A 56,965-nucleotide genomic window follows, 5' to 3' on the forward strand; every position below is an offset into this window, starting at 1 on the left:
GCCACCGGCGTCGGGCCCAGGGCGGGCTGGCGCACCTCGACGACGCCGCGACGGACGGTCACCCGCACGGTCTTGTCATAGTGGCGGATGTTGAACTCGGTGCCCACGACGCGGACCTGCTGGTCGCCCACCGAGATCAGGAAGGGGCGGTTCGGATCCTTGGCGACGTCGAAGGTCGCCTGGGCGTCGTCCATCTGAATGCGCCGCGCGCGCCAACCCAGCTGGACCTTCAGGATCGAGGCCGCGTCCATTCGGATGTGCGTGCCATCGGCCAGCGCGACCTCACGGGTCTCGCCAAGGCGCGTCAGAACCTGGAGACCGGTCCTGTTGAAAGTGATGATGCTGGACGACGGCGCCATGCGCGGCAGGGGTGTTCGGTTCCCGCGGCCCTGAGCGGTATCGGCAATTTTCGCCGTGCGCTCAGTCCTGCAGCGACCGCTGCCCCGATCGTTCATAATCGCGTCGTGCGCTCGTGGCGAGGCCGCAACCAAGCAGCTCATCCGATGGTTGGGGAGCGGCCTGAGGCCAGCTCGATGGCCATGGCGCTTCCGATCCGATTTCACCCGCCCACCAACCCGTGGGGCGGTCATTTTGACCAGCTTGTCGCGGCGCAAAATACTTGAGCTGTATCAATGTGGCGTCGCGCTGGAGAGGGACAGTAGAGCGTGATGAAATCCGAAAAGCGCCGAGCGCCTGCAACAAGCAGACGTTCTCTCTCGGCGGCGTCGGTTATCCGAAGGATGAAGCCGATGGATCGGCTTAAGAACAAGGTCGCGATCGTTACGGGCGCGGCGCTCGGGCTTGGCGGAGCCACCGCGCTGCGAATGGCGGAGGAAGGCGCTTCGATCGCTATCTTCGACGTGCTCGACGACCAGGGCGCCGCGATGGTCGCCGAAATCACGGCCTCAGGCAGGGCGGCGCGCTACTGGCGGTGCGACGTCAGCAACGAAACCCAAGTGGCGCAGGCGATCAACGAGGTGGCCGAGTACTTCGGCCGCATCGATGTGCTGGTGAACAATGCCGGCGTAGCGGGAGCCAACAAGCCGACGCATGAGGTGACCGAAGCCGAATGGGACTGGGTCCAGGCCATCAATGTCAAGGGCGTGTTCTTCTGCACCAAGCACGCCATTCCGCATTTGCGACGCGCGGGCGGTGGCAGCATCATCAACCTGTCGTCCATCTATGGACTGGTGGGAGCGCCGGATGTCCCCGCATACCACGCGTCGAAAGGCGCTGTTCGGTTGATGAGCAAGACCGATGCGCTCATCTACGCCGGCGATCGAATTCGCGTGAACTCCATCCACCCCGGTTTCATCTGGACGCCGATGGTCGAGCATCACCTGAGCGCTCAGGGCGATCTGGAGACGGGCCGCAAGGCCGCCGATGCGCTTCATCCGCTCGGACATATGGGAGAAGCCGACGATATCGCCTGGGGAGCTGTGTATCTGGCGTCCGACGAAGCCAAGTTCGTGACCGGTTCGGAGCTGGTCATCGACGGCGGATATACGGCCCGCTGAGGTCAGGCCCGCATGTCGGACCCTGACGGTCGACGACGGCGAGAGAACGATCCGGAAGCGGCGGAGGATGGTCGGGGCTCCATGCCGGGTTGCGGCCAGCCCCTCGCGGCGCATTCTGGACAGGTGTCGCGAGGCCTCGGAACAGTGGAAGAGGATCGGGTATGGCGGTGGAGCCCTTCGAGCGGCTTGGGTTGGCCTTGGCCATCGGCTTCCTGATCGGCATCGAGCGGGGCTGGCGGGCGCGCGACGTCACCGAAGGGGGCCGCGCCGCGGGTTTACGCACCTACGCCCTGTCGGGCCTGCTCGGCGGGGTCGCTGGGATGCTGAGCCAGACCCTGGGCGGCTGGGCCATGTCCACGCTCGGCCTATCCTTCGCGACGGCCTTCATCCTCTTCAAGCAGCGAGAACAACGCGACGACAACGACTACTCGGCCACCGCCGTCGTCGCCGGCCTGCTGACCTTCGGGCTCGGGGCGTTGGCGGTGCTCGGCGACGAGCGGGTCGCCGCCGCCGCGGCCGTGGCGGTCGCTGCCCTGCTGGCGGGCAAGGAGGTGCTGCACACCTGGCTCAAGCGTCTGACCTGGCCCGAACTCCGAGACGCGCTGGTTCTGCTGGCCATGACCTTCGTGGCCCTGCCGCTTCTGCCAAACCGCCCCTTTGGACCCTATGGCTTGGTCAATTTCGCCGAACTTTGGGTGCTGACCATCGCCATGGCGGCGATTTCCTTTGTCGCCTACGCCGCGATCAAGGTGTGGGGACCGGCGCGCGGCGCCTTGCTGGCCAGCGCGGCCGGCGCGCTGATCTCCTCGACGGCGGTGACCTTCTATCTGGCGCGACTGCAGAAGGAGGTCTCCAAACCCCTCGCCCTGGCGGGCGCGGCCCTGGTGGCCGGCGCCATCATGGCGGTCCGGCTGGGCGCCATCACCTTGGCGCTCTGGCCGCCGTTGTTCTGGTCGCTGTCGGCGCCGCTTGGCGTGTTCGCCGCCCTGTCGACGGTCCTTGGCCTGGGGGCGACCGTCTTCGCGTCGAGCGGCGACGCATCGTCGTCGCCGTCTCCGGCCAAGAGCCCCTTTGAGCTGGCCCTGGTGCTGAAGTTCGCCCTGGTGCTCGGCGTCATCATGGCGGCGTCAAGGGTCGCAGCCGGTCTCTACGGTCCTTCCGGCCTTCTACCGGTGGCGGCGCTCGGCGGCCTGGTCGACGCCGATGCGGTCACCCTGGCGGCCGCCCGCATGACGGCGGGGGGCATGGCCATCGGCGTCGCCGGCCAGGCGGTGCTGCTGGCGGCCGTGGTCGACAGCTTTTCGAAGATGGTCATCGCCTGCGTCGTGGGCGGTTGGCGCTTTGGCGGTCTCTATTCGACGGGAACCCTGCTGGCGCTGGGCGCCGCGGCCGGCGTCTGGAGATGGGCCTAGCGCATCCTGTCGCGACCGGCCGGCCCCATCGCGTCGTCTTGCGGCTGAGCCCGAAATTGAAGCGGATCAAGAGTGATCGCGCCATGGCGCTGGAAGCTTCCCTCGGGGGGCGGGAAGGCGGCGACGTTTTGGAGGCGGCGGGTGTTTGATGATGGACTGGATGGTCCTGGCCTGAGCGGGATGCGGTCCCAGGAGCAGTTGGCCGCGCACAAAGTGATCGAGATCAATCCCCGGGCGACGACAAGGCGGAAGAATGATCCGCGCGTCAGGCGCATGCCTTCGTCCTGATGGAGATCCATCCATGACTGCTCAAGACAAATCCTTGCTGCCGGCCTTCACCCAGCAAGCCACCCAGACTCTGGGCTCCAAGGTCGGCGCCTGACATGCTGGCGATGGTCCTGGAGGGCGGCCACCTGACGCCCGCCCTCCGTCACGCGCCAAGGCCCGGCCCAGGCGAGGTTCTGCTTCGCGTGCGCACCTGCGGCGTCTGCCGCACGGATCTTCATCTTCTGGACGGCGACCTTCCCACGCCGGACGGCGTCATTCCGGGACATGAGATCGTCGGCGTCGTGGAGGCGCTCGGGCAGGGCGTCACGAGCCTGGCTCTAGGTCAGCGCGTTGGTGTCCCGTGGCTTGGCGGCGCCTGTGGGCGTTGCCGATTCTGTCGCCAGGGCGCGGAAAACCTCTGCGATCACGCCCAGTTCACAGGCTGGACGCGCGATGGCGGCTACGCGGAAATGACGGTCGCCGATGCGCGCTTCTGCTCGGTCCTGCCCGATGGTCTCGGCGATCTCGAAGCCGCGCCGTTGCTCTGCGCCGGTCTGATCGGTTTTCGCGCCTGGCGCAAGGCGATGGAGGGGCGAGTCGTCGATCGGCTGGGCCTCTATGGCTTTGGCGCCGCCGCCCATCTCCTGGCCCAACTGGCGATCGCCGAGGGGCAGAAGGTCTACGCCTTCACCAAGCCCGGCGACCTAGCCGCGCAGGACCTCGCGCTCGACCTGGGCTGCCTGTGGGCAGGGGCGTCGGACGCGGCGCCGCCCGAACCGCTGGACGCCGCCATCCTGTTCGCGCCGGTCGGCGCGCTCGTGCCGCTCGCCTTGCGGGCGGTCCGCAAGGGCGGCGCCGTGGTGTGCGCGGGAATCCATATGAGCCAGATCCCCGCCCTGGACTACGCCGACCTGTGGGGCGAGCGAACCCTGGTCTCCGTGGCCAACCTCACCCGCGCCGACGCCCAGGACTATCTGCCGCGCGCCGCCGCCGCCGGCGTACGGCCCCACCTCAGAATCTACGGTCTTCGACAGGCCGGCCAAGCGCTCGCCGACTTGCGTGGCGGAGCCTTCACAGGGGCGGCGGTGCTGCAGATCAATCCGCCGCCATAGACAGGCCGGTGGATGACATCCGCCCGCGCGTTGATCGCGACCAACCTAGAACCGGTCACCGCAATGCGAACATGGCGACCACGGCAACGGCCATGACCGCAGTCGCCAGCCAGCCGAAGATGCGCTGTCCTAGCGTCGCTACGAACTGTCCCATCTCATGGCGGCGAGACGCCACCACCATCATCGCCGCCATGATCGGCACGGCGATCACACCGTTTAGCACCGCGCTCCAGAACAGGGCCTTGATCGGGTCCAGGGGCGAATAGTCCACGGCGAGTCCCAGGATCGTGGCGAGGCCAATCACGCTGTAAAAGCCCACGGCCTCGCGCGCCGGGTGTTCAAGTCCGATTTTCCAGCCTTGAGATTCGCTGATCGCATAGGCCGCCGATGCGGCCAGGATGGGCGCCGCGAGCAGGCCCGTGCCGATGATGCCCAGGCTGAACAGCAGGAAGGCCAGCGTCCCCGCGATGGGTTTCAGCGCCTGGGCGGCCTCGGCGGAGGTCTGGATATCGGTCACGCCGGCCGAATTTAGGGTGACGGCCGTCGTCAGGATGATGAAGAAGGCGATCAGGTGGGCGAAGCCCATGCCGACATAGGTGTCCCAGCGGATGCGGCTGAGCTGCTCTGGGGCCTGTTCCGGGTGGGCCAGCAATGGGCCGGTCGTCGGGTCGGCCTCCTCGTCCTCCACCTCTTCGGAGGCCTGCCAGAAGAACAGGTAGGGGCTGATGGTCGTGCCGAAGATGGCAACGACCATGGTGACGGTCGCCCCTGTGAACGCCAACTGCGGAACCACCGTACGAAGAGCGACCTGGCTCCAATCGATATGCACGGTGAAGACCACGCCGACATATGCGAACAGCGCGAGCGTCAGCCACTTCAGGTAGCGGACATAGCGGTGATAGGGGATGAGGATTTGCAGCGCCAGGGAGAGCGCCGCGAAGAGCACGGTGAACGTGTGCTGGCCCCAGCCCAACACCAGTTTCGCCGCCGAACCCATTGCCGCAAGGTCGGCGCCGATGTTCACGACGTTGGCGATGAACAGCAACCCCACGAGGACCGTGACGATCGGACGGGGGAACACGCGGCCCAGATTCGCCGCCAGCCCACGGCCAGTCACCCGCCCGATACGGGCGCTGATCATCTGGATCGCGGACAGCAGCGGATAGCTGAACGGCACGGTCCAGAGCATCTGCAAACCCATTTGGGCGCCGGCCTGGGAGTAGGTGGCTATGCCGCCCGGGTCATCGTCCGCCGCCCCGGTGATCAGGCCCGGTCCCAGCCGCTGGAAGAGCGCGGCCCGCCGAAGCCGGTGCACATTGGGATGTAGGGAGGGAGGCCGAACGAAGTGATCGGCGGCTGGTTGCACCTTGGCTTCGGCGCGATCGTTCATGGACAGCTCCCGCCGACGGTGGGCGCCGAAGAACCAAATTCGACCCGTGGGCGACCTTCAGAGGGTTTGCTCTGGAGAGAAACGGCCTCAAGCGGTCGCCTCGCAGGCTCTGGCGAACTCGAGCAGAAGGCGCGCCGATGGAGCCGCCCCTGGTCGAGGGCCGCCAATTGACAGGACGGCGCGCCGGTCTGCCGGTTGTTGTCGAACGGAATCATGCTGAACGTCACGCCAGGGGCCTACTCAAAGAGTTCGTCCAGACGCGTGCGAACTTGCTCCAGCACGTTGGCGACGGACTCGGCGGTAATGTTGGAGACGATCGAGCCGAAGTGCTTGTGGTCGACGACTCGCAAGCCGCAGACCCCCGACAGGTGCAGGTCGAAGACCGTCATCAGGGCCTGCAAGGCCCCGGTGGTGTTCACCCAGTCCTCGGGCGCCCCGGAGGTCGAAAAGCTGAGCAGGGTCTTGTCGTCGAGCAGCGATTCCGTGCCGCTCGGACCTGGCGCATAGCCGAAGCTCATGCTGAACACCCGATCGACATAGCCCTTGAGGATGGCGGGCGGCGCATTGAACCAGAAGGGATAGACGAAGATGAAGCTGTCGGACTCGCCGAGCAGCTGCCGTTCGGCGACGACGTCCGCGGCCGGATGCGCGCCCGACGGCGACGGCAGTTCCTCGGCCTTGAGGCGGGGGTCGAAATCCAGCGCATAGAGGTCACGCAGGACCACGGTGTGGTTGGTGGCGCGCAGGTGCTCGACACAGGTCCGGGCGATGGCCGCGCAGACGCTGGTGGGCTTGGGGTGAGCGAGGATGACGGCGTGTTTCATGGGGGCGGCTCCCAAACAGCGACATGCTGACCAAGGGAGACTAGTTGCCGGGGCGGCCGCCAAATTGATCCAGATCAGGGAACCGGATGCAGCCTGGCCGATCCTGTCGGCTTCAGGAGGCGACGATGATCACGGACGAACGAACCTTGGTGGTGGCGGCCGACGGCGGTCGGGCTCGGCTCTTCGAGGAGCCGCGCCGCGGCGGGTCCCTGACCGAACATCCCGAATGGCTGGCCGGCCTGGAGCCTAGGGTCTTTCCGCATCCCGGTTCCGGCGCGGTCCATGATCGGATGGGCCATGCGATCCACGGCGTCGCCACGATCACCGCCGCCGACAAGAGCGCCCGTGATTTCCTGACCCGGCTCGGCGCGCGGCTGGCCCACCTCGTCGACGAACACCGTTTCGACCATTTGATCGTCTTCGCGCCGCCTCGCGCCCTGGGCATGCTGCGCGAGGCGCTGCCAACAGCCCTGCGCCGACGGTTGGCGCTCGATCAGGCCCATGATCGGGTCGATGCGGACGCCGAGGCCCTGCGCGAGGCCGTGCGCGGGCTGCGGCGCAGCGCGCCGTGAGCCGGCCTGTCATCTTTCCAATTTGCTCGCCGGTTCGCGCCGCGTCCGATCGGACCTATCCCCGCGAGAGTCCATCATGACCCCGATCCTGTCCTTCCACGGCGCCGCCGGCTGCGTCACCGGCTCGTGCGCACGCCTGCAGACACAGGACGCCACCATCCTGGTCGATTGCGGCATGTTCCAGGGATCAAAGACCCTCAAGGCGCTGAACTATGGCCAGTTTCCCTTCGATCCGAGTCAGGTCGACGCTGTTCTGCTTACCCATGCCCATGTCGACCATTGCGGCCTGCTTCCCAAGCTGATGCTCGCGGGCTTCGAGGGGCCGATCTATGCGACGGCGGCGACGCGCGACCTTTGCGCGGTGATGCTCGCCGACGCGGGCGGCATCCAGGAAGGGGAGGTGGCGGCGCTCAATCGGCGCAACCAGAGACGGGGCCTGGCGCCCGTCGAACCGATCTACACCGCGGCCGACGCAGCCCGGGTCATGAAACAGTTTCGGAAGATCAAGCTGGGCGAGCCGGTGACGGTCGCCCCCGGAATCTCGGCGGTCTATTGGGAGGCCGGCCACATCCTGGGCTCGGCCTCCATCGAGGTCATTGTCGGCGTCGCCGGCGCCGAGAAGCGTCTGTTGTTCTCCGGGGACCTCGGCTCTGGCGGGAGCGATTTCGTCGCCGACCCGCAAGGTCCCAAGGGCGTCGACCATCTGATCCTCGAATCCACCTACGGCGACCGGGAACGCGTGGCCGCCAGCGGCGTCGCCCGCCGCGCGGTCTTGGCCGAGGAGCTCAAGGCGGCCCACGCCGCGGGCGGGCCGCTGCTCATCCCCGCCTTCGCGCTGGAACGCAGCCAGGAGCTCCTGGTCGACCTGCTGCAGTTGATGGAAGACGGGGACGCGCCGCGCGGCGACATCTTCCTCGACTCGCCGCTGGCCATTGAAGCGTCCAAGGTGTTCCTTGAGCGAGGCTGGAATCCCGCCCTCCAGCGAAACCCGTTCGAGCCGGTCCAGCCCTCCGAGCACCTGCGCTTCCTGGCCAAGCCCTGGGACAGCGACGGCTTGGAGCGTCTCTCCGGCTGGCATGTGATCCTGGCCGCCAGCGGCATGTGCGACGCGGGCCGGGTGCGCAAACACCTCAAGCGGCTGCTGTGGCGCAAGGAAGCGACCGTGCTGCTCTGTGGTTTCCAGGCGGCCGGCACGCTGGGACGGCTGCTCGCTGACGGCGCGCCGCGGGTCAGCATCCAGGGCGACGAGGTTCGGGTTCGCGCGCGGGTGCGCAAGCTCGACGCCTATTCGGCTCATGCCGACGCGGCGGGCTTGACGCGCTGGGCGCTCGATCGTGCTCCGGTCAGCGGTTCAATTCTGCTGGCCCACGGGGAGCCGGACGCCGCCGCCGGACTGCGCGATCGGCTGATCGCCGCTGGCTTCGACGCCGGCTCCGTCTTGATCCCGGACCTGGACGACGCCTTCGACCTCACCGAGGGGGCCGCGACGCCCAGGCGGCCGTCGCCCGTCCGGCTGCCGCCCCACGCCGCGGCCAAGCTCGACTGGCATAATCACCGGGTCGCCTTTCAGATGGCGCTCAACGCCGCCCTCGAAGGGGCTGGGGACGACGCCGCCCGCGAGGCGCTGCTGCGCCGCCTGAGCGCCGTTGTCGGTGGACAGCTCGGTGACGGGAAGCCTCGGTCAATCCCGGACGCGGGACAGGATCCGTTCGAGTGAACTTGACCCAGGTCAAGACGCGTCGCCGCGAGAGGGCGCGTTGTGGGGGTGTCATCCACCCCGCTTTTTTCAAGGAAAGACAATGTCAGCTCGCAAGATGAAGACACTCGCCCGCGACGGCCGTGACGCTTTTGACAACGTCACCGATCACCTCAAGACCATGGTCGACCACCTGGGGCAGGACGCCAGCGACGCGGTTTCCGTGAGCGCGGTGGCGCTGGGCCATTCGGCCATTGAACTCGTCGGCGATGTCCAGGCCAAGCTCGATCGCCTCGAGACCGCGACGGAGCGACAAATCCGGCGCCATCCCAGTGAAGCCGTGGCCGCCGCCGCGGCCGCTGCGGCTCTGGTCGCCGCGGCGGCCGCTAGCCTCATCACCTATGCCGTGACCCATCGTTCCCGCGCCGCATAGCCTGGTCGCATCCCATGTCCCGGTGAGGCGGGAACGCCCATGACGGATCGCACCAAGGGCTTGGACGAGGGCGAGGCGACTCGTCGCCTCGCCCTCGTCGGCCCCAATCAGATCGATCCGCCGCGCACGCGTTCGGTGGCGCAGATCGTTCTGGCGACTATCCGCGAACCGATGTTTGGCCTGCTCCTGGCGGCTTCAGGTCTGTACTTGGCGCTCGGCGATCTGGCCGAAGGCCTGCTGCTGACCCTGGCGGCTGTCGCCACCATCGTCCAAGTCGTGTTCCAGGAAGCGCGCAGCGAACGGGCGCTCCAGGCGCTGCGCGACCTGGCCGAGCCCATGGTGCGACTGGTTCGCGATGGGGTCGAGCGCTCGGCCCCGTCGCGTTCGCTCGTGCCTGGCGACGTCATCCTGGTCGGCGAGGGGCAACGCGTGCCCGCCGATGGCCAGCTGATCGATGGCGAACTGCTGACCATCGACGAGGCCGCGCTCACAGGCGAATCCGTTCCCGTTCAGCGTGCGCCGGGCTTGGCGGGCGACCGGTCCGGCGCGATCTTCGCCGGTACGCTGGTCGTCTCGGGCCAGGCGGTGGCCGAGGTGAGCGCCACGGGCCCCCGAACCGCCATCGGCAAGATCGGCGTGGCCTTGGCGATGCTGGAGACCGCTCCGGCGCCGCTGCAGAAGGCCATCACGCGGCTGGTGGGGTGGCTCGGCTTGGCCGCCGGCCTGTTCTGCCTTCTGGTCATCGTCACATACGGTTTGATGCGCGGCGACTGGCTGGAGGCCGCCTTGGCCGGCATCACGGTTGCGATCGCGATGATCCCCGAAGAGTTTCCCATGGTCTTGGCCGTTTTCCTGGCTCTGGGCGCATGGCGGCTTGGCCGGCACAATGTTCTGGTGCGCCGTGGCGCTGTGATCGAGACCCTCGGCGGGGCCACCGTGCTTTGTGTCGACAAGACCGGAACCCTGACCGAGAACCGAATGAGCGTCGCCGCGCTCTGGGCGCAGGGCGCACGGTGCGCGCCTTCGGCCAAGGACGCTTCCGATCCGCATCCGCTATTGGTCGCCGCGAGCCTGGCCTGCGCCCCGCGGCCGGTCGATCCGATGGACCGCGCGCTCGTCGCCCTGGCGCACCCGCCGGCGGACTCGCGCCTCGAACGGTGTTGGCCGCTGCGGACGGGGCGCATGGCCGTGGTTCAGGCCTGGCGCCGATCTGACCAGAGCCTGCTGCTGGCCGCCAAGGGGGCGCCGGAAGCGATCTTCGCCCTGTGCCGTCTGGCGGCCGAGGAGACCGGGCCCATCCGCGCGGCGCTTGAAGCCTTGGCGGTCGAAGGCCTGCGCGTGCTGGCCGTCGCCGAGGCGGACGGGGGCGGTGACGCGCCGGACGAGCCCGAAGCCGTCAGGTTCGCCTTCCGCGGCTTGGTTGGATTCGTCGACCCGCTGCGAGCCGACGCGGCCGGCGCCGTGCGCGAGGCGCGGGAGGCCGGCGTCAAGGTGATGATGATCACCGGCGACTATCCGGCGACGGCCCTAAACATCGCGCGCCAGGCTGGCCTCGACGTGCGTGCGGGCGTCCTGACCGGCGAGGACATCGCGCGACTCGACCGGGCGGCGCTGCGCGCGCGCTTGGCCGAGGTTCGCGTCTTCGCGCGCGTGCGGCCCGAACAGAAGCTGGCTCTGGTCGAAGCCCTGAAGGCCAGTGGCGAGATCGTCGCCATGACCGGCGACGGCGTCAACGACGCGCCGGCTCTGGAGGCGGCGCATATCGGCATCGCCATGGGACGGCGAGGGACGGACGTGGCCCGTGAAGCCGCCGATCTGATCCTGCTGGACGACAGCCTGGCCTCGATCGTCGGCGGCGTCCGGCTAGGCCGACGGATCTATGACAATCTGCGGCGCGCCCTGACCTATGTCACCGCCATCCACGTGCCGATCGCCGGCCTGGCCCTGGCGCCGGTGCTGCTCGGCGCGCCGCCGATGCTGTTTCCGGTGCAGGTGGTGTTTCTAGAACTGATCATCGATCCGGTGTGCTCCCTGGTCTTCGAAGGCGAACCCAGCGATCGCAATAGTATGAAGCGACCGCCGCGCTCGCCCCGGGCGAGCCTGTTTGGCGCGCGGCAGATCGTCCTTGGGGCCTTGCAGGGGATGGTCATCCTGGCTGCAGTGCTGGCGCTCTATCTGTGGGGCCTGACGTGGATGCCCGCCACCCAGGCGCGGGCCGGCGCCTTCGCGTCGTTGGTGATCGGCAATTTGACCCTGGCCATTACCGACGCCACGGCGAGCGACGGACGCCTGCTGGATGCGCGGCGCTGGATCTTCTGGACGATCGCTGGAGCGGCCGGCGCCATCCTGCTGGCGGTGTTGTTGACGCCGGGTCTGGCGGCGTTGTTTCGCATGGCGACGCCGTCGGCGGGGTTCGCGGCGATCTGCGTCGCCGCGGGCGGCGCGGCGGCCGGCTGGGCCTGGCTGCCGAGGATGATGCGGCGACCTGATCCAGATCAACGCCGTAGGCGCGACGACGGTTGAAATGGCGGTCGAAAGGAGCTTTCCAATGGCTTTCAAGGACATTCTCCTCCAGCTGGACAGCTATCCGGAGCCGACCCCGCTCGCCGTGATCGAGCGCGGCGTCTGGTGGGCGCGGCATCTGCAGGCGACGCTGACAGCCCTGGCCGTCGATATCCAGATCCCCGTTCACAGCAACAAGATCGCCGACTATCTGATCGGGCTGACGGACTTGGCGCGCGCCGAGGAAGCCAAGTCCCATCGCCAGGGGCAGGATGTGCTGGCTCAGGCGGCCGCCAGCGCCCTGCGCGCCGAGGTCGAGTTTCTCGTCCAGACGCATCGCGCTCACCTCTACGACGTCGGCGAACACGTCGCCCGGATGGCGCGGACCCGGGACTTGTGCATCGTGCCGCTCAGCGGGCGGTTCGACGAACAACAGGCCGTCGTCAGGACCGTGGTCTTCGGTTCCGGCCGTCCGACCCTGATCCTGGACGAGACGGCCGTCGAGGCGCGCGCCAGCGGTTGCGCGCGGGTTGTGATCGCCTGGGACGGCGGCGCCGGCGCCGCGCGCGCTCTGGCGGACAGTCTTCCGATCTTGGCCAAGGCCGACGCCGTCACGGTGCTGACCATCAGCGGCGACAAGCCCGGGGTCGACGACCAGACGGGGCAGGATGTCGTGCGCCACCTGCGCAGCCATGGCGTCACCGCCCACGCCAAGACGTTGGCGTCCGACCATAGCTCCGCCGGAGTGGTTATCGAACGCCATGTTCGTCAGGTCGACGCCGATCTCTTGGTGATGGGGGCTTACGGCCATTCGCGGCTTCGCGACTTCGTGCTCGGCGGCGCCACTGAACACCTCCTGCACGCGCCGCCGACCGCGCTCTGGATGGCGCACGCCTGAAGCGGGGCCGCCGACCGCCGCCGTCTTGGGGTCCTCCCACCTCCACGAGGCCCTTGGGCAACGATCCGCGCCGCGACTACGCCTCGGCGGGTTCGAGGCGCCAATCTCGCCGCACGGTGAACTGCTGAATCCGTCCGGGGGGCGATCCATAGTCGATCAACGACACCCATTGCGGCTTGAACCGCAGCAGGGCGACGGCATGGCTGGAGGGATGGGGCTCGAAGCGGGCGAACTCGGGGGTTCCCCAGATCCGACGATTGAGCGCATTGACCCAAAGCGGATCGTCGACCTGGGTCGCCTGGCCGGCGAGCGACAGACCCTGCGGCGGACCGTCGTCGTCGCCGCCGATCGCGATCGAGACGCGAGGGTCGGCGGCGATGTTGGCTCGCTTTTGGCTGTCCTGCGCCACCAGGAAGTAGAGCGTCAGTCCGTCGGCGAGATAGTTCACCATGGTCGCCTGCGGCCAACCGTCGGGGCGCAGCGTCGCCACGCTCATCAGGTGATGACGCGCCAGGATCGCGCTGACCTTGGCCTCGGGAGACCCGGGCGGCTTGGGCTCGGCGGGTGGAAAGACTTGGTCTTGAGCCATGAGGTCCTCCTACGGACTTCGCGCGGCTTGGCCTGAGCGGTTCAGGTCGCGACCAGGTCGGCCAATCGACCGGGCGCGACGACCCGAAACCGCCGGCAGCCGTCCAAGGCCACCAGGCTGTCGGCCTGCAGTTGGGTGATCATCCGCGATACGGTCTCGATGGTCAGGCCCAAATGATCGGCGATGTCCTGGCGGCTCATCGCCAGTTCGTTCCAGGTCGCGCCCTGGCGCTGGGCGACATCCGACAGGAACCCCGCCACCCGTTCATAGGCGCTCTTTCGCGCCAGCAGCATCATGTGGTCGTGGGCCCGGCCCAGTTCCTGGCCGGTGGCGCACCAGATCAGCCGCTCCAGGCGTTCGCCCGCCTCGCCGTAGTGTTTCAGGACCGAGCGCTTGGCCACGAGAATTCGGCTGTCGCACAGGGCTTCGGCCGAGGCGCGGTGCGTGGGGCCAGTTTCCAGGCCAAACAGGTCGCCGGGATAGTAGAAGCCGGCGATCTGCCGGCGCCCATCTCCGAGCAGACGGGAGGCGCGGACCGCGCCGTGCTGGACTTGGTAGACCATGTCGGTTTCCTCGTCCTGGGCGTAAATTTCCTCCCCGTCGACATAGGTCATGGCGACGCCGATCGCGCCGAAGATCTCTACGGGTGAAATCACCTGGGCGGGCGACGTGGCGACGGCGGCGCGATCTCGCAGAAGAGCTGGCATGGACATCGCACGTCTCCCTGAGTGGTAGCTGCAGGGATAGGTGAACGGCGCTTGGCCGCCCATTGGGATGTATACGTAGTCGCGACTCCAGCCGGACGCGGGCTTCCTGTCCTCCGTACAAACCCGGATATCGAGGCGAGAATCCTGCGCCTAGCGTGTCGGCTTCGGACGTCACGGAGGCGACAATGAAGACGGTCCTGCTGCTCGTGCACGATGACGCCGGTCAGGAGGCGCGCCTGCAGGCGGCCCTCGATCTCACTCGAGCCTTGAGCGGGCACTTGCGATGCGTGGACGTGACGCCGATCGCCGACTTCGCCGGCGACGTCGACGGCGCGGCCCAGGCGATGATCCTGGCCGAGGAGCGCAAGACGGAGGCGGCCAACCGGATCGCCGTGGAAACCCGCTTGGCCCATGAGCAAACGCCGTGGGACTGGATCGACGCCACCGGCGACGTGACGCGATGCCTGATGCGCGAGGCCGGTCTGGCCGATCTGATCGTCGTCAACTGCAAGCGCGACCGCCTGCTCGACGTGGAGCCGCGCGGTGTGGTCAGCAATATCGCCACACAGGCCCGTTGCCCGGTGGTCGCGGTTCCCGACCATGTCCGCGGCATCGACGTCACCGGCCCGGTTGTGGTCGCCTGGGACGGTTCGCCGCCGGTGATGGCGACCCTTCGGGCCGGCGCGCCGCTGCTGAAGCTGGCCGCCTCGGTCGAGCTCTTCACGGTGGGCGACCAAGAGGGCGCTCCGGCGGAGGCGGCCGCGACCTATCTGTCGCGTCACGAGATTCACGCCACCATCCGGCGCATTCCGGCCGACGGCGGCAAGCCCGACGCCCAGATCCTCGAAGCGTGCGCCGCCGCGGGCGCCGGCTATTGCCTGATGGGCGCCTACGGCCACGGACGCCTCAGGGAGGAGCTGTTTGGCGGCGTCACGCGACGCATGCTGGACGCGGCGCAACTGCCCTTGCTCTTGGGGCGCTGATGTCCGGCGCGCTCTCAAGCCGGAGCGACCTGATCAGCGGCCCGGCCGTCGATCGATCCTGGCCGGCGCGGATGTCCCCGACCCTCGCCTCGGCGAGCGGCTGGTGCGATCCGGCGTGTTGTCGCCGTCGCGCCAAGAGCGGATGATCGGTGCGAGGGGCGGTCCAGGAGGGAGTTCGATGTCCGGGCCACGCAGGTCGAGCCATGGCGATCACGTCTTGGCGGTAGTGTCCGATCGTTCGGCCGCGGCCCGCTCGGCCCTCGCGGCCTCCTGGGTGCGGTCGTCGACCTGGTATGGGCTTGATCCTGAAAACACCGGCGCGCCTCGCACCCTCGGCGCGAACGAGCTGCGCCAGGCCCGTGAGCGGATCGAGCCGCTGCTGCACGCCGCCCAGGCCAATCTCGACCGCTTGTTCCTGGCCGTCGGTTCAACTGGCTGCTGCGTGTTGTTCACCGACCACCACGGCGTCCCGGTCGACCGGCGCGGCGTGGACTCCGACGATGACACCTTCCATCGTTGGGGACTGTGGACCGGGTCGGTGTGGAGCGAGGAGGCCGAGGGCACCAATGGCATCGGCACCTGCCTGGCCGAGGAACGGCCTCTGACCATCCACCGCGACCAGCACTTTCACGCCCGCAACACCGCCCTGAGCTGCACGGTGGCGCCGATCTATGATCATCAGGGCCGCCTGGCCGCGGCGCTCGACGTTTCGTCCTGCCGGGCGGATCTGACCGAGGGCTTTGTCGGCCTGATCGCCGCGGCGGTGGCCGACGCCGCCCGGCGGATCGAAGCGGAGAACTTTCGCCGGGCCTTTCCCAAGGCGCGCGTGCTGTTCGCCGGCGATCCGGAGCGGGGCGGCGGCCTTCTGGCCGTGGATCGCGATGACCTGGTGGTCGGCGCCACGCGGGCGGCGCGCCTGGCCTACGGTCTGACCGACGCCCGACTGGCCCAACCGTTGCCCGCCGACACCCTGCTGTTTCCCGACGAGGATCGTGGCGAGGATCTGGGCGAATTGGAGCGCTCGGGCCTGCAGCGGGCCCTGGCGCGCACCTCGGGCAATGTCTCGGCCGCCGCCAAGGCGCTGGGCATCAGCCGCGCCACCCTGCATCGCAAGCTGGCTCGCCTGGGCCTGCATCGGCGCGCTTGAGGGCGCTTTCTGTCGCAGACTTGCGGCAGTCGCGGGCGGCCTTCGTTGGCGAGGGGACTGACAACCGGCGACGACAGGCCAATCCTTCCTCGGCGACGCCGAACACGGCGCGATCCGGAGGAAGTCATGACCAAGCCGCAGTTCACGCGCACCGCCAAGCCGCCGTTCAAGACGCGCTACGGCAATTTCATCGGCGGCCGATGGGTCGAGCCCGTCGCGGGTCGCTATTTCGAGAACAGCTCGCCGATCAATGGCCGCGTCCTGTGCGAGGTTCCCCGGTCCGACGCGGCCGACGTGGAGATGGCCCTGGACGCCGCCCACGCCGCGAAGGCCGCCTGGGGCGCGACCAGCGTGACCGAGCGCGCCAATCTGCTCAACCGCATCGCCGAGGTCATGGAGGAAAGCCTGCCGCTGCTGGCGGCCGCCGAGACCTGGGACAACGGCAAGCCGATCCGCGAGACGACGGCCGCCGACCTGCCGCTGGCCATCGACCACTTCCGCTATTTCGCCGGCTGCATCCGGGCGCAGGAAGGCGGTGTTTCCGAGATCGACCACGACACCGTCGCCTATCATTTCCACGAACCGCTGGGCGTGGTCGGCCAGATCATCCCCTGGAACTTTCCGCTGCTGATGGCTTGCTGGAAACTGGCCCCGGCCTTGGCGGCCGGCAATTGCGTGGTGCTCAAACCCGCCGAGCAGACCCCGGCGTCGATCCTCGTCCTGGCCGAGCTGATCGCCGACATTCTGCCGCCTGGCGTGCTCAACATCGTCAACGGCTTTGGCTTGGAGGCCGGCAAGCCCCTGGCCTCCAGCCCACGCATCGCCAAGATCGCCTTCACCGGCGAGACGTCCACGGGCCGGCTGATCATGCAGTACGCCAGCCAGAACCTGATCCCGGTGACCTTGGAGCTGGGCGGCAAGTCGCCGAACATCTTCTTCAAGGACGTGATGGCGGAGGACGACGACTATCTGGACAAGGCCATTGAAGGTCTGGTGATGTTCGCCCTGAACCAGGGGGAGGTCTGCACTTGCCCCAGCCGCGCGCTGATCCATGAAGACATCTACGATGCTTTCATGGCGCGCGCCCTCAAGCGCGTCGAGGCCATAGTCCAAGGCGACCCGCTCGACCCGGCCACGATGATCGGAGCCCAGGCCTCGGGCGAGCAACTGGAGAAGATCCTGCGCTATATCGAGATCGGCCGCCAGGAAGGCGCCGAGCTTCTGACTGGGGGCGGGCGTGCCGACCTGCCGGGCGATCTGGCTGGCGGTTTCTACGTCAAGCCGACCGTGTTCAAGGGCCACAACAGGATGCGGATCTTCCAGGAGGAGATCTTCGGCCCCGTGCTGTCGGTGACCACCTTCAAGACCGACGAGGAAGCCCTGGCGATCGCCAACGACACCCTCTACGGCCTGGGCGCGGGCGTTTGGAGCCGCGACGCCAACCGTTGCTATCGCTTTGGCCGCGCCATTCAGGCGGGCCGGGTCTGGACCAACTGCTACCACGCCTATCCCGCCCACGCCGCGTTCGGCGGCTACAAGTCTTCGGGCATCGGCCGGGAAACCCATCGGATGATGCTCGACCACTACCAGCAGACCAAGAACCTGCTGGTCAGCTACAGCCCCAAGAAACTCGGTTTCTTCTAGTCCCGCTCGTCTTGAGGCGGCGCCGGTCACTCCGACGCCGCCGCTCAATCAGGGGCTCCTCGCTGACGGCTCTGGCGGAGCCGACCTTCCGCGCGGCCTTGGCGAGTCACTGCGGGCGAAGGCGCCGATCGAACCTAAGTGCCGATGCTGGCGTCAATCCGACGTTCGACGATCCGCAGACTGGTGTCGTCCGGGCAAATCCGGGCGGTGAAGCCCATGTCGTGCTCGAGCTGAAGGGCGGCGACATGGTCGGCGCTTTCCAGCGAATGCACGACCTTGATGCCGCGGGCGCGCGCATAGGCCAGGACGTGGTCGAGCAGGGTCCAGCCCAGGCCATGGCCTTTAAGGTCGCTGCGCACGGTGACGGCGACCTCGGCGCGCTCGGGATCGGCGCCCGAGGCCAGCATGGCGGTGGCGATGACCGTCTGGCGATCGGCGTCGAAGGCCAGGAAGGTCATGGTGCGGCGGTAGTCGACCTGGGTCATCAACGCCAGTCGCTCGGCGTCAACCGTGCGCAGGGGCGACAGAAACCGCAGTCGCAGGTCCTCGGCGTCGAGCCGCGCGAAAAAGGCCGCTACGGCCGGGGTGTCGTCGGGACGCACCGGTCGGACATGGAAGGCCAGGCCGCTTCGGGTCCGCAGATCGGCGGCCCATTCCGTGGGCACGGGCTGGATGACCAGGCGCGACCTGGGGTCAGCATCCTGGGTGATGACAATGCGGGCGTCGAGCGCCAGGACACCGTAGGCGTCGACGCGCAAGGGGTTGATGTCCAGCTCCACGATGTCGGGCAGGTCGACGGCGATCGCCGAGAGCGCTTCCAGGGCGGCGGCCACCCCGGCGATATCGGCCTGGGGTTCGTCGCGATAGCCGGTCAGCAGGCGCGATATCCGGGTCTTGGCGATCATCGCGTGCGCCAGGTCGCCGTCGAGGGGCGGCAGGCCCAGCGCGCGATCCCTGAGCACTTCGACCGCCTTGCCGCCAGCCCCGACCATCAGCACCGGACCGAAGGTGGCGTCTTGGGCGAGGCCGACGATAAGTTCGTGGGCGCGCCGCAGGGGGATCATGGTTTCCACCGCGAACCCGGCGAACACGGCGTCAGGGCAGGTATTGGCGATGCGGGCGGCCATGGCCGCGGCGGCCGCGCCGGCGGCCTCGGCGTTCGGGAGATCGAGGGCGACGCCGCCGACGTCGGACTTATGACTGATCTGCGGCGAGACGATCTTGACGGCGTAGGGCGGGGTGAGCTCAGCGCAGAGCCTGGCGACGTCCTGGGCCGTGGCCGCCAATCGGGTCGGGACGGTGGCGACGCCATAGGCGTTCAGCAAGGCCTTGGCCTCGACCTCGTTGAGCAGGGTGCGGCCCTGCGACCTTGCGGTTCGGATCAAGTCCAGAGCCGCGGCGCGGTCGCCGACTCGTGCATCGTGGCGGGCCGGTGCGGCCATCAGGTTGGCCTTGGCGCGACGAGCGGCGAGGAGATGGCCGAAAGCTCGCGCGGCGGCGTCCGGCGCGCCGAACATCGGCACGCCGGACGCGCTGAGGATCGGTCCGGCGGCGTCCTGGTTGGCGTCGCCCAACCAGCAGGCGATCACCGGCTTGTGTAGGCCGCGTCCGCGGGCGGCCACGATGCTGGCGGCCACCCCCCGGGCGATGTCGCCCGGCTTGGACAAGGCGGTGGGACAGTTCATGACCAGGACCGCGTCGACCCCGGCGTCCGCCAGCACCGCGTCGAGCGCCAGGCGATAGCGCTCGGCCGGGGCGTCGCCCATCAAGTCCACCGGATCGCCATGTGACCAGCCGGCGGGGAGGACGGCGTTCAGGCGGTCCAAGGTCTGCGGCCCGAGTTCGGCCAGGACGCCGCCGCTCGACGCCACGGCGTCCAGGGCCAGGATTCCGGCTCCGCCGCCATTGGTGACGATGGCCAGGCGTTCGCCCGCCAAGCTCCGACCGGCGCGCAGCACCGCGGCGGCGTCGAAGAGGTCGGTCAGGGTCTCGACCTGGACGACGCCCGCCCGTTCGAAGGCGCAGGCGTGGACATCGTAGGCGCCGGCCAGGGCGCCGGTGTGGGAGCGGACGGCCTTGCCGCTGGCGGCGTTGCGCCCGGCCTTCAAGGCGATCACCGGCTTGATCCGCGCGGCGGCGCGAGCCGCCGACATGAACTTGGCCGCGTCGGTGACGCCCTCGACATAGAGCAGGATGGCGTCGGTGTGGGGATCGGCGGCGAAGAGGTCGATCAGGTCGCCCAGATCGACCTCGGCCATGTCGCCCACCGAGACGATCCCTGAAAAGCCAAGCTGGCGGGTATTGGCCCAATCGATCACGCCGCTCACCAGGGCGCCGCTCTGGGAGATCAGGGCCAGGCCCCCGGGGCCGGGCGCGCCGCGGGCGAAGGAAGCGTTGAGCCGGGCGCGGGGCGCCAGCAGGCCCAGGCCATTGGGTCCGATGATCCGCAGGCCAGAGGGCCTGGCGGCGTCCAGCATGGCCCGGCGCAGGCCATTGGCCTCGGTCAGGCCCGCCGAGAGGATCACGGCGACCTTGGTCCCGGCCGCGCCGAGATCGGCGACCACCTGGGGAACGGCGGCGGCCGGGACGGCCACCACGGCCAGTTCGGGCGGCTTGGGCAAATCGGCGATGGTCGCCGACCACGTCGTGCCGGCCACCGACAGCGGGCGCGGATTGACCAGGTAGACCGGACCGGCGAAGCCGCCGGACAACAGGTTTTCGACGACCACCTGGCCCACGGAGCCCGGACGATCGGAGCCGCCGATCACCGCCACCGAGGTCGGGGAGAGCAGGGGAGCAAGATTGTACAGCGACATGGCGGCCTCAGCTGTCGGGACCCGTCATGGCGGGCGGTCAGCGCCAAATGACCCGTCACGCCCCTTCCGCGCCATTCGTAGAATCCCGCATTTGGCTCGGCTCAAACCTCGCTGAACCGGTTTGTAAGCCGCGACGCGAGGGGGCATGATCCGCTGTGGTTCGGGCCTCGGGGCGGGTCGCCACGACCACGGGAGGGTGAAGATTCGATGGCGTTCGGCTTACCCCTCCAACGAGACCGGATGAAGGGCTGCGGGCTGGCTCTGGCGACCTTCGTCCTCGCCGTCGGGCTACGCTGGTTGCTGGCTCCTTGGCTGGGAGATCACGCCGCCTATCTGCTCTTCACCGCGCCCGTCGCCGTCGCCGCGGCGTTCGGCGGCGTGGGCGCCGGCCTCGGCGCCACGTTCCTGGGCCTCGTCGCCGGTTTCGCCTTCAGCGGCCGCGACCGACTGGACGCCCTGGCGATGGCGGAGGCGCTGGCCTTCCTGTTGGCGGCGACGGGCATACTTCTGGTGGGCGTGGAAATCGGGCGACTGCGTCTGCGGTCGGCTTCCAGCGAGCAGGGCGCCGCGGCCAGGGCGAGGCAAGCCGAAGACGTCGTCAGCGAATTCAACCTGCTGATCGACGGCGCGACAGAGTACGCCATCTGCATGCTCGATCCCGAAGGACGGGTTCTGATCTGGAACGCCGGCGGGCAAAGGCTCTTGGGCTGGAGCGAGGCCGAGGCCGTCGGCCAGGAGGTGGCGGTCTTCTATCCGCAAGACGCTCGGCAGGCGGGCAAGCCAGGGAGCGATCTCGCCAGGGCCCGGGCCGAAGGCGAGATCGAGGACGAGGCCTGGCTTCTGCGCAAGGACGGCTCGGAATTCCTGGCCCATGTTTCCATAACCGCCCTCCATGACCAGGCCGGGGCCTTGCGGGGATTTGGCAAGGTTCTGCGCGACGTCACCGACCAGCGCGCCAGCGAGCGGGCCCTGGACGCCGGCGCCGAGCACCTGCGGTCGATCCTGTCCACCGTTCCCGACGCCATGGTGGTCATCGATGAACGGGGCAAGATCCTGTCGTTCAGCGCCGCCGCCGAGCGCCTGTTCGGTTTTCAGGAGACCGAAGTGCTGGGCGAGAACGTTCGTTGCCTGATGCCGTCGCCCGACCGCGAGCGTCACGACGCCTATATCGAGCGCTACCTGACGACGGGCGAGCGCAAGGTCATCGGCATGGGGCGCGTCGTCGTCGGCATGCGCAAGGACGGCACGACCTTTCCGATGGAGCTGTCGGTCGGCGAAGCCATCGGCCATGGCCCCCGGGTGTTCACGGGTTTTGTCCGTGATCTGACCGACCGCCAACGCACCCAGGCCCGCCTTGAGGAGCTCCAGGCCGAGCTGATCCACATCGCCCGGGTCAGCGGCATGGGGACCATGGCCTCGACCCTGGCCCATGAGCTCAACCAACCGATCACCGCCGTCGCCAACTATGTCGAGGCGGTGCGCGATCTCCTGGCCAAGCCGGATCCCGACGACCTGCCGATGATCCGCGAGGCCCTCGATGATGCAGCCGGCGAGGCGATGCGCGCGGGCCATATCGTCCGGCGTCTGCGCGACTTCGTCGCCCGGGGCGAGGTCGAAAAGAGCGTCGAGGACCTGCCGTCCGTCATTCACGAAGCCGCCGCCCTGGGCCTGATGGGGGCCCGCGACCAGGGGTTCGATCCGATTTTCGAGCTGGACGCCGCCGCTACGCCCGTGCTGATCGACCGCGTGCAGATCCAGCAGGTGGTGATCAACCTGGCGCGCAACGCGGTCGAGGCCATGAGCGGCGCGGAGCAGCCCAGGCTTTGGCTTCGTACGCGTGACCAAGGCGACGGCCTGGTGCGGGTGACGATCGCCGACAACGGCCCCGGCGTCGCACCGAACATCGCCGGCCAGCTGTTCACCGCGTTCGTCAGCACCAAGACCGAGGGCATGGGGCTGGGGTTGTCGATCTGCCGCACGATCGTCGAGGCCAACGGCGGCCGCATTTGGCATGAGCCCAGGCCCGGGGGCGGCTCGCAATTCCATTTCACGCTGGTCAAGGTCGAGAAGGAGACCATCTATGAGCGCTAGACGGATGATCCATATCGTCGATGACGAGGAGGCGATCCGTCGCTCGGCCGGGTTCATGCTCAAGACGTCCGGCTACGCGGTGTCGACCTACGCCTCGGGAGACGCCTTCCTGCAGGCCGCCAAGGACGCCGAGCCCGGCTGCGTGCTGCTGGACGTACGCATGCCGGGCATGGATGGCCTGGAGGTCCAGAAGATCATGGCCGAACGCGGTATCGCCATGCCGGTCGTGGTCCTGACCGGCCACGGAGACGTCACCGTGGCGGTTCGTGCGATGAAGGGCGGGGCGGTGGATTTCATCGAGAAGCCGTTCGAGAAGGCCGTGCTGCTGACCGCCATCGTTGCGGCCTTCGAGCGGCTGGACGATGTCGAAGCCCGCGCGGCGCGGGCGAGCGACGCGGCGGTCGCCATCGCGGCCCTGACCAGCCGCGAACAGGACGTGCTCAAGGGCATGGCCCAGGGCCTCCCCAACAAGACCATCGCCTTCGACCTGGGCATCTCGCCGCGCACCGTCGAGGTCCACCGCGCCAACGTGATGGCCAAGTTGCAGGTCAAGAGCCTCTCGGAGGCGCTGCGGATCGCCTTCGCAGCCGGTTTGCAGGACGAGGCCTAAGGGGGTCTACGTAGCGACCGCGTCCGAGCCCTATGGCATGCCCAAGCCGTGACTATTCCTGATCGCGGCAAGCTGGCCGATATGACGCAAGCGGTTCCCATCAAACACGAAGATCGCGCGCGGTTGCTGCTCGTCGAAGACGATCCGGGCGTCCGCCGCTCGCTGCAACTGCTGCTGCACGGGCACGGCTTCGAGGTCCGCGCCTACGCCTCGGGCCTGGCGCTACTGGCCGACCCCACGGCGCTTGGTGCGGTGTGCTTGGTCGCCGACTATCGCATGCCCGAGATCGACGGCCTGTTGATCCTGACACGATTGCGCGAAATGGGGTGGCAGGGACAGGCGCTGTTGGTCACCGCCTTTCCTTCGGCGCGCCTGGTCGGTCAAGCCCTGGCGGCGGGCTATAGCCGCGTCATCGAGAAGCCTCTGGTCGAGGCCGCCCTTGTCGACGCCGTCCAGCGCGCCGTGGCCGCCTGCTGACGCCTCTACGTATTACTCCCAACTGCCAGGCGCCTCTGGCGGCGGTATCAAACCGCGACGACGAGGTGGTCCACTCCACCAGGCGCCTCGGCATCACCTGGAGAGACATCATGGACAAGACCATGAAGGCCGCCGTCGTTCGGGCCTTTGGCCAGGCGTTGGTCGTGGAGCATGTCGCGCGGCCCAAACCCGGTCGAGGTCAGGTGCTGGTCAAGATCGCCGCCTGCGGAGTCTGCCACACCGACCTGCACGCCGCCCATGGCGACTGGCCCGTCAAGCCCGCCCTTCCGCTCATTCCGGGCCACGAGGGCGTCGGCACGGTGGTCCAGGTCGGCAAGGGCGTCGAACACGTCAAGGAGGGCGACCGGGTCGGCGTGCCTTGGCTGCACACGGCCTGCGGCCATTGCACCCACTGCCTGGGAGGCTGGGAGACGCTCTGCGAGGCGCAGCAGAACACGGGCTATTCCGTCGACGGCGGCTTCGCCGAGTACGTGCTGGCCGACGCCGGCTATGTCGGCCACCTGCCGGCCAATCTGAGTTTCCTGGAGGTGGCGCCGATCCTCTGCGCCGGGGTCACCGTCTACAAGGGCCTGAAGGTCACCGACGCCAAGCCCGGCGACTGGGTGGCGATCTCCGGCGTCGGCGGACTGGGCCACATGGCCGTGCAGTACGCCAAGGCCATGGGGTTCAAGGTCGCCGCCGTCGATATCGACGAGGACAAGCTTCATTTGGCGCGCACCCTGGGCGCCGACATCACGGTCAACGCCCGGGAGATCGATCCTGGTCCTTACCTGCAAAAGGAAATCGGCGGCGCCCAGGGCGTCCTGGTCACCGCCGTATCGCCCATCGCCTTCTCCCAGGCCTTGGGCATGGTTCGGCGGGGCGGCACGGTGTCGCTCAACGGGCTGCCGCCCGGCGACTTCCCGCTTTCGATCTTCGACACGGTGTTGCGCGGGATCACCGTGCGCGGCTCCATCGTCGGCACGCGCCTGGACCTGCAGGAGGCTCTGGCCTTCGCCGCCGACGGCCGGGTGCGGGCCACGGTACACGCCGAGGGGCTGGACAACATCAACAGCGTCTTCGACCGCATGGCGCGCGGTGAGATCGAAGGCCGGGTGGTGCTCGACTTCGAGGATCGGCTGTGAAGGGCGACATGACGATCGGCGCGGGGCTTCTCGCCATCCTGGCCGTGGGCTTGGCGGCGGCGGTTCAGGCTTCCCCTGAACCCACGCCGCGGCCTCTGCCCGCGCAGGCGCTTGGCGGCCAACGGATCGCCCAGCGCAATTGCGGAATCTGCCATGCCGTGGGCGCCGGGCCCAGCCCGCTGGCCGACGCGCCGCCCTTCGCGACCCTGCACCGGCGCTACCCGCCCGGCGGGCTCGACCAGATCCTGACCGAAGGCATGCTGGCCCCCAGCCGCAAGCCTGAGGAAGGCTCTCCGGATCACCATCCGCGCATGCCGATGGTCGATCTGGACGAGGATGAGGTGGCTCAGTTGAAGGCCTATCTCCGAAGCCTCGATCCTCGGCCTCGGACAGAACCGAAGGAGACCACGCCTTGAGAGACCCGCTTGGCAGGAGGGCCGATCGCCCTTCCGGCGGCTAAGTTTTTCCGCGGTTGAGCAAGATCAAGATCCTCGGCGCCCAAGCGCGAAATCATCGACTTACGCACAGGAGGTTCGTGTCATGACCGTTCCCCAACTGGCTTTCGTCATCCTGAACGTCGTCGCCTTCGCGGCCTTCGTCCTGACCCTGAGCGCCGTGTCGGTGCAGGCCGCCGCCGGCGAAGGTCCGGTCATGCGCAGATCGCCAAGGCCCTGGGGCCGGGGGATCGCGCGATGACCCGCCCTCCTTCTTTCGGACCTCGGACCGTTCTGGTCGCCGCCATGGTCGTTCTGGGCGTGGCGTCGCTGGCCAGCTGTCAGCTGCGGCAATTCCGTCAACCCTATCACGAGCCGGCCGTGCAGCCGCTGAGCGTTCGCTAGCGCCGGGGTGTCCAAGGAGACCTCAAATGACCTATCCGCGCGGACATGCCTATCGACGCCCCTTGGATCACGTGGCGCGACGGGTGAAGAGACGATCGGCGCAGCGGTCGGGCCTTGATCCGCGCTGGATTTTCCCGGCCGTTGCGCTGGCCGCCCCGCTGGCGGGTGGAGCCTCGGCGTCGCTGTTGCAGGCTTGCCTGATGCTGGGGACGGTCGCCGGTCTCGTCGCGGCCAGGCCGGCGGGCGCCTTTTGGTCCCTGCTCGCCTGGGGTGTCGTCACCGGCGGCTTCGGCGCCATGCTCGCCTTCCTCGATGCGCCGAACGGCCAGAGCCTTACCCCGGCGGTGCTGGCGGTCGCCGTGGTGCAGGCCTTAGCGCTGCTGGGCGTCGCGAGCCCCGCGACGACGGCTGGGTGGAGCGCGCGGGGGCGGGTGCTGCTTTCGCTCAGCGGCCCCCTCGCCCTGACGGTTCTGGCCGTCAACGCCACGCCCGATTGGCGTAGCCTTGGGGCGGCTCTGGCGGTGGCGCTGAATCTCGCGGCGCTGCCCTTGGCCCTGGAAGCACGACGGCGGGCCAGGTCATGAGCGAAGTTTATGCCGCTCGGACGCCCAAGGCTCGCGTGGACGGAAAGTCGCCCCGCTCCGACGCTGCGCCGGTCGCGAGGGAGGGGATGCTCGCCAGGCGCAACGTTTGGATCGCCGCGCTCTTGCTGGGGCTGGCCGTGGCGCTGATCTGGCCCGCCCAACGAGTGTTTCGCCTGCCGCCGTCCACACCCTTCGACGCGGCTCCAATATCGCCACCTTCGCATCCTGCGCCGAGCGCGGCCTTGATCGATCAAACGCGCGCGGTTTGGGCGCAGCTCGATGCGACTCTGGAGCCCTGCGATCAGGCCGTGGCCAAGGTCGATTCCGCGCCGCCTGATCTGGGACGAGCGCCGGCCATGGCGCGACGAGCATTGGCCGCCCGCGACGCGTGCCGGCGAGCTGGCTTGAGCCTACTGGCGATCCGACCGCCGCAAGCCGCGGCGGATTCCGAACGCGCCGCCTTCAGCGAGGCCCTCACGCGCTGCCAGTACGCTTATCTGGTGGAGGGCAACAGTCACGGGCGGTTGGCCGAGGCCCTGAGGGTCGGGGCCAAGGGCGCGGCGAAGTTCGAGGCCTGGGCCGACGTCCAGGAAGCCGACCTCGACGCCAGGGGGTGCCGGATCGGCTTTGTCATGGCCGCCCGCCAAGCGGGCATGCCCTCGTCCCTGTTCGAGGCGGCCGCGCCGATCAAGCCGGCTCCGACGATCCGGTCGACACGACAGACGCAGGCTTGACCGACTGTGATCGGCGCACGCGGTTCTAGACTCTGACGGGCTTCGTCGATGCCCGGGATCTCCGGCAGTCGAGCTCCGCTTCGCTGATGGGCGGAAAATCGATCCGTCACGGCCTCGGCCCGACCCCGGCCAGTCCTGACGCCTCATGGCCGACCGTCCTCGGGAGGCTGGTGACGGGCACGGCTCGAGGCGCCGGTCCACCAGCGGTCAGGTCCTCGGGGGGCGTGGCTTGCAGCCGCCGGCGGCGGCCGGGTCGGACGCGGGCCGCCGGCCAGGGCCTAGCGAACCGACGGCGTCTGGACCCGGGAGGGTTTGGCGGTGTCGAGCGTGCGAATATAGGCCGTCAAGGCGTCGATTTCCGGGGAGGTCAGCATCTTCGGCGGCATCCGATAGTGACCGACCTGCGAAATGGTCTCCAGTTCCCAATCCAGCCGGTAGTTGCGATAGCGTTCGGCGATGGTCGCGAAAGAGGGGGCGCCGGTGGCCGGAGCGCCGCCCCCCGTTCCGACCATGTGGCAGGCCGAGCATTCGCTGACGGCAAGCCTATGCCCAGTCTCGACAAGGGCGACCTCGGGGCCGGGATGCAGAGGCTCCAAGGCGGCGCAGGCGGCCATGACACCAGAGGCCAGCACCGCGGCAAGGCCCCAGAGATGTCGTGTGGGGCTGGCGGTTGGCGGATCTCTGGCGAGCACGCTCACAGCGTCGCCAGGGTTTGGGGCCACAGCGCGCGCAGCGGCAGGGGGAGTTGCCGAAGCACCTTGGTCAGCAGGTCGTGGTCCATTTGCGCCTCGAGTCCTCGAAAGACGCCGCGCGCCAGGCTCTCGGTCTCGATCGGGAAGTCGGGCGGCAAGGCGTCCTCGATCCGGGCGAGGAATGTGTCCAGGTCTCGCTCCGGAGTCGGGGTCTGGCTCGGCCGCCAGCCTTCGGCGAACATGCCCCGCAGCAGCATCGGCAGCTGAGCGGCGAAGTTCATCGCGGGGTCCGGGGCGAGGCGATCGCGCAACGCGTGCAGCGTCGCACGGGCGCCCTGATAGGCTTGGTGGCGATCGCAGGGACCTAGCTCGCTGGCGATGGTTTTCAGCCAGACGTTGGTCTCTTGGACGGTGGTGTCGAAAACCGGAAGACTGCTGGCCATGGGACCCTCCAGGATCAGGGTCGACAGTCTCGGCGAGACGCGGCGAGGGCGTGTTGACAAGGATCAAATCGGATCCGGCCGCCGGCCTTATCAAGATCGGCCTGGAAACATTGGAGCATACGATGAGCGTCGGAGCACGGGCCTTGGCCTTGACTGTCCTGGCGCTGACCATGGCGGGCGCCGGGCGGCCACAGGCCGGGATCGACGCCACCCCGTCCCGCGAACGTCTCGCGCAAGGACAGGCCATCGCCAAGCGCGACTGCGGCGGATGCCACGCCGTGGATCGCGCAGGCGACAGTCCTTTGCCCGAGGCGCCGCGATTGCGCGACCTGCACCGTCGCTATCCCGTCGAGCAACTTGGCGAAGCCCTGGCCGAAGGCATCGTCGTGGGACACGGACCTATGCCGGAATGGGTCCTGGACTCCTACGAGATCGAGGCCCTCATCGCCTATCTGAAGAGTCTGGAGCCGGACGCTCCAGCCCGGGTTCCCAGGCGATGAGAAGGGGCGGGCGGTCCCGTCAAACCATGGGTTTCTCCTGGACCGACCCGAACGCCGGGGTTCGCTGGTCGCTCTCTTCCGAAATATTGGGCGGGTTCCATGGCGATGGCGGCGCGGCCGACCCAGGCCGCCATCGCTTCCGCCGGCAGCTTCGCGGCCGGGGCGATCATGCCGCCGCTGACGGTGATTCTGGCCCCGACCTAGCCAGGGCCTCGAAGTTCTTGATTCACGTCAATGCGATGAAGGGCGCGGCGCGGAAACTCACAGGACAAGCAAGCCTTGGAGGGAGGCGAGCCATGACGACCAGCCGCCCTCTACAACGCCTTTGGTTTCCTCGCGCCGTTGGGCGCACTGCTTGATCAGAAAGGTGTGACCATGCGCATGATCTTGGCGACGCTGCCGGTCCTGATGTCGCTCCTGGCGGCGCCCGCCCAGGCGGGCGGGCAGGACCCGCACGCGGGCCATCATCCGGCCACGACCGCTCCCGCCGCCTCGACCGCGTCGCCCAAGCCCGTGGCGGCTCCGGCGCGAGATTGCCCGATGATGACGTCCGGCATGATGTCGGGTGGCGGCATGGGCGGCGCCGGGACCCACGCGCCAGGCCCAACCAGATCCGCTCCGTCCGGGTCGGCGCCAATGGGTAAGCCCTCGGCCGAACCCATGCCGGATGGGGCGATGATGAAGCCGGACGACATGCCCTGCATGCCGACCGCGGCGCGGCCCGCCGCGCCGGAAACTCATGATCATCCCACGCCCAAGCCCGGTGGCTAGGCGGCGGCCAAGCTTGAAGTTCGCTCGCGCAAGCTAAGGTTTTGGACTTAAGGCTGAAGGGCTGCTTGCGGCTGGCCGCCGTCGCGGTCACGTCCCTCGCGTCGTCGCATATAGGCATCATGCCCTGGGCGCGCGCCTTACCGGCCCTTCCTGGGTCTGCGGGCTTTGCAGTAAAATGTCTGCTTCTTGGGGCCAAGCTCGGGACGGCTTCTGGCGCATGCTGGCCTTGGGCGGTCTGGCGCAGACTGACTCATCGCTTCCGTTCCGCTCGCGGAAGCCGAGGCGAGCAGCATGGTCCCCGCGGGAGGCGGGGAAAACCGATCTCACGGCAACTTCGTTCGGTCCGCTAAACCGACCCGGCCGCCGCGGTCGTCACTGGATGGTCAACTCGGCCAGCGTGGCCGTGGCGATCGATACCGCCAGCGGCCCATGCAGCGAACCGGTCCGAACCCGCCCGAAACGCGGCGACGTGGCGGCGCGAGCCCACTTCCACGGGAAAGTTGGCAACGCTGTCATTTGGGCGTTGTGATTGATAGGTTTTGTCATATCAATGGCCGCGGCCGAGACACAAACGGCGTTCGCGGGAGTATGTGATGAAACGAACGACCAAGCGCACGCGACTGCTCGGGGGCGGCGTATCGCTCCTGGCGATCGTGATCGCAGCGCCCAGCTTCGCCCAAACGGCCGGGCCGGCCGCCCCGGACAGCAGCACCCTTGACGAACTCGTGGTCACCGCGCGCCGCCGCGCGTTGGACAACGCCACCGAAATCAAGCGCAACGCCGACACCGTCGTCGACTCGATCGTCGCGGACGAAGCCGGCAAGCTGCCCGACACCTCGATCACCGAGGTGCTGCAACGCATTCCGGGCGTGACCATGTCGCGGTTCCAGAGCCTGGGCAGCCCCGACCAGTTCTCTTGGGAAGGCACGGGGGTCCAGATCCGCGGCCTCTCCGGCATCACCGGCATGCTGAACGGGCGCGAGATCTTCTCGGCCAACGGGGGCTCGGGCCTCAACTGGGGCGACGTCACGCCCGAACTCATGGCTGCGGTGAACGTCTACAAGGCCACCACCTCCGACCTGATCGAAGGGGGCACGGGCGGCGCGATCGACCTGCGCACCCACATGCCCTTCGACTACAACAAGCCGCAGTTGGACGTGTCGATGAGCGCCACCTATGGCGACTTCATCAAGAAGGCCTCGCCCGCCGGCTCGATACTGGTCACCAAACGCTGGGACACCAACATCGGCGAGTTTGGCGCCCTGCTCGACCTGGCCTCGACGCGTTATCGGTCGGCCGACAGCTTCATTCGCACCGAGCCCTACTACCCGAGCACCTTCAACGGCAAGACCGTCTACGTGCCTGGGGGTTTCAACTACGGCAACGACGATTTCGACCGCAAGCGCAAAGGGATCTACGCCGCGTTCCAATGGCGGCCGGTCCCCGAGTTGACGCTCTGGCAGACGGACTTCATCTCCAAGTACAACACCAAGGTCGGCGGCGGCGGCGTCTTCATGGACTCCAGCGGGCCTCAGGATGTCGTTAGCGGCGAATTCGACGCCGATGGCGTGTTCCAGCGGGGCGTCCTGCGCGGCTCCAACGCGGGCGGCTACTCCCCCGGCAATTCCAACAACCAAAATCCTGGAAAAAGCTGGACCGCCGATTATAGCGGCGGCTTCACCCTGGAGGCGGCCGACAACTTCCAGGTCAGCGGCGCGGTCCAGGTCGTCAACTCCAAGAACCAGAATCGCAGCTACGGCCTCGGCGTCGGTTCGGCGAGCATCCCCGAGATCAGCTTCGACACCGCGGGCGACGTTCCCACACCCAAGCTCAGCACGACCGCGCCGCTGCTGGACGCGGCCCAGGCCAACATCAACAACCTGGTCTACAATCAGACCCACAACAGCGGCCGGATGACCGCGGCCAACCTCGACCTGCAGTACGACATCGGCGACGGCTTCTTTCGCCAGCTGAAGGTCGGGGCGCGGATCGCCGACCGGTCGGAAAACGACAGCTTCACCGGCACCTACTGGTCCGCCACGGGCCGCGGCTGGAACGGCGTACCGCAGTCGACGGTCGCCACCTCGCCGGCGGAGGACTTCTACGTCTACGACTTCCCCGACTTCTTCAAGGGCAAGCGGGACGCGCCGGGTCCGTACATCTTCGCAAGCCCGGGCGCGGCCACGCCCGAGAATCTGCTGCGCTACACCGCCTGTGGGCCGCAGTTGGCCATGCGATGCAGCACCGATCCGACCAGCGCCGACTACAATGCAACGCGCACGCTCTACGGCGATCCGGTCAACCTGAACTTCGGCAACGCTCCCAATGCGGTGCTGACCAAGGTCGAGACCCGCAGCGCCTACGCCATGTTGCGGTTCGGCAGCGACGGGCTGGGGGCGCTTCCAGCCTTCACCGGCAACATCGGCGCGCGCGTCGTTCGCAATGAGATCAGCAGCACCGGCACCTTCACCTTCTCCGGCGGTACTGAATTCTATCGTACGCTCGCCGACGCTCAGGCGTCGCTGGCCCAGGTCGGCGGGCTCGACAACGTGGCGGCCTATCGCCTGGCCAATGGCCAGATGCCGCTCACCTACCAGACCGTGTCCAGTTCGACGACACGGTCCGAAACCAACCGCTACACCCGGGTCCTGCCGTCGCTGAACCTGACGTTCAAGCCGGACGACGCCTGGGTGGTGCGCGTGGCGCTGAACAAGACCCTCAGCCCGCCGAGCTACAACGACATCCGTTCGACCGGGAGCGGCGGCGTCTCGACCTCGGCCAACCCGCTCAACGGCACGAGCTCCAGCGGGGAGAACATCTCCCTGCCGACGATCTTCAACGGCTACACCTACAGCTCCGGCAACACCAAGCTCAAACCCGCGGTGTCGACGAACGCCGATTTCAGCGTCGAGTGGTATCCGAAGGCGGGGACGACGGCGCACATCGACGTCTTCGCCAAGAACATCAAGGACCTGATTATCTACAATGACATCAACACGCCGGCCGCGACCCTGTTCGGATCATCCCCGCCGCTGATCGTCAGCAACGGCGCCCTGGTGACCCTCCCGGGCAATGTGAGCGGGCAGGCCAATTACAACGCCACCGAAACCTCCAAGATTCGAGGGGTCGAACTGGGCGGCCGGAGCTATTTCGACCAGCTCCCGGGTGCATTGCGGGGCCTGGGTCTGGAAGCCAACTTCACCTATATCGACAGCAAATCGCCCAGCACCCGGGCGCGCGACATGAACGGCGCGCCAATCACCGACCTGCCGATCGTCGGCCTGTCGAAATACAACTACAACGTCAACCTTCTCTACGACTACGGCCGCTGGAGCGCCCGCCTGGCCTACAACTGGCGTAGCCGATACCTGGCCACGACCACTGGCAACGGCACGACCAACAGCTATACGGCCGCGAACGGCGCCAGCGTCTCATACGCTCTTCCCGTCTACGTCGCCGACATGGGGCAGCTCGACGGCAGCGTCAGCTACAAGCTCAACGACCACGCCCAACTGTCGGCGGACTTCACCAACTTGCTCAACGTGATTTCGCGCACGGAGATGGAGATCCTGCCGGGCAAGGTTGTGACGCGAAGCTGGTTCATCAATGACCGCCGGGTCTCGGCCAGCCTGAGGCTGAGCTTCTAGCCGTCGGCCCTTGCGGTCAGGGCGAAGGCGCGGCCCTCCAGAGGGGCCGCGCCTCGTCTTATGATACGATTGACCGCTCCGGACCAATCCGATGGACAAGCGGCCCAGCGAATGGGACGTCGCAGGGGGGGAGACGAACATGGCCAAACAGATCCTGATCGTCGGCGGCGGCACGGCGGGCTGGCTGACGGCCTGTTACCTGGCGCGCATGATCGGCGGTCGCGAGGCCCAGGGGGCCAGAATCACGCTTGTCGAATCCGAGGACATTGGGATCATCGGCGTCGGCGAAGGCACCTTTCCCAGCATTCGCAAGACCCTCAAGCGCATCGAGCTCGACGAGGCCGCGCTGATCCGCGACGCCAACGCCACGTTCAAGCAGGGCATCCGCTTCGACAACTGGCGCCACGCGCCTTCGGTCGAGCCGACCGATCGCTACTACCACCCGTTCCAGACCGCCGATCAGCATACCGACCTTGATCTCTTGCCTTACTGGCTGCTGGGCGCGGCCGGCGATGCGCCCTGGTCCCGGGTCGGCACCGTCCAGCAGGCGGTGATCGACGCGCATCGCGCGCCCAAGCTGATCGAGCACCCCGACTATGCCGGTCCCCTGGCCTACGCCTACCACTTCGATGCGGTGGCGTTCGGCCAGTTGCTGCGCCGCCACGCCCTGGAGCGCGGCGTGACGCGGATCGCCGACACCATCGATGCGGTGCGGCTGGCCCCCGACGGCGCGATCGAGTCCTTGACGGCTCGCGCCTCGGGCCGGCTCGAGGCGGATCTCTACATCGACTGCACCGGCTTCCGCGCCCAGCTGATCGGCCAGGCGCTGGGTTCGCCGTTCACCTCCTACCGTAATCAGCTGTTCTGCGACCGGGCCCTGGCTGTCCAACTGCCCTATGCGCGGCCCGACGTCCCGATCGCCTCGTGCACCATCTCAACCGCCCAGGAAAGCGGCTGGACCTGGGACATCGGCCTGCAGGAACGCCGCGGCGTCGGCTACGTCTTCTCCTCGGCCCACACCTCCGAGACGCGGGCGGCCGAGGTGCTCAGCGCCTACGCTGGCGTCCCCGTCGACCGACTCGAGCCGCGGCTCCTGAAGTTCGAGGCGGGCTTCCGCCACGTCCAGTGGCGCAAGAACTGTGTCGCCATCGGTCTTTCCGCCGGCTTCATCGAGCCGCTGGAGGCCACCGGCATCGGCTTCGCCGAGATCGCCGCCCTGATCCTGGTCAACCTGTTCCCGTGGGCGGGCGAGTACGACCAGGCCGCCGCCCAGTTCAACGCCCAGATGCGGCGCCGCTACGACCACGTCATCGACTTCATCAAGCTGCACTACTGCCTCAGCAAGCGCGAGGACACCGACTTCTGGCGTGACAACCGCGCGTCCGCCTCGATCTCCGACAGCCTGAAGACCAAGCTCGACATCTGGCGCTGGCGACCGCCGTCCTTTCTCGACGTCGACCTGAGCCACGACATCTTCATCGCGCCGAACTGGCAGTACGTCCTGTACGGCATGGGCTTCCGCACCGACATCTCGGGCCGGGCCGGCGCGCTACGCTACCACGACGCGGCCCGGGAGGAGTTCGCGAACATCCGCGAGCAGTCCCGCAACGCCCTACGGATAATGCCCGACCATCGCGCCCTGGTCGAAGAGGTGCGCCGCGCCGGCTTCCGACGCCCCATGGCGGGCGCCCGATGAGCCCCGCAGGGACGCGCCAGGGCCCGATCCGCCGCGTCGTCATCGTCGGCGGCGGTACGTCGGGCTGGATGGCCGCCGCCGCCCTGGCGCGCCTGGCTCCCCGCGACGTCACGGTGACCCTGGTCGAATCCGACGATATCGGCACGATCGGCGTCGGCGAGGCGACCATCCCCACCCTGCACGACTTCAACGCCTTGCTCGGCATCGACGAGGACCAGTTCGTCCGCCAGACGCGGGCGACGTTCAAGCTGGGCATCCAGTTCGAGAACTGGGGTCAGGTCGGCGAGACCTACATCCACCCCTTTGGGGTCCATGGCCGCACCACGCCGGAATACAAGTTTCACCAGCTGTGGCTGCGCCTGGCCCACGAGGCGGGCGAGGACGCGGCCCGCCGCGCCGCGATCGGCGACCTTGCCGACTACAACCTGGGCGCCGTCGCCGCGCGCCTGGGGCGCTTTGATCGCCCGCGCGGCGGGAGCGACAGCGTCCTGAGCACGATCCGCTACGCCTTCCACTTCGACGCCGGCCTCTACGCCCGCTACCTGCGCAACTATGCCGAACGGGGCGGCGTTCGACGGCTGGAGGGCGTCGTCGTCGATGTGGCGATGCGGCCAGACGACGGCTTCGTCCAATCGGTGCAATTGCGGGACGGCCGCGTCGTGGAGGGCGATCTCTTCATTGACTGCAGCGGCTTTCGCGGACTGCTCATCAACCAGGCGCTGGGCGTGGGCTATGTCGATTGGAGCCGCTATCTGCCCTGCGACCGCGCCGTGGCGCTCCCGCGCCGCCGGGTCGCGCCGCCTGACCCGTTCACCCGCGCCACGGCTGACCTGGCCGGCTGGCGCTGGCGCATTCCCCTGCAGCACCGCATGGGCACAGGCTATGTCTATTGCAGCGAGCACCTTGAAGACCAGGCCGCGGCCGACCGTCTGATCTCCCAAGGCGACGGCGAGCCGCTCGCCGAGCCTCGCCACTTGCGCTTCACCGCCGGCCATCGCGAGAGGTTCTGGGTCAAGAACTGCGTGGCGATCGGCCTGGCGGGCGGCTTCATCGAGCCGCTGGAGTCGACCAGCATCCATCTCGCCCAGATGGGGGTGGCGCGGCTCATGATGCTTTGGCCGGAATGCTCGTTCGACCCGGCCGAGATCGACCAGTACAACACGGCCACGCGCCTGGAGTACGAGCAGACGCGGGACTTCATTGTCCTGCATTACAAGGCCACGCGGCGCGACGACACCGCCTTCTGGCGGCGTTGCGCGGCCATGGAGATCCCCGACAGCCTCGCCCACAAGATGGCGCTGTTCAGGTCCGGCGGGCGCGTGTTCCGCTTCCACGACGACCTGTTCACCGAGGACAGTTGGTTGGCGGTGATGCTGGGCCAGGGCGTCATGCCCCGCAGCTACGACCGACTCGCCGACAGCCTGGACCGCGACCAGCTCGCCCGCAACATGGCCCGCCTGAAGGCCGTGACCCTCCAGGCCGCCCACGCCCTGCCGTCTCACGAGACCTTCATCCAGACCCACTGCGCGGCGACGCCAGACCGCATTGCGGGCTGAAGCCGCCAGGGCGCCCTTCCAACACCAAAGGATTTTTCATGCCTCCCCTCCACAAGCATCGCGGCGCCTTGCTGCTCGCCAGCCTCCTGACGCTCGCCCTGGCCGGCGCGCCGCCCGTCCTGGCCGCGGACAAGGAGCCGCCGCCGCGCGTCGCCAACGGCCTGGCCAAGACGCCGCCGATGGGCTGGAACAGCTGGAACAAGTTCGCCTGCAACATCGACGAGGCGACGGTCCGCCGGATCGCCGACGCCATGGCGTCCAACGGCATGAAGGACGCCGGCTACGAATACGTCGTGATCGACGACTGCTGGCACGGCCCGCGCGACGCTGGCGGCTTCATCACCTACGACGCCAAGCGCTTTCCCAGCGGCATCAAGGCCCTTTCGGACTATGTGCACGCCAAGGGCCTGAAGTTCGGCATCTATTCCGACGCCGGGCGGCTGACCTGCGGCGGCCGGCCGGGCAGCCAGGGGCACGAGTTCCAGGACGCCAAGACCTATGCCGAGTGGGGCGTGGACTATCTGAAATACGACTGGTGTTCGACGGGAACGCGTAACGCCGAGGAGGCCTACACCCTGATGGCCGACGCCCTGCGGGAGAGCGGCCGCGACATCGTCTTTTCGATGTGCGAGTGGGGCACGGCCAAGCCGTGGCTGTGGGCCGCCAACGTCGGCAACCTCTGGCGCACCACCGGCGACATCACCGACAAGTGGGACGGCAAGCACGGCTATTCCCTGGGCGTCCTGCCCATCGTCGACGCCAACGAGCCGCTCCATCCGTTCGCCGGCCCGGGCCACTGGAATGATCCCGACATGCTGGAGGTCGGCAACGGCGGCCTGACCGACACCGAATACCGCTCGCACTTCAGCCTATGGGCGCTGATGGCCGCGCCGCTGATCGCCGGCAACGACGTCGCCAACATGGATGAGGCCACGCGCGCCATCCTGCTGAACAAGGCGGTGATCGCCGTGAACCAGGACCCGCTCGGCGTCCAGGGCCGCCGCGTCCGCGACGACGGCGACCTGGAGGTCTGGTCCAAGCCGCTGGCCGACGGCGGCCGTGCGGTGATCCTGTTCAACCGCGGCGCCGAGACCAAGCCGATCGCCGTGGACTGGACTGAACTCGGCTATCCCGCGACGCTGAAGGCCGGGGTCCGCGATCTCTGGGCGCACAAGGACCTGGGCAAAATGACCGGCCGGTTCTCGGCGAACGTGCCGTCGCACGGCGTGGTCATGGTCACCCTGCGACCCTAAGCCCCCGCACCATAGTCCCTCGACCCAGCCCGCTCCTCGCCGGACCAGGATCCACCATGCGTCACTTGCTCCTCGCCGTCAGCCTGATCGTCGCCCTCGGCGCGGCGACGCCCTCGGTCCAGGCCCAGCCCGCCGTCGCCGTCCCGGCCGCGGGCGCCGAACGGTCGCGCGTCAATATTGACGCCGACTGGCGCTTCGCCCTGGGGCACGCCTCCGACCCCAGCCGCGATTTCGGCCACGGCACGGCGCCGTTCTTCTTCGCCAAGGCCGGCTATGGCGACGGACCGGCCAGCCCGAAGTTCGACGACCGCGCCTGGAGGCGGCTGGACCTTCCCCACGACTGGGCGGTCGAGGCGCCGTTCGATCCCAAGGCCTCGGGCAATCACGGCTCAAAGGCGGTCGGGCCGGGCTTCCCGGAGTCGAGCATCGGCTGGTACCGCAAGGCTTTGGCCATCGCGCCGGAGGATTTGGGCAAGCGGATCGTGGTCGAGTTCGACGGCGTCTATCGCAACGCCACGGTCTGGTTCAACGGCCACTATATCGGCCGCGAGCCGAGCGGCTATTCCAGCTTCGCCTACGACCTGACTGACTATGTCGACTACGGCGGCCGTAACGTGCTGGCGGTGCGGGTCGACGCCTCGGTCGAGGAGGGCTGGTTCTACGAGGGCGCCGGGATCTACCGTCACGTCTGGCTGACCAAGACCGCGCCGCTGCACGTCGCCCGCTGGGGGACCTTCGTCAGCAGCACCGTGGGCGAGGGCGGCGCCGACCTGTCGATCAAGGCCAAGGTCCAGAACGAGGGGCCGGCCGCCGAGGCCGTCAGCATCGAGCACCAGGTCCTCGACGCCGAAGGCAAGGCGGTCCTGGCCAGCGTCGGCCCGGCGCGGAGCATCGCGGCCGACGCCACCGTCGAGGACGAGCGCCGGCTGAGCCTGCCGCACCCGCGGCTGTGGTCGATCAAGGATCCCTACCTCTATCGGCTGGTTACGGTCGTGCGCCGCGGCGGGACGGCGGTCGATCGCTATGAGACGTCGTTCGGCGTGCGCGAGGTGCGCTGGGATCCCGACACCGGGTTCTGGCTGAACGGCGAGAACGTCAAGCTCAAGGGCGTCAACCTCCACCAGGATCATGCCGGGGTCGGGGTCGCCCTGTCCGACGCCTTGGACGCTTGGCGGCTGCGCCGGCTGCAGACCATGGGCGTCAACGCCGTGCGCACCGCTCACGGCCCGCCTTCGCCCGCGCTGCTCGACATCGCCGATCGTCTGGGCGTCCTGATCATCGACGAACACCGGATGATGGGAACCTCGCCGGAGATCGCCGACCAGCTGACCCGGCTGGTGGAACGCGACCGCAACCATCCCTCCGTCATCCTGTGGTCGGTCGGCAACGAGGAGTGGGCGCTGGAAGGTAACGCCCTGGGCGCGCGGCTGACGAAGCTCATGCAGGCCAAGGTCAAGGCGCTGGATCCCAGCCGCGCCGCCACCGTGGCCATTTCGGGGGGCGCGCCGCGGGGGAGTTCGTCCACGACGGAGGTGGTCGGCTTCAACTATCGCGCCCAGCACGATGTCGACGCCTATCATCGTCTGTTCCCCAAGACGCCCGCGCTGATGACCGAAGAGGGCTCGACCTTCGCCACGCGGGGCGTCTACATCTCCGATCCCGCGCGCCAGCACCTTGCCGCCTATGACCAGCCGCAGCGGCCACAGGGGTCCAGCAGCATCGAGCAGGGCTGGCGGGCCGTGGTCGAGCGGCCCTGGATGGCGGGCATGTTCGTCTGGACCGGCCTGGACTATCGCGGCGAGACCACGCCGTTCGGCTGGCCGGCCATCAGCTCGCAGTTCGGCATGCTCGACACCACCGGCGTCTTCAAGGACAGCGCCTACTATCTGCAAAGCTGGTGGACGGACGCGCCGATGGTCCACGTCGTCGGCCACTGGACCTGGTCGGGCCGGACGGGCCAGACGATCCCGATCTGGGTCTATTCCAACGCCGACGAGGTTGAGCTGCTGCTGAACGGCAGGAGCCTGGGCCGCAAGGCCATGCCGCGCCAGGGCCACCTGGAATGGGAGGTCGCCTACGCCCCCGGCGCTCTGGTCGCCCGGGGCTTCAAGGGCGGCGCCGTGGTCGCCGAGGAACGGGTCACGACCACCGGTGAACCCAAGGCCCTGCGGCTGACCGCCTCGCCGGCGAGCGCCGGCGGCGCGTGGATCGCGCCGGTCGCGGTGAGCGCGGTGGACGCCAAGGGCCGGCGTGTCCCTACGGCGGACGAGGCGGTCACCTTCACGGTCGAACGCGGCGGGCGGATCGTCGGCGTCGGCAACGGCGACCCTTCCAGCCATGAGCCGGACCAGTTCGTCGAGCGCCGCGCCACCTGGCCGACCGCCGGCTGGCGGATGGCCGGCGTGACCTCCGCGCCCGAGGCCGGTCTGCCCGACCTCGCCGCCGCGGCCTGGCGCGACCCGTTCGCCTGGTATCCGCCGGGCAGCGAGCCGCCCCTGCCTGCGGCCTTCGTCGTCCGGGGCGCGGCGTCGGGCCTGCCGGTCGGGCCGGGCGGCCAATGGCGGGTCTTCGCGCCGCTGCTGACCGCCGACCAGCGCCTCTTCGTCAACGGGGAGGATCTCACCGCGCGCGCCGTCGCCGATGCGCAAGGGTGGAGCGTCGCCTTCACGCCTGCCGCGGATGGACGCGTCGAGGTCGCGATCCTGGTTCCCTCCAACACCCAGGCGGCGTTGCAGGCGCTGCAGGACCGCGGCCTGAACGGCTCCAACGTCGCCTTCGTGGCGCGCGTGGAACAGGCCGCGCCCTGGAGCCGCAGCCTGTTTAACGGCCACGCCCAGGTGCTGGTCGAGGCCGCGCCGGGCGCTCACGAGGTCGTCCTCACCGCCGCCGCGCCCGGTCTGGTCCCCGCACGCCTGATCCTGCAGGCCGGCCCATGATCGCCAGCAAGGCCGGCCAGACTTAGGGGGCGTTAGCGAAACCATCGAGAGGGCGCCCGGCGTGAAGGCCTGTAACCCTCCAGCCGCCGGGCGCTTTCGCCGGATCCTCCCAACAGCGCAGAACGACGAGCCAGCTCGCCGCGCCTTTAGCGCACAGCTGAATGTCCGTTTCCTACGGTGGGCTCAACCGATCGATGCTCTCAAGGCGTCGCTGGCGCCGCTGTGCCGCCGCGCGAAGTCGACAAAAGCCTTGAACGCAGCGGTCGGGTTGCGCCGACTCGGATAGTAGAGGCTCAAGGGGGACAGGGTGGGAGTCCAATCCTCGAGCACGCGCACGAGGCGACCTGCCTTGATGTCGTCTCGCACGTCAGACTCCATCGCCAGGGTGAGACCGACGGAAGCAAGGGCGGCCGCGCGGGCGAGGCTCGCTTCGTCCAGGGTGATGGCGCCCTCGACGTCGATAAGGACCGATTGTCCGTCCTTCTCGAACGGCCAGCGGTAGATCGCGCCATTGGGAAGCCGGACGCGCAGACAAGAATGCTCAGCGAGATCCTGGGGGACCATGGGCGTCCCGTGCGCTTTCAAATAGCTCGGCGTGCCCACAACGACATTGCGCCGTCCGCCTCCCAACGGGAGCGCGATCATGTCGGCCGGCACAAGGTCCGCGCTCCGGACGCCGAGGTCGAAGCCGCCCGCGACAATGTCCACCAGGCGACCCTCCGTGACGATGTCGATGTGGACCTGAGGGTGCGCGCGCAGGAACGGCAGGACGAGCCAGGAGAAAATTTCCCGCGCCGCCGTCGGAAAGGCGTTGATGCGCAGCGTGCCCGAAGGCGTGGCCTGTTGAGAGCGCGCCACCTCCATCGCCTCATGTATGTCCCGAACGGCGGGCGCGACTTGCGCGACGAACTGCTGGCCTGCCTCAGTCAGGGACACGCTTCGCGTCGTCCGGTTGAAGAGCCGTACGCCGAGTGTGCGCTCCAGCTTTGCGACCGCATTGCTGAGGGCGGTCGTTGAAACCCCGAGTTCAAGCGCAGCCGTGCGAAACTTGCCCTGGCGGGCGACCATGAGAACGGCGTCCAATTCCGTCAGACCGTCCAACGCCATTGTCCTGGATTTCGTGATGAAGCATCCCGGATTGTCCTGATTATCACGCGACTGTCCATCACTACCTTGGTTGCCAAGCGCACTGGCGGCCATCCCGGCCGCGACCGCAGCAAGCAGGACAGAAGCGATGTCGCTCGAACTTCCAGCCCCCATCGCCGCGTATGTGGCCGCCAACGCCCGCCTCGATGTGGCCGCCATGCTTGAGCCCTTCGCGTCCGACGCCCTCCTCACCGACAACGGTCGCGCCATTCGGGGGCGCTCCGAACTCAGACAGCTGTTCGAAGAGGAAGTCGTCGCCGTAAAGGCGATCTTCACGCCGGACACCGTCCGCCATGAGGGCGGTCAGGTCGTCGTCGAGGGCCCCGCCCACGGCGACTTCAAGGGCAGCCCGATCCGCTTCACCTATCGCTTCACGCTCCAAAACGACGCGATCAAAGCTCTGGAGATCACGGCATGACCGTCAAGGCTGATCCGACCGAGTTCGCGGGAAAGCGCGTGCTCATCAGCGGCGGCACCAAGGGTTTGGGGCGCGCCACCGTCGACCGCTTCCTGGCCGGCGGCGCCCGAGTAGTCACCGCCGCCCGCGGAGACCTGGAGCCGATCGACGGCGTCGAGTTCGTCCAGGCGGACCTGACGACGGCGAAGGGCGGGGAAGCGCTGGCCAAGGCCGCGCTCGAGCGCCTGGGCGGCGTCGACATCCTCGCCCACGTGATCGGCGGTTCTTCTTCGCCGGGCGGCGGCTTCGTCGCCCTGACCGACGATCAGTGGCTCGCCGAACTGAACCTGAACCTTCTGGCCACCGTTCGCCTCGATCGTCTCCTAGTCCCGCAGATGATCGAGCGAGGCGCTGGCGCGGTAGTGCACGTCGCGTCCATCCAGTCGGTCCTGCCGCTCCCCGAGGCGACCACGGCCTACGCCGCCGCCAAGGCCGCGCTCAGGACCTACAGCAAATCCATCTCCAAGGAGCTTGGGCCGAAGGGGGTGCGGGTCAACGTCGTCTCCCCCGGCTGGATCATGACCGAGTCCTCCGGACACCTGCTCGAGCGAATTCAGGCCGCCAATGGCGGCACGATCGAGGAGGCGCGGCAAGTCGTCCTCGATAGCCTGGGCGGCATACCGATCGGGCGTCCGGCTGACCCTCATGAGGTCGCCGACCTCATCGCCTACCTGGCCTCGGATCGCGCCGCCGCCATCCACGGGGCCGAATTTGTCATCGACGGCGGGACCGTACCGACCGTCTGATGGATCGGGTTGCTCATGCCCGCTTCCGGGCGGGGCGTGGAGCAACGATGGAGCATCACGACCGCGGCTTGCGCTCCAGCACGTCCATGGCGCGTTTTCAACCGCCCGTCGGTGACGCGCAGCTTGATCTCGTCCGACACCAGGGACGCCAGGTTGGTGAGCGGCGGCGCCGGGCAAGTCTTGAAAGACCGCGGCCCTAGGTCTTGAGGCCACGCCCGCGCTGGCCAGAAGCGGCCGCGTTCACGGCAGCAGCCGCCGGCGCGCTTGGCGCGCCGGCGGCTGGCCCTCGGGCGTGTGTGGGCGGTCCTGGCCTTACTTCGCCTTGGTCGCGGCGGTCTTGGCGGCCCTGTCGATCACCTCGGCCACCGCTTCGGGACGGCTGAGGAAGACGACGTGGCTGCCCTTCACCTCGACGGTCTCGGCGCCGATGCGGGTGGCGGTCTTGCGCAGCAGCTTGGGATCGATGGCGCCGTCCTCGGTGGCCACGACGAACCAGCTGGGCTTCACGCGCCAGGCGGCCTTGGTGACCTTGTCGCCGAAGGCCGACATGGCGATCGGCACCTGCGAGTCGCGCATGAAGGCGGCGTCGGCGTCGTTGATGTCGGCGGCGAAGCCGGCCTTGAACTTGGCGAGGTTGACGAAGCCGAAGCCGTCCGATTGCGGCTCGATCACGAAGCCGGGAGGGGCGGGGATCTCGGCGAACTGGTCGCCGGTGGACTCGCCGGTGTCGGGCGCCAAGGCGGCGACATAGACCAGGCCCGCGACCTTGGGGTCGTTGCCGGCCTCGGTGATGACCGTGCCGCCGTACGAGTGGCCGACCAGGATGGCGGGGCCGTCCTGGCGAGCCAGCACGCGACGCGTGGCGGCGACGTCGTCCGCCAGCGAGGTCAGCGGGTTCTGGACGATGCTGACCTTGTAGCCCTGGGCGGTCAGCCGGTCATAGACCCCGCGCCAGCCCGAGCCGTCGGCGAAGGCGCCGTGCACCAGGACGACGTTGCGGACGGCCGGAGCTTGCGCGCCGTGGGTGGCGTCGGGCTGGGCGTGGGCGGCGCCGGCCAGGCCCGTCAGGGCGGCGGCGATGAGGATGTTGCGAGCTTGGCGGACCATGGTGGTTCTCCCTGGATTTAATCGGCTGGATTTGTGAGTTATTGCGATAAAAGTTATTGCGATAAATGTTGTTTAGAGGTGGTCCGCGCGGCTGTCCAGGGAAAAGTTATCGCGATAGCTATTTTTCCGATTGGGCCTATATGAGGGGGAGGAGACCGCCATGAACCACAGCGCCCCGCCGCCCCTGGACGACCAGCTCTGCTACGCCATCTATTCGGCGGGCATCGCCATTCAGCGCACCTACAAGCCCTGGCTCGACGCGTTGGGCCTGACCTATCCCCAGTATCTGGTCCTCAACCTTCTATGGGCCGAGGACGGGCAACTGGTCGGGCGGCTTGCCGAACGGCTGGCGCTTGAATCCAGCACCCTGACGCCCTTGCTCCAACGCCTCGAGGCGGCAGGCCTGGTGAATCGGACTCGCGACCCCGCAAACGCCCGCCAGGTCATTGTCGCCCTGACGGACGCCGGGCGGGCCATGCAACAGAAGGCGGGATGTCTGGGCGCGGCCTTACTCGAAGCTTCGGGCCAGTCGCCCGAGGCCCTGAACGCGCTTAACGACAAGGTCCGGACGCTGCGCAACGATATCTACAGTGCTATCGGCGGATGGGGACCGGGCGCCCCCGCCCCCGAAGCCGACCAGCAATCGTAAGGCCGCGGATCCGTTAAGCCCACCGCGCGACGGGCGTTGGACAGTTCCTTCGACCGCCGTTAGCCTTCGCCACGTCATGAGAAGCGGCCAAATGCAGAGCCCCTACGAAACCAGCATGCAACTGGATTGCCGCCGATAGCAGACGCTGACGGGCTTTCAGCGTCACTCGATCTAGGAGTTTCGCGTCGGCCTCCCGCGCTTGACCACGCGCCCGGTTCATTCTGCAAGGCCACGCGCAGAGAGCTCCATCAGCCTGCGGCGCAGCGATCGAGACCGGCGTGGTTGATGGCTCCTGGCGCACGACCGACGACTCCGGTCCCGCCCGTGGACACACTGGGTGAGCCATGATCCCGATATTTCACCCGCCAACTCATCCGCTACGCCGGCCGGCCGGCGCCGACGCACCCCGGGCGTGACCGAGCCGTTGGCCCAGACCGATGCTCCTGGCCTTGGCGGAACGAAGGTCCGAGAATGACTTGGCGCAAACCGGGTAGTCGTCCGGCAGCCCCCACTTGGCCTTGTATTCGGCGACCGTCAGGCCGTAGCGGGTCAGATGGCGCTTGAGCGTTCGATAACGCTTGCCATCTTCGAAGCTGGTGATCGCGTCGTCGGTCACGCTGGCGCGGATCTGTTCGGGGGTTGGCTTGCTGAGCCGAGAATCTCCAGAGGGCGCGCGGGCAAGCATCGCCTCTAGAGCTGCGTAGGACTCGACCATCAGGGCCGGAAGCTCGGCCGGCGGTACGACGTTGCGGCTGAGATAGGCGCACAGGATTTCGGAGGTCAGGGTCGCGGCGAGTTCTTGGGCTTTGGTCATCGGTGTTCCAGCGCATGTCGAAGTTGTCGAACGCGGCCGGCGGGGGATTCGTGGCTCCGCCGGCCGCGTTCTCAGGCGTGGGCGTAGGCGGCGCGCAGGCGATCGCCGAACGCGCAGGCGCTGCTGACCTCCACACGGGCGCCGGCGCGGGCCTTGCCCTTCAGCCATTCGCTGAGGGCCTCGGCGCAGGTGTGATCCAGGCAGGACAGGCCGCGGGTGTTAAGGTGAACGACGCCGCCGTCCGGCACCGCGTCCAGCGCCCTGGTGATCTTCGGCAAGTGCACGAAGGTCGCCGCGCCCTCGAGCGTCACCTCGCGCGCCTGCTCGCCGATCTCGCGTTCGGCGACTTTCAGGCGCAGGCGACCGAGGTGCGGCGCCAATTCGACCAGGGTCAGAGCCAAGCCGACCAGAACGCCGGTCAGCAGATCGGTCGCCACCACCGTCACGAAGGTCGCCGCCCAGATCAACGCCGGCAGCAGGCCGTAGCGCGCGAAGAGATGGCGCACGTGCTCCAGGCTGACCAGCCGCCAGCCGGTGACGACCAGCACCCCCGCCAGGGCCGCGCTGGGGACCTGGCGCAGGAGTCCCGGGAGCAGGGCCACGAAGGCGAGAATCCAGACGCCGTGCAGGATCGTCGACAGCCGGCTGCCCGCGCCGGCCTGGACATTGGCCGAACTGCGCACGATGACGCCGGTCATCGGCAAGGCGCCGACCGCGCCGCACAGCATGTTGCCCACGCCTTGGGCGAAGAGCTCCTTGTTGTACTTGGTGCGCGGGCCATCGTGCATGCGGTCGACGGCGGCCGCCGACAGCAGGGTTTCGGCCGACGCGATGAAGGCCACCGCCAGGGCGGTCAGGATCAAGGCCGGGTCGGCGAGCTTGGCCAGGTCGCCGAAGCCCGGAACCGAGATCGCGGCGGCGATCGACTCCGGCACGACGATGCGCTGGACGTCGAGGTTCAGGGTCGTGGCCGCCAGCGTGCCGGCCAGCACGCCGAGCAGCGCGCCGGGGACAAGCTTGAGCTTGGCCGGGCGTACCTTCTCCCAGAGCAGGATGGCCCCGATGGTGATGACGCCCACGATCAGCGCGGCTTCGGCGACGCCAAGGGCCCGGACCGAAAGGCCGGCGATGGCGGCCGGGATGGCCATCAGGTTCTCCAGCCCATGGGCCTTGGGGCTGGCGCCGAACAGCACGTGCATCTGGCCGGCGACGATCAGCAGGCCGATTCCGGCCAGCATGCCGTGAACCACGGCCGGTGAAATGGCGCGGAACCACTGTCCCAGCCGCAGCGCGCCCGCCGCCAGCTGGATCAGGCCGGCCAGCAGCAGAATGGGACCCAGCGTCGAAAGCCCGTGCCTCTGGACGATCTCGAAGACGATGACCGCCAGGCCGGCGGCCGGTCCGCTGACCTGCAGGGGCGAGCCCGCCAGGACCCCGACGACGAGGCCGCCGATGACGCCGGTGATCAGGCCGCGCTCGGCCGGCACGCCGGACGCCACGGCGATGCCCATGCACAGCGGCATGGCGACCAGGAACACGACGATCGAAGCGGTGATGTCGCGGGACAGGAGCATCGAAAGGCCGGTCTTGGCCGGCCCTGGGGAAGCAGCGGTCGTCTTGGTCATTCGGCCGCCATCCCTACGAAGTCGCGCGCGGCGAGGCGGCGGTTGGGGCTGAGGGCGACCGGCAGGGAGCGTCCCTCGACGACCAGCTCGAACTGTTCGGTCTCGCCGTTGAACGCCAGGATGCGGCCGGTCTCGATCTCGAAGAACCAGCCGTGCAGGGACAGCTCGCCCTGGGCGATCGCCGAGGCCACCGAAGGATGCGTGCGAAGGTGATTGATCTGGACCACGACGTTCTCGAGGCTCAAGGCTCGCGTCTCGGCCTTGCTGTCGAGCCCGTGATAGGCCGAGCAGACGACGCTGTGCGCGGCCTGGGCGTGGCGTAGCCAGGCCGCGACATTGGGCATGCGCTGCAGCGCCTCGGGTTGGGAAAAGGCCTTCATCGCCCCGCAGTCGGAGTGGCCGCAGACCACGATGTCGCGGACCCCCAGGGCCACGACCGCATATTCGACCGCCGAGGACACCCCGCCATTGGCCTGGGAGAACGGCGGCACGATGTTGCCGGCGTTGCGGCACACGAACAGGTCACCGGGGGCGGCCTGGGTGATCAGTTCGGGCACAACGCGCGAATCCGCGCAGGAAATCATCAGAGCCTTGGGGCTCTGCCCATCGCTGGCCAGCCTTTCATAGAGGGCGCTTTGAGCGGGAAAGACCTGCCCGCGAAATCGCGTGGCGCGTTCCAGAACGTGTTCCAACAGAACCTCCGTGAGCTGGGCGGCGCGGGAGATCCGGATCGGATCATCGCTGGCCGCGCGCGCGGGCGTTCCCGCGCCGGAGATCGAAGATTGATCGGGTCGATTTGCTGCAACGCAGCAGAACTGTGACAAAACATGTCTGGCCGGTCAGGCCAGGCGCAACCGGATCTCCACCCGCAACCCGCCTTGCGGTCGATTGTGGAACGCCAGCGTTCCGCCTTCGCGGTGTACGATCCTGTGGACGATGGTCAGGCCAAGACCCAGGCCTGACGTATTGCGCGCCCGCGCGCTGTCGAGGCGGCTGAACGGCTCGAGCACCTGAGCCATGTCGGCCTCGGGGATGCCGGGGCCGTTGTCCTCGACCGCCACGGCCACCTGAGCGCCGTCTCGCCGCAGGATGATGTCGCCCCGTCCGCCGTAGAGGATCGCGTTCTGCAGGACATTGCCGAGCGCCCGCTTGATCGACAGCGGCCGGACTTCGACCAGCAGGCGCTCGGGGCCAACGTAGCTGGCCGCGTGGCCGGCGTCGGTCGCGGCGTCGACCAAGGTCATGGCCATGGCCGCCAGGTCGACCAGCCGCCGGGGCTCCGGGTCCTCATCGCCGCTCAGATAGGCCAGAAGCGAATCGAGCATGGCGGTCATTTCGTCGACGTCGGCTTCCATGGCCTCGCGGGCCGCCTTGTCGTCGACGAAACTGGCCCGCAGGCGAAGTCGTGACAGGGGCGTGCGCAGGTCGTGACCGACGGCGGCCAGGGCTTGGGTGCGCGCCGAGATGAGGTCGGTGATGCGAGCCTGCATGGCGTTGAAGGCCTTGGCGACCAGCTTCAGGTCGCCCGCGCCCTCCTCGGCGATCCGCACCGGGGCGCCCTGGCCCACGGCGTTGGCGGCGCTGGCCAAGGCCCGCAGCGGGGCGCTGAGGTTGCGCAGAACCAGAATGGACGCCAGCAGCACGCCCAGCGCCAGGATGAAGGCCGATCCCACCCCGCCCAGCACCATCGCCCATGGCGCGGCCCGCACCTGGGTCTGCAGCATCAGCCAGGAATGGTCGCGCATCCTCAACGCCACCTTCAGCTTGGCGCCGCCGAGCCACGCGCTCTCCGGCCACCGGACGATCCGCAGTTCCCGGTCCCGCAGGCTGGGCTCCCAAGTCTGGAGCTGCTCGCGCAGGCGCCGGTCTGCGGGCCGATCCTGTCCCGGCGGCGTGGTGGGGATCTGGCTCCAGGACAGACCGATATGGCTGGTCGACAAGGTCCGAGCCCGGCCCGATCGCGCCTCCGGCGGCAGGTCGTCGAGCAGACCGTCGGTGGCGACCAGTTGCTCGGCCAGGCGCCGGGCCTGGTGGCTTTGGCTGATATAGAGATCGCTGCGCTCGAACAGGATCGAGCTGCCGACGAATTCCAGCAGAACCGCCAGCATCAGCACCAGCGAAACCTGCCCCACCAGCCTCTGGGGCCACAGCCGCAACAGCGTCATCGACGCTCGACGGCCGCGGTAAAGATATAGCCCACCCCTCGCACCGTGCGCAGCAGGGGCTCGGCCTGGACCGCGGCCAACTTGCGGCGCAGACGGCTGACCAGGACGTCGATGCTGCGGTCCGATGCATCGGCCAGGCGGGTCCGCGACATCTCCAGCAGCCGTTCGCGCCCGATCACCCGCTGGGGCGCGCTGACGAAGGCCAGCAGCAGGTCGAACTCGGCGCCGGACAGATCGACGACGGCGCCCTCGGGCGAGATCAGTTCCCGCCGCCCCGGATCCAGCGTCCAGTTGGCGAAGGTCAACAGCTGATAGCCCCGCGGCGCGGTCTGGCCGCCGCCCTGGGTGCGGCGCAGGATCGCGCGGATGCGAGCGACCAGTTCCCGGTTGCTGAACGGCTTGGCGATATAGTCGTCGGCCCCCAGCTCCAGCCCGATCAGTCGATCGGTCTCCTCGTCCCGAGCGCTGAGGATGATGATCGGCACCTGGCTGGATCGCCGCAGGGTCCGGCACAGATCGAAACCGTTCGATCCCGGCAGCATGATGTCGAGCAGGATCAGGTCGATCGGATTGGCGTCGATGATCCTCGCCATCTCCGCGCCGTGCGCGGCGCTGAGCGGATGAAAGCCCTCCTCGCGCAGGACCCGGGACAGCAGCGTTCGCAGGGATGGGTCATCTTCGACGATCAGCACGACAGGCGCGGTTGAGACCATGGCAAGTTCGCGCTGGAGATCGAGCATTCCGTAGCCTGAAGAATTGTCACACCGGAGCGCGGCCCTCGAACCGCCGTCGCTATCTAGGCGATCGCATTTTCGTGACAAGTCTTTGGTTTCAAGTTTCTCCAAATGGCGCGGTGTTTTCGACCTCATCCATTCAGGCGGCGAAATTTTCGGCAGATATATTTCCTATAAATGGGCAAGTGGAAGCCAAATTGGTCATTGATAACAGTGGTACGTCACAGAAATTCTTTATAATCGCAAAGACGGCCCTAAGCTTTGCTTTTGGATCCTGTGAATCGACGCAGTATGATTGCGGCTCAGGGACGGCCGTCTCGGACGGCCGCTCCAGCGTCGCGTGCGACAACACCCGCTTTTGAGCGGGAGCTTTGTCATATTTCGTGTCGACAAATTGTCCGCGTCCCGCCTCGTCACGGGGAGATGACGAGGCGGGACGCGGCCGGCCGGGCCCCGGGGGACGAGCCCTGCCGCCGGGATAGGCGCGCTTTGACGCTCTAGGCGGCCCGGCAACTCTCGGCGACGACGGCGCGGACCTCCGCCGCTCCCCGCGTGGCATGTTCCTCGGAACGGAAGGCGATCAAGACCTTGCCCGGCCGGGTCTTGGCCCAGGCGACGCCGTCGTGCGCCCTGACCCGCTCCGCGGCCTGGCGGGCGCAGGCCGGGTCGGACTGGACGACGGTGATCGTCCTTTGGGCGGCGCGGCGGGCCACCTCGTTTGTATGGCTAAGGCCGGACCCGACTGGTCCGGCGAGGGCTGGAAAGGCGGCCAGCAGCGCGGCCGCGCCGCCAAGGAACGCTGGTTTCATCATGAGGCGAACTCCGGAAGATACAGGGGAATTGAAGGCGGGGCGCGGACGCCGCTAGCCGGCTTGGGCCGACGGGGCGGCCATGGCGTCGAGATGCGTCAGGCCGCGCTTGTAGTCGTCGACCGCGCGCAGCAGGCCGACGATCTCGGCCTGGACGATGGCCGCGCGATGCTCGTAGGCGTCTCCGGCCTTGAACTTGAACGCCCAGGGCGCAGGCGTTCCCGAAACGCGACGCTGGGCGATTTCGCGCAGGTGGGCCTCGTCGACCGCGAAGGTCACCTCCTCGAAGCAGACTTCACCAGCCTCGAACAGGGCGCAGTTCTGGGCGTTGTCTCGGACCTTGATCAGAGGCGCGCTGACCGGCCAGGTCGAGGTTTGATAATTGACCTCGCCATAACCCCGGAAAGACCCGGGGTATTTCAGGGTCTGGCGCACCTCGAAACGAGCCGCGCCCGTGCGCTTGTCGATCACCGCCCGCAAATGGTTGTCGTTCCACGGCGTCTTGAAGAGGCCGCGCGTATGGCGAAACCCGCCCTCGGTGGAGATCACGGTTTCGGTCTCGAGATGATCGTCGATGATCTGGGCCCGAGCCTGGAACTGCTCGGCCGCCATGGCCGCCAGCTTGGGCGGGACGTTCGGCGTCTGGGCGATCGCCGGAGCCGTAGTGGCGGCCAGGACGGCCGTTATTATCGCCGCCGATACTGTCGAAGAGACTGTGGTGCGGGACACGAAAACCTCCTGCCATCGTGCGCCCGCCAGGATCCGAACGCTCATCGTTCCTCTTCCCCGGGGCGACATCGATCTGGCGGTCTTTTTGCCCGAGTGGTTTTGCCCCAGCGCATCGCGATCGTGACAAAGTGTGACGACCGCGGCGACGGGGCGGCCTTACGGATCTCGGCCTTGGATACGCCAAAGGCGTCCATCTGGAAGGTTGCGGCGGTTTTGGAATGTCTCCAAGCCGTCCTCAAGTCGCACGCAGGAGCCACCCGCTTGCAGCGTGGCCAGCTCCCGCCCGCTCGCCGTAGCGCTCCAATCCCGGGCGGGCGGAGCCGCCTCATTCGCGCCGTCGGTCGCCCAAGGCAGGCGACGGCGTCGCCGAAGATCGCGCTGGCGGCGGGGGCCGCCAATCGAGTCCCGCCCATGCGCGAGCTGAACGTCCGGTTTGGATATGGGCTCAATGTCCGCAAGTGGCGCAAGGTCGACGCCAGGGTTACGTACTAGAAAGTCGACTGATGAAGGGCAGGCTTCCCGGCCCGCTGGACGGGCGTTCTGCAAACGTCTCGCAGAATGTCCGTATCCCTTGCCGGGAAGGCGGTTTGCTCTCAAGTTCCTCGGCATCTGGCCTTGTTGCGGATGGACGTTGCGCGTCCGCGCGAGACCGCCAGGAGCCTGACTGTGCTGAAACGTATCGTCCTTGGATTGATCGTCGTCGTTGTCGTGGGGATTGTCGGCTTCGGCGTCTTTGCCTGGCGCCCCGCCATCGGCAAGATCGCGCCGCCCGCGCCGGCCGCCTTCGCGCCCGAGATGGTCGCGCGGGGCGAGGTTCTGGCCGGTGCGGGTTACTGCTCCACCTGCCACACCACCAAGGGCGGCCAGCCGTTCGCCGGCGGCTATCCGATGAAGACCGGTTTTGGCACGATCTATTCGACCAACATTACGCCTGACGCCAAGACCGGCATCGGAACCTGGTCGGAGGCGGCCTTCCGCCGGGCGATGCATCAAGGCGTGGCCCGAAATGGCGCGCACCTGTTTCCGGCCTTTCCCTACGACCATTTCACCAAGCTGACCGACGCCGACGTCTCCGCGCTGTACGCCTACATGATGACCCGCACGGCGGTGGAGGCTCCGGCCAAGCGCAATAGCGTTCCCTTCCCGCTCAACATCCGGGCGCTGCAAGCGGGCTGGAAGCTGCTGTTCTTCCATCCCGGCCGCTTTGAGCCGGATAAGGCCAAGAGCGCCGAATGGAACCGCGGGGCCTATCTGGCTCAGGGCGTCAGCCATTGCGGCGCCTGCCATACGCCGCGCAACGCCCTGGGGGCGGAAAAGCGCGACAAGGCCTACGCCGGCGCGCTGATCGACAATTGGATCGCTCCGCCACTGACCGCCGCCAACCCTTCGCCCGCGCCCTGGGACAGGGCCGAACTGGTCGCCTACCTGCGCACCGGGATCAGCCGCTATCACGGCGTGGCCGCCGGGCCGATGGCCCCGGTCGTCCACGACGGCCTGATCAAGCTGCCCGACGCCGACATCCAGGCTCTGGCGGTCTATCTCGCCGATGTCGATGGCGCGGCTGCGCGGGCTTCGAGCCTCGCGCCCGCCCTTCGGAAGGCGGCGGCGGCCGACCGTCTGAATGTCGGACCTCAGACCTTGCCCGCCGCGCGGCTCTACACGACCGCCTGCGCCTCCTGCCACTACAACGGCGTTGGCCAGCTCAATCCGCTGCGGCCCGACCTGGCGCTCAATAGCGCTGTCAATCTGGACGACCCGACCAACCTGATCCGGGTGGTGCTGTACGGAGTCAGCGCCAAGGACGGCGCGCCTGGCGTGGTGATGCCCAGCTTCAACCGCTTCAGCGACGCCGATGTCGCGGAATTGGCGAGCTATCTGCGCGCCACGCGCACCGACAAGCCCGCCTGGCCAAACCTGGACAAGAAGGTCGCGGCGGTCCGCGCGCAGGGAAGGTGACCCAGACATGACCCAGTTCACGCTCAACGGTCGCGCGGTCTCCATCGACGTCGATGAGGACACGCCCCTGCTGTGGGTGATCCGCGACGACATCGGTCTGACCGGCACCAAGTTCGGTTGCGGGATTGGCATGTGCGGAGCCTGCACCGTCCATGTCGGCGGCCGCGCGACACGGTCCTGCATCACCCCGATCAGCGCCGTCGAAGGTGCGGAGGTGACGACCATCGAGGGTCTCGACCCCGCCGGCCAGCACCCGGTGCAGCAGGCCTGGCTAGATCTGCAGACCCCGCAGTGCGGCTACTGCCAGTCGGGCCAGATCATGCAAGCGGCGGCGATGCTCAAGGATTTTCCCGCCCCCACCGACCAGGACATCGACGCGACCATGAGCGGCAATCTCTGTCGCTGCATGACCTATGTCCGCATCCGGGCGGCCATCAAACAGGCCGCCGCCGCGATGGGGACCAAGTCGTGAGCCGGCTTCCTCCCCTGACCGGGAAGATGGGGGGCGAACCCGGCGGCCTGCTGTCGCGCCGCAATTTCATCATCGCCTCGACGGGCGCGGGCCTAGCCTTCGGCTTCTCGGCCCTGGTCGAGGCCGCCATGGATCCGGCCGTGCCGGGCGGTGCGCCGATCACCGCGGCGGGGCCTCGGTTCGAGCCCACCCTGTGGTTCGCCATCGACGGCGACGGGATCGTCACCGTCAACATCATCCGCGCCGAGATGGGCCAGCACGTCGGCACCGCTCTGGCCCGCATTCTGGCCGACGAACTGGACGTGGCCTGGGACAAGGTCCGCATCGTCCACGTCGATACCGACCCCAAGTGGGGCCTGATGGTCACCGGCGGCAGCTGGTCGGTGTGGCAGACCTTCCCGATCTTCAGCCAGGCCGGAGCGGCCGGGCGCATCGCCCTGGTCGAGGCTGGGGCGAAACTGCTGAACGTCTCGCCGACGGGCGGCACGGCGCGCGGCGGCGTGGTCCATGTCGGCGGCCAGTCGATCAGCTACGGCGACATTGTCAAACGCGGCGGCGTGGCCCGCCAGTTCACGCCTGCGGAACTGGCCAAGCTGCCGGTCAAGCCGGCGGCCGAGCGCAAGCTGATCGGCAAGCCGGGCAGGGCGCTCGACATCGCCGCCAAGACTAACGGCACGGCGATCTACGGCATCGACGCCAAGGTTCCGGGCATGGTCTTTGCGCGGCCCAAGCTGCCGCCCACTCGCCATGGCTCGAAGGTGGTGTCAGTCGACGACAGCGCAGCCAAGGCGGTCAAGGGTTACATCCGTTGCCTGGCGATCGACGACCCGTCCGACACCGTGCCCGGCTGGGTGCTGGTGATCGCCGAAAGCTATCCCGCCGCGATCCGCGCCGCCGACCTGGTCAAGGTCCGGTGGACCGCCGGCCCTGGCGCGACCGTGTCGGAGAAGGACCTGCAGGACCACGCGGCGGCCCTGATCGCCAAGGCCGATGGCGGGGCCCTGCTCGACACCAAGACCGCCGACACCGCCCCCGCCTTCAAGGCCGCCAAGTCGGTGCTGGAACAGACCTACACCGCCGCCACCGTTCTGCATTTCCAGCTCGAGCCGCTGAACGCCCTGGCCTACGAGGCCAATGGGGTGATGGAGATCCACACCGGTAACCAGTGGCAGAGCCTGATCCTGCCGACCTTGGCCAAGGCCCTGGGGCGCGCCGAGACCAGTATCGTCATGCGCACCTACATGCTGGGCGGTGGTTTCGGCCGCCGGCTGAACGGCGATTACGCCGTGCCCGCCGCCTTGGCCGCCAAGGCGCTGGGCAAGCCGGTGAAACTGGTGCTGACCCGCGAGGACGACGCCCGCTTCGACTCCGTACGCTCGCCCTCGGTGCAGACCGTTCGCATGGCCTTTGACGGGACCGGCCAGATCCTGGCCCAGGAGCATCACGCCGCCGCGGGCTGGCCCACGCTGGCCAACGCTCCGGCCCTGATGCCCAAGGGCGCGAATGGCGTGGCCTACGATCCCTTCGCCATCTCCGGGGCCGATCATTGGTACGAGGTCGGCGCCCACAAGGTGCGGGCCATCAACAACGATCTGGCCAACGAAACCTTCCGTCCCGGCTGGTTGCGTTCCGTTGGTCCCGGCTGGACCAACTGGGCCGGCGAAAGCTTCATCGACGAGGCCGCCCACCACCTGAAGATCGATCCGGTGGCCCTGCGTCTGAAGTTGCTGACCGGGGCCGGCGCCAATGTCGGCGGCGACGCCAGCACGGTCGGCGGGGCCAAGCGTCAGGCCGAGGTCGTGCGCCGCGCCGCTCAGGCCGCGGGCTGGGGTCAGTCTCTACCCAAGGACACCGCCCTGGGCCTGGCCACCAGTTTTGGCCAAGAACGCGACATGCCCACCTGGGTGGCCTGCGTCGCCCGCGTCCACGTTGATCGCGTCAGCGGCGTGGTCACGGTCCAGAAGCTGACGATGATGACCGACGCCGGCACCATCGTCGATCCCGACGGGGCCCGGGCCCAGACCGAGGGCGCCGCCTTGTGGGGGCTCAGCATGGCCCTGCACGAAGGCACGGTGTTCGAGAACGGCCAGGTCAAGGACGTCAATCTGGACACCTATACGCCGCTGCGCATCTCCGACACGCCGGAGCTGGACATCCAGTTCATCGACAGCGTCGAGGTCCCGGTCGGCCTGGGCGAGCCGGCGACGACGGTGGTCGCCCCGGCCGTCGCCAACGCCATCTTCCGCGCCGTCGGGGTGCGCCTGCGGCACATCCCGATCACGTCGACCGCTGTGCTGCGGGCGTTGTCGGGAAAGGCCTGAGTGTCTCCATCCTCTTTGGTTAGAGCGAGAGCGAGCAGGACAGCCCGTCGCTCGGCTTCAACGTCGTGTGTTCGGGGCTGTCCCAGAGTCTGCTTCTTGCGCAAGGTCGACGCCAGCGCCCGCGACTCGCGCCACCTGTTCGGCAGGTGTACAGCGCCGTTTAGCCGCGCATTGCGGCGTCGATCGACGCATTCGCCATGGCCTATTGCGCCGCCAGGTCGAGGGATTGCCGGAAGTCCGGGAATGCGCCGCGTTCCCTGATCTCCGTCGGGCTGCCCAGTCTCTGCGCCGTATCCGGCTTGCCGTCGAACATCGGCCATTTGGGCAATCCCGGCCCATTCGGATCGCCCGTCTTCACGAAGTTGGTCCAATAGCCAAGCATCTGCTCCTGCAGAGCCAGGTCGTCGGCATTCCACCTGCGGGCCTCGCGCCACAATTGGCCATAGGCGAAGCGGATCTCCGAAGTATGGCCTGCTTTGCAGCCGTAATAGCAAGGCTGGTCCGCCGACGGCTCGGCGGGCGAGTGGACATAGTAGTAGAGGTAGGCTGGCGGACCGCCCGCCTTCTGCTGCATCGTCGCCCAGCCGAAATGCCGCAGCCCGATAAAGTCGGTGACCAGGCGCTGCGTGGACTCCGTCGCCTGCGCGTCGGTCTTACCTGGATACTGCGCGAGGATGAGGGGCGGGATTTGCGGGCCGAAGAGTTTCTGCAGCTGCCGTTCATAGTCGGCGGCGGCGACGATCTTGGCGCCG

Annotated in this window: 51 protein-coding genes (1 of these 51 cut by a window edge); 33 read left to right on the top strand and 18 right to left on the bottom strand. The window is 68.1% G+C overall.

All coding sequences use genetic code 11. The annotated features are described in order from the left end of the window. The coding region (locus tag BM066_RS15990) for a FecR family protein (RefSeq protein ID WP_255367621.1) at positions 1–359 on the bottom strand (359 nt) is incomplete at its 3' end. Between the two features lie 390 nt (positions 360–749). Between BM066_RS15990 and BM066_RS15995 the strand changes: the two genes are divergently transcribed. From BM066_RS15995 to BM066_RS16005, 3 genes are all read left to right on the top strand, one after another. Beyond that, positions 750–1,517, top strand: coding sequence for an SDR family NAD(P)-dependent oxidoreductase (locus BM066_RS15995; RefSeq protein ID WP_026176377.1), 768 nt, complete (start codon positions 750–752; stop codon positions 1,515–1,517). Between the two features lie 161 nt (positions 1,518–1,678). Then, positions 1,679–2,929: an MgtC/SapB family protein gene (locus BM066_RS16000; RefSeq protein ID WP_089929537.1), complete on the top strand. Its 1,251-nt coding sequence runs from the start codon at positions 1,679–1,681 to the stop codon at positions 2,927–2,929. Between the two features lie 383 nt (positions 2,930–3,312). Then, positions 3,313–4,308, top strand: a complete 996-nt coding sequence (locus tag BM066_RS16005; protein WP_018061228.1) for a zinc-dependent alcohol dehydrogenase family protein — start codon at positions 3,313–3,315, stop codon at positions 4,306–4,308. Positions 4,309–4,363: 55 nt separating this feature from the next. Here the strand turns inward: BM066_RS16005 and BM066_RS16010 are convergent, their stop codons facing one another. After that, positions 4,364–5,698, bottom strand: coding sequence for an NRAMP family divalent metal transporter (locus BM066_RS16010; RefSeq protein WP_018061227.1), 1,335 nt, complete (start codon positions 5,696–5,698; stop codon positions 4,364–4,366). A 236-nt stretch (positions 5,699–5,934) separates the two neighbouring features. Next, positions 5,935–6,522 (bottom strand): NAD(P)H-dependent oxidoreductase, encoded by a 588-nt coding sequence (locus BM066_RS16015; RefSeq protein WP_089929539.1) that lies wholly within the window; start codon positions 6,520–6,522, stop codon positions 5,935–5,937. A 125-nt stretch (positions 6,523–6,647) separates the two neighbouring features. On the opposite strand from BM066_RS16015, the gene BM066_RS16020 reads away from it, so the two are divergent. From BM066_RS16020 to BM066_RS16040, 5 genes are all read left to right on the top strand, one after another. Then, positions 6,648–7,094, top strand: coding sequence for a host attachment protein (locus tag BM066_RS16020; protein WP_089929541.1), 447 nt, complete (start codon positions 6,648–6,650; stop codon positions 7,092–7,094). A gap of 76 nt (positions 7,095–7,170) precedes the next feature. After that, entirely contained in the window at positions 7,171–8,811 is a 1,641-nt protein-coding gene (locus BM066_RS16025; protein ID WP_089929543.1) for an MBL fold metallo-hydrolase, read from the top strand. Positions 8,812–8,893: 82 nt separating this feature from the next. Continuing rightward, positions 8,894–9,223, top strand: coding sequence for a hypothetical protein (locus BM066_RS16030; protein ID WP_089929545.1), 330 nt, complete (start codon positions 8,894–8,896; stop codon positions 9,221–9,223). Between the two features lie 39 nt (positions 9,224–9,262). Next, positions 9,263–11,746 carry a cation-translocating P-type ATPase gene (locus BM066_RS16035; RefSeq protein ID WP_089929546.1) on the top strand — a complete coding sequence of 828 codons (2,484 nt, stop codon included), beginning with the start codon at positions 9,263–9,265 and terminating at the stop codon, positions 11,744–11,746. 25 nt (positions 11,747–11,771) lie between these two features. Continuing rightward, a complete protein-coding gene (locus BM066_RS16040) occupies positions 11,772–12,623 on the top strand; it encodes a universal stress protein (RefSeq protein ID WP_089929548.1) in 852 nt (283 codons plus the stop codon). Between the two features lie 76 nt (positions 12,624–12,699). On the opposite strand, the gene BM066_RS16045 is transcribed toward BM066_RS16040, so the two are convergent. Continuing rightward, positions 12,700–13,212, bottom strand: a complete 513-nt coding sequence (locus tag BM066_RS16045) for a pyridoxamine 5'-phosphate oxidase family protein (protein ID WP_089929550.1) — start codon at positions 13,210–13,212, stop codon at positions 12,700–12,702. Positions 13,213–13,253: 41 nt separating this feature from the next. Continuing rightward, a complete protein-coding gene (locus BM066_RS16050) occupies positions 13,254–13,925 on the bottom strand; it encodes a helix-turn-helix domain-containing protein (protein ID WP_089929552.1) in 672 nt (223 codons plus the stop codon). Between the two features lie 179 nt (positions 13,926–14,104). Between BM066_RS16050 and BM066_RS16055 the strand changes: the two genes are divergently transcribed. From BM066_RS16055 to adh, 3 genes are all read left to right on the top strand, one after another. Next, the gene (locus tag BM066_RS16055; RefSeq protein WP_089929554.1) at positions 14,105–14,902 is read left to right on the top strand and encodes a universal stress protein; all 798 of its coding nucleotides are present in this window, start codon (positions 14,105–14,107) and stop codon (positions 14,900–14,902) included. 226 nt (positions 14,903–15,128) lie between these two features. Then, positions 15,129–16,049 carry a GAF domain-containing protein gene (locus tag BM066_RS16060; protein ID WP_369823249.1) on the top strand — a complete coding sequence of 307 codons (921 nt, stop codon included), beginning with the start codon at positions 15,129–15,131 and terminating at the stop codon, positions 16,047–16,049. Positions 16,050–16,175: 126 nt separating this feature from the next. Then, on the top strand, positions 16,176–17,693 hold the full coding sequence (gene adh / locus BM066_RS16065) for an aldehyde dehydrogenase (RefSeq protein WP_089929558.1): 1,518 nt from the start codon (positions 16,176–16,178) through the stop codon (positions 17,691–17,693). 134 nt (positions 17,694–17,827) lie between these two features. Here the strand turns inward: adh and BM066_RS16070 are convergent, their stop codons facing one another. Beyond that, positions 17,828–20,509, bottom strand: a complete 2,682-nt coding sequence (locus BM066_RS16070) for a bifunctional acetate--CoA ligase family protein/GNAT family N-acetyltransferase (protein WP_089929560.1) — start codon at positions 20,507–20,509, stop codon at positions 17,828–17,830. A gap of 240 nt (positions 20,510–20,749) precedes the next feature. Between BM066_RS16070 and BM066_RS16075 the strand changes: the two genes are divergently transcribed. From BM066_RS16075 to BM066_RS16105, 9 genes are all read left to right on the top strand, one after another. Next, on the top strand, positions 20,750–22,600 hold the full coding sequence (locus BM066_RS16075; RefSeq protein WP_255367622.1) for a PAS domain-containing sensor histidine kinase: 1,851 nt from the start codon (positions 20,750–20,752) through the stop codon (positions 22,598–22,600). Then, entirely contained in the window at positions 22,590–23,210 is a 621-nt protein-coding gene (locus BM066_RS16080; protein ID WP_026176440.1) for a response regulator transcription factor, read from the top strand. The genes BM066_RS16075 and BM066_RS16080 overlap by 11 nt, the downstream gene beginning before the upstream one ends. Positions 23,211–23,333: 123 nt before the next feature. After that, positions 23,334–23,687 carry a response regulator transcription factor gene (locus tag BM066_RS16085; protein WP_255367623.1) on the top strand — a complete coding sequence of 118 codons (354 nt, stop codon included), beginning with the start codon at positions 23,334–23,336 and terminating at the stop codon, positions 23,685–23,687. A gap of 110 nt (positions 23,688–23,797) precedes the next feature. Continuing rightward, positions 23,798–24,832, top strand: coding sequence for an alcohol dehydrogenase AdhP (gene adhP, locus BM066_RS16090; protein WP_018061359.1), 1,035 nt, complete (start codon positions 23,798–23,800; stop codon positions 24,830–24,832). An 8-nt stretch (positions 24,833–24,840) separates the two neighbouring features. Beyond that, positions 24,841–25,248, top strand: coding sequence for a c-type cytochrome (locus BM066_RS16095; protein ID WP_026176442.1), 408 nt, complete (start codon positions 24,841–24,843; stop codon positions 25,246–25,248). A 124-nt stretch (positions 25,249–25,372) separates the two neighbouring features. Next, the gene (locus tag BM066_RS26500; protein WP_018061361.1) at positions 25,373–25,528 is read left to right on the top strand and encodes a hypothetical protein; all 156 of its coding nucleotides are present in this window, start codon (positions 25,373–25,375) and stop codon (positions 25,526–25,528) included. Continuing rightward, positions 25,525–25,671 carry a hypothetical protein gene (locus tag BM066_RS26505; RefSeq protein WP_177218481.1) on the top strand — a complete coding sequence of 49 codons (147 nt, stop codon included), beginning with the start codon at positions 25,525–25,527 and terminating at the stop codon, positions 25,669–25,671. Before BM066_RS26500 ends, BM066_RS26505 begins: the two co-directional genes overlap by 4 nt. Before the next feature lie 26 nt (positions 25,672–25,697). After that, entirely contained in the window at positions 25,698–26,255 is a 558-nt protein-coding gene (locus BM066_RS16100; RefSeq protein WP_026176443.1) for a hypothetical protein, read from the top strand. A gap of 86 nt (positions 26,256–26,341) precedes the next feature. After that, positions 26,342–26,989: a hypothetical protein gene (locus tag BM066_RS16105; protein WP_255367624.1), complete on the top strand. Its 648-nt coding sequence runs from the start codon at positions 26,342–26,344 to the stop codon at positions 26,987–26,989. Between the two features lie 278 nt (positions 26,990–27,267). Here the strand turns inward: BM066_RS16105 and BM066_RS16110 are convergent, their stop codons facing one another. Further along, positions 27,268–27,687 (bottom strand): c-type cytochrome, encoded by a 420-nt coding sequence (locus BM066_RS16110; protein ID WP_089929563.1) that lies wholly within the window; start codon positions 27,685–27,687, stop codon positions 27,268–27,270. Beyond that, positions 27,684–28,124 (bottom strand): DUF2267 domain-containing protein, encoded by a 441-nt coding sequence (locus BM066_RS16115; RefSeq protein WP_018062207.1) that lies wholly within the window; start codon positions 28,122–28,124, stop codon positions 27,684–27,686. Before BM066_RS16115 ends, BM066_RS16110 begins: the two co-directional genes overlap by 4 nt. Positions 28,125–28,246: 122 nt before the next feature. Between BM066_RS16115 and BM066_RS16120 the strand changes: the two genes are divergently transcribed. From BM066_RS16120 to galA, 7 genes are all read left to right on the top strand, one after another. Continuing rightward, entirely contained in the window at positions 28,247–28,624 is a 378-nt protein-coding gene (locus BM066_RS16120) for a c-type cytochrome (protein ID WP_026176569.1), read from the top strand. 375 nt (positions 28,625–28,999) lie between these two features. Continuing rightward, positions 29,000–29,395, top strand: a complete 396-nt coding sequence (locus BM066_RS26025) for a hypothetical protein (RefSeq protein WP_143093747.1) — start codon at positions 29,000–29,002, stop codon at positions 29,393–29,395. A gap of 593 nt (positions 29,396–29,988) precedes the next feature. Then, positions 29,989–33,042, top strand: a complete 3,054-nt coding sequence (locus BM066_RS16135; protein ID WP_018062211.1) for a TonB-dependent receptor — start codon at positions 29,989–29,991, stop codon at positions 33,040–33,042. A 139-nt stretch (positions 33,043–33,181) separates the two neighbouring features. Then, a complete protein-coding gene (locus tag BM066_RS16140) occupies positions 33,182–34,738 on the top strand; it encodes a tryptophan halogenase family protein (RefSeq protein ID WP_026176570.1) in 1,557 nt (518 codons plus the stop codon). Then, positions 34,735–36,294: a tryptophan halogenase family protein gene (locus tag BM066_RS16145; RefSeq protein WP_018062213.1), complete on the top strand. Its 1,560-nt coding sequence runs from the start codon at positions 34,735–34,737 to the stop codon at positions 36,292–36,294. Before BM066_RS16140 ends, BM066_RS16145 begins: the two co-directional genes overlap by 4 nt. A gap of 38 nt (positions 36,295–36,332) precedes the next feature. Further along, positions 36,333–37,547 (top strand): glycoside hydrolase family 27 protein, encoded by a 1,215-nt coding sequence (locus tag BM066_RS16150; RefSeq protein WP_026176571.1) that lies wholly within the window; start codon positions 36,333–36,335, stop codon positions 37,545–37,547. A 56-nt stretch (positions 37,548–37,603) separates the two neighbouring features. Then, positions 37,604–40,483, top strand: a complete 2,880-nt coding sequence (gene galA, locus BM066_RS16155) for a beta-galactosidase GalA (RefSeq protein WP_018062215.1) — start codon at positions 37,604–37,606, stop codon at positions 40,481–40,483. A 183-nt stretch (positions 40,484–40,666) separates the two neighbouring features. Here galA and BM066_RS16160 read toward each other — a convergent pair whose 3' ends face one another. Further along, positions 40,667–41,590 carry a LysR family transcriptional regulator gene (locus BM066_RS16160; protein WP_018062216.1) on the bottom strand — a complete coding sequence of 308 codons (924 nt, stop codon included), beginning with the start codon at positions 41,588–41,590 and terminating at the stop codon, positions 40,667–40,669. Between the two features lie 127 nt (positions 41,591–41,717). Here BM066_RS16160 and BM066_RS16165 point away from each other — a divergent pair, with 127 nt between their 5' ends. After that, positions 41,718–42,047 (top strand): nuclear transport factor 2 family protein, encoded by a 330-nt coding sequence (locus tag BM066_RS16165; RefSeq protein WP_018062217.1) that lies wholly within the window; start codon positions 41,718–41,720, stop codon positions 42,045–42,047. Continuing rightward, positions 42,044–42,832 (top strand): SDR family oxidoreductase, encoded by a 789-nt coding sequence (locus tag BM066_RS16170; RefSeq protein WP_018062218.1) that lies wholly within the window; start codon positions 42,044–42,046, stop codon positions 42,830–42,832. Before BM066_RS16165 ends, BM066_RS16170 begins: the two co-directional genes overlap by 4 nt. A gap of 312 nt (positions 42,833–43,144) precedes the next feature. On the opposite strand, the gene BM066_RS16175 is transcribed toward BM066_RS16170, so the two are convergent. After that, positions 43,145–43,939 carry an alpha/beta fold hydrolase gene (locus BM066_RS16175; protein ID WP_018062219.1) on the bottom strand — a complete coding sequence of 265 codons (795 nt, stop codon included), beginning with the start codon at positions 43,937–43,939 and terminating at the stop codon, positions 43,145–43,147. Positions 43,940–44,099: 160 nt separating this feature from the next. Here BM066_RS16175 and BM066_RS16180 point away from each other — a divergent pair, with 160 nt between their 5' ends. Beyond that, positions 44,100–44,588: a MarR family winged helix-turn-helix transcriptional regulator gene (locus BM066_RS16180; RefSeq protein WP_018062220.1), complete on the top strand. Its 489-nt coding sequence runs from the start codon at positions 44,100–44,102 to the stop codon at positions 44,586–44,588. A gap of 370 nt (positions 44,589–44,958) precedes the next feature. Here the strand turns inward: BM066_RS16180 and BM066_RS16185 are convergent, their stop codons facing one another. From BM066_RS16185 to BM066_RS16215, 7 genes are all read right to left on the bottom strand, one after another. Continuing rightward, positions 44,959–45,402, bottom strand: coding sequence for a Ros/MucR family transcriptional regulator (locus tag BM066_RS16185; protein WP_018062221.1), 444 nt, complete (start codon positions 45,400–45,402; stop codon positions 44,959–44,961). A 71-nt stretch (positions 45,403–45,473) separates the two neighbouring features. After that, positions 45,474–47,027 carry a SulP family inorganic anion transporter gene (locus BM066_RS16190; RefSeq protein WP_018062222.1) on the bottom strand — a complete coding sequence of 518 codons (1,554 nt, stop codon included), beginning with the start codon at positions 47,025–47,027 and terminating at the stop codon, positions 45,474–45,476. Further along, positions 47,024–47,719: a carbonic anhydrase gene (locus BM066_RS16195; RefSeq protein ID WP_018062223.1), complete on the bottom strand. Its 696-nt coding sequence runs from the start codon at positions 47,717–47,719 to the stop codon at positions 47,024–47,026. Before BM066_RS16195 ends, BM066_RS16190 begins: the two co-directional genes overlap by 4 nt. A gap of 147 nt (positions 47,720–47,866) precedes the next feature. Continuing rightward, positions 47,867–49,192 carry an ATP-binding protein gene (locus tag BM066_RS16200; protein ID WP_018062224.1) on the bottom strand — a complete coding sequence of 442 codons (1,326 nt, stop codon included), beginning with the start codon at positions 49,190–49,192 and terminating at the stop codon, positions 47,867–47,869. After that, positions 49,189–49,905 carry a response regulator gene (locus BM066_RS16205; RefSeq protein ID WP_026176574.1) on the bottom strand — a complete coding sequence of 239 codons (717 nt, stop codon included), beginning with the start codon at positions 49,903–49,905 and terminating at the stop codon, positions 49,189–49,191. Before BM066_RS16205 ends, BM066_RS16200 begins: the two co-directional genes overlap by 4 nt. 518 nt (positions 49,906–50,423) lie before the next feature. Continuing rightward, entirely contained in the window at positions 50,424–50,738 is a 315-nt protein-coding gene (locus tag BM066_RS16210) for a hypothetical protein (RefSeq protein WP_018062226.1), read from the bottom strand. 51 nt (positions 50,739–50,789) lie between these two features. Continuing rightward, entirely contained in the window at positions 50,790–51,464 is a 675-nt protein-coding gene (locus tag BM066_RS16215) for a hypothetical protein (protein ID WP_143093748.1), read from the bottom strand. A 666-nt stretch (positions 51,465–52,130) separates the two neighbouring features. On the opposite strand from BM066_RS16215, the gene BM066_RS16225 reads away from it, so the two are divergent. From BM066_RS16225 to BM066_RS16235, 3 genes are read left to right on the top strand one after another with little or no spacing between them, the layout of a single operon-like run. Further along, a complete protein-coding gene (locus tag BM066_RS16225) occupies positions 52,131–53,420 on the top strand; it encodes a c-type cytochrome (protein ID WP_026176576.1) in 1,290 nt (429 codons plus the stop codon). A gap of 7 nt (positions 53,421–53,427) precedes the next feature. Beyond that, positions 53,428–53,892, top strand: coding sequence for a (2Fe-2S)-binding protein (locus BM066_RS16230; protein WP_018062231.1), 465 nt, complete (start codon positions 53,428–53,430; stop codon positions 53,890–53,892). Next, positions 53,889–56,213 carry a xanthine dehydrogenase family protein molybdopterin-binding subunit gene (locus tag BM066_RS16235; RefSeq protein ID WP_218150916.1) on the top strand — a complete coding sequence of 775 codons (2,325 nt, stop codon included), beginning with the start codon at positions 53,889–53,891 and terminating at the stop codon, positions 56,211–56,213. The genes BM066_RS16230 and BM066_RS16235 overlap by 4 nt, the downstream gene beginning before the upstream one ends. Positions 56,214–56,415: 202 nt before the next feature. Here the strand turns inward: BM066_RS16235 and BM066_RS16240 are convergent, their stop codons facing one another. Then, positions 56,416–56,965, bottom strand: partial view of a carboxylesterase/lipase family protein gene (locus BM066_RS16240; RefSeq protein ID WP_018062233.1) — the 3' portion only. Its footprint extends 956 nt past the window's final position; 550 of the gene's 1,506 nt are visible here — the last part of the coding sequence; its start codon lies off the right edge, out of view; its stop codon occupies positions 56,416–56,418.

The organism is Caulobacter sp. UNC279MFTsu5.1, from assembly GCF_900114015.1.
Lineage (GTDB): Bacteria > Pseudomonadota > Alphaproteobacteria > Caulobacterales > Caulobacteraceae > Caulobacter.

Bases quoted from the DNA above. Each gene is read 5' to 3' on its own strand.
- BM066_RS15995 (WP_026176377.1), top strand. From the start codon at position 750: ATGGATCGGCTTAAGAACAAGGTCGCGATCGTTACGGGCGCGGCGCTC.
- BM066_RS16100 (WP_026176443.1), top strand. From the start codon at position 25,698: ATGACCTATCCGCGCGGACATGCCTATCGACGCCCCTTGGATCACGTG.
- BM066_RS16180 (WP_018062220.1), top strand. From the start codon at position 44,100: ATGAACCACAGCGCCCCGCCGCCCCTGGACGACCAGCTCTGCTACGCC.
- BM066_RS16045 (WP_089929550.1), bottom strand. From the start codon at position 13,212: ATGGCTCAAGACCAAGTCTTTCCACCCGCCGAGCCCAAGCCGCCCGGG.
- adh (WP_089929558.1), top strand. From the start codon at position 16,176: ATGACCAAGCCGCAGTTCACGCGCACCGCCAAGCCGCCGTTCAAGACG.
- BM066_RS26025 (WP_143093747.1), top strand. From the start codon at position 29,000: ATGCGCATGATCTTGGCGACGCTGCCGGTCCTGATGTCGCTCCTGGCG.
- BM066_RS16095 (WP_026176442.1), top strand. From the start codon at position 24,841: ATGACGATCGGCGCGGGGCTTCTCGCCATCCTGGCCGTGGGCTTGGCG.
- BM066_RS16210 (WP_018062226.1), bottom strand. From the start codon at position 50,738: ATGATGAAACCAGCGTTCCTTGGCGGCGCGGCCGCGCTGCTGGCCGCC.
- BM066_RS16200 (WP_018062224.1), bottom strand. From the start codon at position 49,192: ATGACGCTGTTGCGGCTGTGGCCCCAGAGGCTGGTGGGGCAGGTTTCG.
- BM066_RS16075 (WP_255367622.1), top strand. From the start codon at position 20,750: ATGAAGGGCTGCGGGCTGGCTCTGGCGACCTTCGTCCTCGCCGTCGGG.
- BM066_RS16050 (WP_089929552.1), bottom strand. From the start codon at position 13,925: ATGTCCATGCCAGCTCTTCTGCGAGATCGCGCCGCCGTCGCCACGTCG.
- BM066_RS16015 (WP_089929539.1), bottom strand. From the start codon at position 6,522: ATGAAACACGCCGTCATCCTCGCTCACCCCAAGCCCACCAGCGTCTGC.
- BM066_RS16010 (WP_018061227.1), bottom strand. From the start codon at position 5,698: ATGAACGATCGCGCCGAAGCCAAGGTGCAACCAGCCGCCGATCACTTC.
- BM066_RS16040 (WP_089929548.1), top strand. From the start codon at position 11,772: ATGGCTTTCAAGGACATTCTCCTCCAGCTGGACAGCTATCCGGAGCCG.
- BM066_RS16140 (WP_026176570.1), top strand. From the start codon at position 33,182: ATGGCCAAACAGATCCTGATCGTCGGCGGCGGCACGGCGGGCTGGCTG.
- BM066_RS16070 (WP_089929560.1), bottom strand. From the start codon at position 20,509: ATGTCGCTGTACAATCTTGCTCCCCTGCTCTCCCCGACCTCGGTGGCG.
- BM066_RS16080 (WP_026176440.1), top strand. From the start codon at position 22,590: ATGAGCGCTAGACGGATGATCCATATCGTCGATGACGAGGAGGCGATC.
- BM066_RS16120 (WP_026176569.1), top strand. From the start codon at position 28,247: ATGAGCGTCGGAGCACGGGCCTTGGCCTTGACTGTCCTGGCGCTGACC.
- BM066_RS16205 (WP_026176574.1), bottom strand. From the start codon at position 49,905: ATGGTCTCAACCGCGCCTGTCGTGCTGATCGTCGAAGATGACCCATCC.
- BM066_RS16020 (WP_089929541.1), top strand. From the start codon at position 6,648: ATGATCACGGACGAACGAACCTTGGTGGTGGCGGCCGACGGCGGTCGG.
- BM066_RS16170 (WP_018062218.1), top strand. From the start codon at position 42,044: ATGACCGTCAAGGCTGATCCGACCGAGTTCGCGGGAAAGCGCGTGCTC.
- BM066_RS16005 (WP_018061228.1), top strand. From the start codon at position 3,313: ATGCTGGCGATGGTCCTGGAGGGCGGCCACCTGACGCCCGCCCTCCGT.
- BM066_RS16230 (WP_018062231.1), top strand. From the start codon at position 53,428: ATGACCCAGTTCACGCTCAACGGTCGCGCGGTCTCCATCGACGTCGAT.
- BM066_RS16025 (WP_089929543.1), top strand. From the start codon at position 7,171: ATGACCCCGATCCTGTCCTTCCACGGCGCCGCCGGCTGCGTCACCGGC.
- BM066_RS16190 (WP_018062222.1), bottom strand. From the start codon at position 47,027: ATGACCAAGACGACCGCTGCTTCCCCAGGGCCGGCCAAGACCGGCCTT.
- BM066_RS16150 (WP_026176571.1), top strand. From the start codon at position 36,333: ATGCCTCCCCTCCACAAGCATCGCGGCGCCTTGCTGCTCGCCAGCCTC.
- BM066_RS16185 (WP_018062221.1), bottom strand. From the start codon at position 45,402: ATGACCAAAGCCCAAGAACTCGCCGCGACCCTGACCTCCGAAATCCTG.
- BM066_RS16135 (WP_018062211.1), top strand. From the start codon at position 29,989: ATGAAACGAACGACCAAGCGCACGCGACTGCTCGGGGGCGGCGTATCG.
- BM066_RS16000 (WP_089929537.1), top strand. From the start codon at position 1,679: ATGGCGGTGGAGCCCTTCGAGCGGCTTGGGTTGGCCTTGGCCATCGGC.
- adhP (WP_018061359.1), top strand. From the start codon at position 23,798: ATGGACAAGACCATGAAGGCCGCCGTCGTTCGGGCCTTTGGCCAGGCG.
- BM066_RS16055 (WP_089929554.1), top strand. From the start codon at position 14,105: ATGAAGACGGTCCTGCTGCTCGTGCACGATGACGCCGGTCAGGAGGCG.
- BM066_RS16105 (WP_255367624.1), top strand. From the start codon at position 26,342: ATGCTCGCCAGGCGCAACGTTTGGATCGCCGCGCTCTTGCTGGGGCTG.
- BM066_RS26500 (WP_018061361.1), top strand. From the start codon at position 25,373: ATGACCGTTCCCCAACTGGCTTTCGTCATCCTGAACGTCGTCGCCTTC.
- BM066_RS26505 (WP_177218481.1), top strand. From the start codon at position 25,525: ATGACCCGCCCTCCTTCTTTCGGACCTCGGACCGTTCTGGTCGCCGCC.
- BM066_RS16115 (WP_018062207.1), bottom strand. From the start codon at position 28,124: ATGGCCAGCAGTCTTCCGGTTTTCGACACCACCGTCCAAGAGACCAAC.
- BM066_RS16030 (WP_089929545.1), top strand. From the start codon at position 8,894: ATGTCAGCTCGCAAGATGAAGACACTCGCCCGCGACGGCCGTGACGCT.
- BM066_RS16160 (WP_018062216.1), bottom strand. From the start codon at position 41,590: ATGGCGTTGGACGGTCTGACGGAATTGGACGCCGTTCTCATGGTCGCC.
- BM066_RS16165 (WP_018062217.1), top strand. From the start codon at position 41,718: ATGTCGCTCGAACTTCCAGCCCCCATCGCCGCGTATGTGGCCGCCAAC.
- BM066_RS16145 (WP_018062213.1), top strand. From the start codon at position 34,735: ATGAGCCCCGCAGGGACGCGCCAGGGCCCGATCCGCCGCGTCGTCATC.
- BM066_RS16175 (WP_018062219.1), bottom strand. From the start codon at position 43,939: ATGGTCCGCCAAGCTCGCAACATCCTCATCGCCGCCGCCCTGACGGGC.
- galA (WP_018062215.1), top strand. From the start codon at position 37,604: ATGCGTCACTTGCTCCTCGCCGTCAGCCTGATCGTCGCCCTCGGCGCG.
- BM066_RS16035 (WP_089929546.1), top strand. From the start codon at position 9,263: ATGACGGATCGCACCAAGGGCTTGGACGAGGGCGAGGCGACTCGTCGC.